This window comes from Rubellimicrobium rubrum (assembly GCF_006152115.1).
GTDB lineage: Bacteria > Pseudomonadota > Alphaproteobacteria > Rhodobacterales > Rhodobacteraceae > Rubellimicrobium > Rubellimicrobium rubrum.
The window spans coordinates 1-55,716 of sequence record NZ_VDFU01000008.1; the positions used below are offsets into that span (position 1 = coordinate 1).

Here is a 55,716-nt window from a genome sequence, read left to right on the forward strand (position 1 = left end):
GGGCATTCCTTCGTCCTCCTCAGGCCCGAAAGCCTACTTCAGGGAGGACCACTTTTCAGGGGGCAGACCACTAGCCATTGACCCTGGCCCAGGCTCGGGTGGTAACGGATCGCACGATGTCGGGCTGGGCTAGGAAGCGGGTCCAGGCCTGGCAGCAGGCTTCCACGATGGCGGGGTAGTCGTCCCAGACCTGGAGGCTGAGCCAGTTCTGGCGGAGATACTGCCAGACGTTCTCGACCGGGTTGAGCTCGGGGCTGGGGTGTGGCGCCGGCAGCAGGGTGATGGTGGCGGGCACCTTGAACGTGGCTGATGCGTGCCAGCCAGCCCCGTCGAGCACCAAGACGGCATGCGTACCCGGGGCAACCGCGGCGCTGATCTCGGCGAGATGGGCGGTCATGGCCTGGGTGTCGGCAAAGGGCATGACAAGCCCCGCACCCACGCCCCGCTCGGGGCAGACCGCACCGAAGAGGGTGGCCCAAGCGTAACGGCAGTCCCGCGGCGCCCGTGGACGCGTGCCTTTGCGGGCCCAGAGGCGGGTGAGCGTGCCCTGCTGGCCCACACGGGTCTCATCGGCAAACCACACCTCGATGGGCTTGCCCTGCGCCTGCTCCGGCAGGGCGGCCTGCACGTGCTGGCTGAAGTTTTCCCCCACTCCGCCTGCGCGGCCGGATCGCTCCTGGCGTGCTTGGACCGAACCGACAGCCGGGCAAAGCCCAGCCGGTGCAGCAGCTTGCCCACTGTGCGCTCGTGGAACGTCACGCCCCAGCGCGCGGCGATGACCCGCCGCAGGTCCACCCGCCGCCAGCGCACCACATGATCCACGGCCGGATCAGGACCCGCCTCGACGATCTCAGACGGTTCGGCCATCTGCTCCGGCGTGAGGCGAAAGGCAGGCCCGGGTGGCACCCGATCGGACAGGCCTGTCAGCCCTTCTGCGTTGGTGCGAACCACCCGGTCCCGCAGGGTCTGCCGGCCCATGCCGCAGCTCTCAGCCGCCTCCTTGCGGCTCTTGCCCTCCAGCACCAGCGCAAGTACCAGCATCCGCCGCGCCGCATCAGCGTCCCGGCTGCGTGCCGCCGCACGCCAAAGCTCCGTCGCGGACAGCTCGGTGCGGGTGATCTCCACTGCTCAGCCCGTCGGCATCGCCGTCTCCCTCCATGCTCCCACATGAGCAACCAACGCAGTGCTCAATGAAGAGAACCAGAGTCACCGGCCAAGGCCGTTGGTGTTACCTACTTGCTCGAAAAGGAAACTCTGGCGCGCTGGGGAGGATTCGAACGCCCAACCCCTTAATTCGTAGTTAAGTTGGTCACGGTTGACTGGAGGAGAAAAGCTGGGGGTCAGCGCCTTCCCAAATCCATCTACCGATCGTCCTTGGCCAGAGTAACTAATCGATTCAGCCGGATGCACTAGGCGATTGTCCGCCGCATCTACATCCCACCAACTTTCAAATGTGGTAGGCAATGTGGTACCGCGACATCGTTAATCGCTCATACTCCATATAATTCAGCTACTTATATAGCTGGGCTGGCGGAGGAGGTGGGATTCGAACCCACGGGAGGCTTGCACCTCCGGCGGTTTTCAAGACCGCAGCAATCGACCACTCTGCCACTCCTCCCCGCGCGCCCTGATAGGACGGACCGAAGCGGTTGAAAAGCCGCTTCACGTTGCGGGCATTTCGATCGTGCTGTCACGGCCTCGGCTTTCCAAGAGTCGGGACGGCGGCTAATGTCGCGCGCGCAGGTTAAACCTGACCGTGGACACGGGCGGCACCTGAGAGGGATGGAAAGGGCCGGTCAACGGCCCTGGCTGGTCAAGCCAGCCAAAGGCAAGGGGCGGAGTATGACGGGCGATCCGAAAGCGCGGGTCTGGGGTGTGCGGTCCAGGACCATGGTGGTCTTGCTGGCGGCGATGGCCCTCGTGGCCTGCGGGGAGCAGGGGGGCGTGCAACCGGTCACCAGCGCCGACGAAGGGTCGCCGGGCACTGCCAGCACCCCGACCGATGTGGAAGCGCCCGAATTGTTTCGGGTGAGCGAACCGGGGCTTTGGGATGGCCGTCCCTCGCTGGGCGGCATCTGGGTCGCGCATCCCGACGTCACGGATCCGGAGCGTGTCCGGATCGTCAACCGGTCCAACGGCCAGTCCGTCGTCGGCGCCCTGTTCCGTCGCGAGCGCGACCTGCCGGGTCCCGCGCTCCAGGTGTCGTCGGACGCGGCAGAGGCGCTGGGAATGCTGGCCGGAGCGCCGGCACCCTTGGACGTGGTGGCCCTGCGCCGGATCGACCCACCAGCCACGGAGGAGGCATCGGCCGCCCCGGAGCCTGCGGCCGACGCCGTGGCTCCGGCGGCCCCCGAAGAGATCGCCACCACGAGTCTTTCCAGCAACTCTGTGTCGTCTGACCTGCGGAACCCCTTTGTGCAGCTTGGCACCTTTGACGTGGAAGCCCACGCCACGGACAGCGCCGCCAGACTGTCCGACAAGGGGCTGCCGGTGCGCCTTGTGCAGGAACCGGATCGGGGGGCGCGGCGCCTTCTTCTCGGCCCTGCCTCTAGCGCGGCGGAGCAATCCGCCCTGCTCGATCAAGCGGTGGCCGAAGGGTTCGCCGACGCCTACCTCGTGAGACGCTGATGCCCGGAGGAGCCCGATGACCCGACTGTTCGCCACCTTTGCTCTTCTGGTCGCAGGCACCCTGCCGCTGTCGGCACAGGAGTTCGAGACCGCCGCCCGAGCCGCCTGGGTGTACGACGACACTACGGGCACCGTGCTCCTCGAGAAGAACGCCGACCAGCCGGTTCCGCCGGCGTCGATGTCCAAGCTCATGACCATCTACATGGCGTTCGATGCCATCAAGAACGGCCACCTCACCACGGAGACCACCCTCCCGGTGTCCGAGCACGCCATGAGCTACGGCGGCTCGTCGATGTTCCTCAACACGCTGGACCGCCCTACGGTGCATGATCTGCTGCGGGGGGTCATCGTCCTGTCCGGCAACGACGCGACGGTCGTTCTGGCCGAGGCGCTGTCACCCGATGGGACCGAAGCGGGCTTCGCGGAACTGATGAACCGGCGCGCGGTCGACCTGGGGATGACGAACTCGCATTTCGTCAACTCGAACGGCTGGCCCGCCGAAGGACACGTCATGTCGGCGCATGACCTGGGCATCCTGGCCGAACACCTGATCGAGGATTTCCCCGACCTTTACCCGATCTTCGCCGAGCAGGAGTTCGAGTTCGACGGTCGCGTCCCGTCCAACTCGCAGAACCGCAACCCGATCCTGGGACTGGGGATCGGCGCGGACGGGCTCAAGACCGGGCACACCGAGGAAGCAGGCTATGGGCTCGTCGGATCGGCCGTGCAGGGCGACCGGCGGATCATCTTCGTGGTCACGGGCCTGCCCTCGCAGGAAGGCCGGCGCACCGAGAGCGAGCGGATCATCAACTGGGCCTTTCGACAGTTCGCCCTGCGCAACGTGGGCGAGGCCGGCACCCGCATCGCCGAGGCCGAGGTCTGGATGGGCGCCGCGCCGCGGGTTGGCCTCGTCCTGCCCGCCGACCTGTCCGTGCTCGTGCCCACCATGGGCGAAGGGATCGACGCTTCGGTGAGCTACCAGGGTCCTGTCGCGGCTCCGATCACCAAGGGTCAGGAGATCGCGCAACTGGTCCTGCACCGGGATGGGCTGCCCGAGATGCGCCTGCCCCTGGTGGCCGAAGCCGACGTGCCGACGGGGGGCTTCATGCCCCGCGTGCAGACGGCCATGGGTGTGCTGATGGGCAAGGCGGGCCTGAATATGGCCGCCATTCCCGTCCTGTCCCAGGCCGCGCCGGAAGCGAACGCGCCAGAGCCCGTTCCCCAGACCGCGCCGGCCCCGGACGCCGCAGCATCGGAGCCTGCCACGGCAGGGCCGGCCGACCCTGAGGCCGACGGGGGAGAGGCGCTTCCCGATGACGAATGAGGCCCTTGGCCTTTTCGTCAGCTTCGAAGGTATCGACGGAAGCGGCAAGTCCACTCAGGCCCGGCTCCTGGCCGACCGGCTGCGCGCCACGGGCCGGGAGGTGGTCCTCACCCGCGAACCGGGCGGGAGCGCCGGGGCCGAGGAGATCCGCCAACTCGTCCTGACTGGCGACCGGCAGCGATGGTCGGCGGAAACCGAGATCTTGCTATTCACCGCCGCCCGTCGCGATCATCTGGAGCGGACCATCCGCCCGGCGCTTCGGCGCGGAGCCGTGGTCATCACCGACCGCTTCGCCGATTCCACCCGACTTTATCAGGGCACCACGCGCGGCGACCTGCGCGCAGTCGTGGACCGGCTCCACGACATGATGATTGGGGTGGAGCCTGACCTCACCTTCATGATCGACATGGAGCCTACAAAGGCTCTGAGTCGCAGCTTGATGCGCCTATCCGACAGAGAAAGGACAAAGGCAGTCTCGTTTGCCAACCTAGCTGCATCTGTGGCGACAGAAGACCCAGTCCTTGAGGGCTATAGCCGGTCAGATCTCACTCGCAGAGCAAACAAGGCCGCAACTGAGGCGGTAAGTTCAGCTAAGGCTGCTCACCAAACAGACATCGACGCTGAACCTGAGAGCCGCTTCGAGTCCTTCGGGCTACCCTTCCAGGAAAAGCTTCGCCAAGGATTTCTCGATCTCGCCCGCGAGCATCACGCCCGCATCGCCCTGATCGACGGTGACCGCTCTGAGTCCGAGGTCGCCGCCGACGTGGCCAAGATCGCGCTGGCCCGGTTGGAGCCAGCCTGATGGCCCGCGCCCCTGCCGACGAGCCCGCGCCCGAACCCGACCGCCGCGACGGTGCTCCGCACCCGCGCGAGGCAAAGGCCATTTTCGGTCATGAAGGCGCAGAGGCGGATATCCTGACCGCGCTCAGGTCCGGCAAGGTCCATTCCGGCTGGCTCCTGACCGGGCCCGAGGGGGTCGGCAAGGCGACCCTGGCCTACCGGATGGCAGAGACCCTGGTGGCGCAACGGCCCGGTGCCCCCTTCCCCGCTGCCCTGGGCCTGCCACCGGAGCATCCGGATTCGCGGCTCATCCGCGCCGGGGCGCATCCCCGGCTGTTCGTGCTGCGACGGGGCCTCGACGACCGGGGCAATCTCCGGTCAGTCATCACCGTGGAGGAGGCCCGCAAGCTGCGCGAGTTCTTCGGCCTTTCGGCGGCGGATGGCGGACGACGGGTCGTCATCGTGGACGCAGCCGACGAGTTGAACCCCAATGCGGCGAACGCCATTCTCAAGCTGCTCGAGGAACCTCCCGCTCGGACTACGCTGCTCCTTGTGTCGCATCAACCGGCACGGCTGCTGCCGACCATCCGCTCCCGATGTCGTACGTTGCGCCTGTCGCCGCTAAGTCCAACCGATCTCGGTCAGGCCATGGCCTCCATCGGACTTTCCACGGATCAGCCGGGCGCACTTGCGGAACTGGCTGGGGGTTCGGTCGGCAATGCCGTCCGCCTCGTGGCTAATGGAGGACTGGACCTGTACGGCGATCTGGTTGCGCTTCTGTCCGGGCTTCCTCGGATGGACCGCCCCCGAGCGATCAAGCTGGCGGAGTCCTGCGCGGGACGGGCCGAGGGACGGTTTGACCTGCTGCTCGACCTTCTCGATCTATTCCTCACCCGAGCGGCCCGCGCCGGCTTGCTGGCCGCCCCGCCCGAGGCGGCGCCAGGCGAAGCCGCCCTTCTGGCCCGGCTCGCCCCGCACGACCTCGCGGCCCGCGCCTGGGCGGACCGGCAGGCACTGGCCTCGGCCCGGGCGCGCCAGGGCAAGGCGGTCAACCTTGACCCTGCCGCGCTGGTGCTCGATATGCTCCTCCAGATCGAACAGACGGCGCGCACGGCCGCCGCAGCCTGAGGCGGCCCCGATGAGCCCTGACGCAATCACCCTTCCCGGCCTCGTGGACAGCCACTGCCACCTCGATTTCCCGGACCTCGTGAGCGATCTTCCCGCCGTGGTGGCGCGCGCCAAGGCCGCTGGCGTGGAGCGGATGGTCACCATCTGCACCCGCCTGCGGCAGGAATCAAACGTCCGCGCCATAGCCGAAGCGCATGAAGGCGTCTTCTACGCCGCCGGCACCCATCCCATGAGCGCCGCCGAGGAACCCATGGCCACGGTGGACCAACTCGTTCAGATCGCCCGCCATCCCCTCATGGTCGGGATCGGGGAAACCGGCCTCGACTACCACTACTCCGCCGATAGCGCGGATGTGCAGCAGCGATCGCTCCGCATTCACATCGAGGCCGCGCAGGAGACGGGCTTGCCGCTCATCATCCACGCCCGCGACGCCGACGAGGACATGGCCCGCATCCTGTCCGAAGGCGTCCTGGTGAAGCCCTATGCCTGCGTGATGCACTGCTTTTCGTCGGGCGAGAACCTCGCCCGCACCGCGTCGGACCTGGGCTTTTATCTGTCCGTGTCGGGCATCGCTGCCTTTCCGAAAAGCGGCGAGTTGCGCGACATCTTCCGCCACGCCTCCGTCGACCGCATCCTGGTCGAAACCGACAGCCCCTACCTCGCCCCCCCACCCCACCGTGGCAGGCGCAACGAGCCCGCTTTTGTCGCCCATACGGCGCGGGCGGTCGCGCATCTGTGGGACCTGAGCCCCGAGGACTTCGCCAAAGCGACTTCCGCGAACTTCGACCGCCTGTTCACCAAGGCGGCGCGGGCCAGGGCGGCGGCGTGAGCGGCACCTTCCGCATCCTTGGCTGCGGGTCGTCGGGCGGCGTTCCCCGCGTGGGCGGCGACTGGGGTGCCTGCGATCCCGGGGATCCTCGCAACGCTCGCACCCGCTGCTCGGCGCTGGTCAGCCGCACCGGCCCCAAGGGCATGACACGCGTTCTGATCGATACCTCGCCCGACCTGCGGATGCAGCTCCTCGCGGCCGAGGTCGGCAGCCTGGACGCCGTGCTTTACACCCATCCCCATGCCGACCACGTCCATGGCATCGACGATCTCCGGATGGTGGTCTTCAACATGCGCTCCCGCCTGCCGGTCTGGGCCGACGCGCCTACCGCGCGGGAGCTCATGCTCCGCTTCGACTACGTCTTCGAAACGCCACCCGGATCGGGCTACCCGCCCTTATGTGACCTGAATCGGCTCGATGGCGCCGTCACGATCTCCGGTCCCGGAGGACCCCTGACCTTCCAGCCATTCACCGTGGAGCACGGCAGCATTCCTGCCCTCGGATTCCGGGTGGGCGGTCTTGCCTACCTGCCCGACGTTTCCTCGATCCCCGAGGCCGCCTGGCCCACGCTCATGGATCTCGACTGCTTCGTGGTGGACGCGCTGCGCTACAAGCCGCACCCGACCCATGCCCATCTGGACCAAGCCCTCGAATGGATCGAACGGGCCAAGCCGCACCGCGCGGTGACGACCAACATGCATGTGGATCTGGACTATGCGACCCTGGCTCGGGAGCTGCCCACCGGCGTCATCCCCGCGCATGACGGGCTCGAGATCGCCTTCGATCCGTGAGCATCCTTCTGTCCGTCATCCTACCGGTTTTCGTCGTGATTGGCCTGGGGTTCTTTGCCGCCAAGCGACGGCTGATCCCCGAAGCCGGGATCGACGGGATCATGCGCTTCTCGCAGGGCTTCGCGATCCCCATTCTGCTGTTCCAGGCGATCGCGACGCTCGACCTGCAGGAGAACTTCGATCTCCGGCTGGTCGGAACGTTCTACACCGGGTCCTTCACCTGCTTCCTGATCGGGATGCTGGCCGCCCATCACCTGTTCAAGCGGGACTGGGAGGACGCGGTAGCCATCGGCTTCATCGCGCTGTTCTCGAACTCGCTTCTCCTCGGCCTGCCGATCACCGAGAGAGCCTTCGGGGCGGATGCGACGCAGGCGAACTTCGCCATCATCGCGGTGCATTCACCCTTCTGCTACGCGGTCGGCATCACCGCGATGGAGATCGCCAAGGCCAAGGGCCACCCGCCGCATACCATCCCGGCCAAGGTGTTGCGGGCGATCTTCTCCAACTCCCTGATCATCGGGATCACGCTGGGGCTGATCGTCAACCTGACCGGGCTTCCGATCCCGACGGTGGTGGACGAAGGCCTCGACATGCTGGTTCGCGCCGCCCTGCCCTCGGCCTTGTTCGGCCTGGGCGGCGTCATCGCGCGCTACCGGATCGAGGGCGACATGCCCACGATCCTGTTCACCCTGTCCTTGTCGCTGATCCTGCACCCGAGCATCGCCTGGCTCCTGGGAACGCAGATGAACCTGTCCCAGAACGAGTTCCGGTCGGTGGTGGTGACGGCGGCCATGGCGCCGGGGGCGAACGCCTACCTGTTCGCCGCGATGTATGGACGCGCGACGCGGGTCGCGGCGTCCTGCGTGCTTCTCGGCACGGCGTTGTCGATCGTCACGGCGGCGGTCTGGCTGGCCCTTCTGGCCTGAGCCTCCGACGTCAGACCGGGGTCAGGCCCCGCAGACGCTCGCTCCGCCGCCGCAGGAGTTCCAGGGTTCCCAGAAGCAACACGGACAGCGCGATCAGGACGGTCGCGGCGGCCAGGATGGTGGGCGAGATCTGTTCGCGCAGCCCGATGAACATCTGCCAGGGCAGCGTTTTCTGGCCCGCGGCCCCCATGAACAGCACGACCACCACCTCGTCGAACGAGGTGATGAAGGCGAACAGCGCGCCCGACACGACGCCGGGCAGGATCAAAGGCATCTGCACCTTGCGGAAGGTCCGCGCGGGTCCGGCCCCCAGCGACGCGGCGGCCCGCGTCAGCGACTTGTCAAAGCCCACCAGGGTCGCTGTCACCGTGATGATGACGAAGGGGATGCCCAGCGCCGCATGCGCCAGCACCACGCCCCAATAAGTCCCCTGAAGCCCGATGCGGGAGTAGAAGAAGTACATCCCCGCCGCCGAGATGATCAGCGGCACGATCATGGGCGAGATCAGGATCGCCATGATCGCCCCCTTGAACGGCACATGCGCCTGGCTCAGCCCCACCGCCGCCAGCGTCCCCAGCGCCACGGCGATGAGCGTCGCCACCGGCGCGATGGCGAGCGAGTTCCAGAGCGGCCCCTGCCAGTCCGGGTTGGTGAAGAAGTCGCGGTAATGCTCGAGCGAGTAGCCCGCCGGATCGAGCCGCAGCATCTCGGGCGTGAAGGTGAAGAAGTCCTGGGCGTTGAAGCTGAGCGGGATGATGACCAGCAGCGGCGCGATCAGGTAGAACAGGATCAGCCCGCAGATGATGCGAAAGGCATAATGCCAAAGACGCTGGCCCGTCGAGGCATAGATCGGTAGCGCCATGGGCTCAGCCTCCCAGCTTGACGTTGTCGATGCCCACGAGCTTGTCGTAGGCCCAATAGAGCAGCAGCACCATCGCCAGCAGGATGGTCCCCAGCGCGGCCGCGAGGCCCCAGTTCAGGCTGTCCGAGATATGGTAGGCGATGCGGTTGGAGATGAAGACGCCCTTGGTCCCGCCGACCAGCTCCGGAGTGATGTAGTAGCCGATGGACAGGATGAAGACGAGGATCGACCCCGCCCCGATGCCCGGGACCGACTGCGGGAAGTAGACCCGCCAGAAGGCCGTCCAGTCGTTCGCCCCCAGGCTCTTCGCCGCCCGGACGAAAGACGGTGGGATGCCTTTCATGACCGAGTAGAGCGGCAGGATCATGAAGGGCAGCAGGATGTGGGTCATGGCGATGATCGTGCCCGTCTGGTTGTTGATCATCACCAGCCGCCCATCGTTTCCGATGACCCCGACCCATACGAGCAGGTCGTTGATCACCCCCTGCTGCTGGAGCAGGACCTTCCAGGCCGAGGTCCTCACAAGGAGGGACGTCCAGAACGGCAGCAGCACGAGTATCATGAGCAGGTTGGCCGATCGCATGGGCAGCGACGCCAGGAGATAAGCCACCGGGTAGCCCAGCAGGATGCAGCTCGCCGTGATGAGCATGGACATGACCATCGTCCGGATGAACAGCTGGACATAGATCCGGTCGCCCTCGGCCCGGGGCGCGATGCCGTCCGGCGTCATTTGCAGGTCCACGGCGTTCAGGTAGTAGCCGGGCGTGACGCGCGGGGCAAAGGCCCGCAGGGTGTTCCAGATCGCCGGTTCGCCCCAGGCGTCATCGTCGTCGATGAACAGCTCCTTTGCGGTCACGGTCTCGAAGCCGGACACATCGACGGCGGGCATGGCCGGGGGCCGCGAGCCGGCTGCGAGGTCGCGATAAAGGGCGGCATAGACGAAGTCGCCGACGTCCTCCTCCGCCGGATCGTCGCCATGGACCTCGGTGGTCAGCGTCGCCCAGGCGTCATAGGCATCGGCGGTCTGAGGCAGGGCGTCGCGATTGCCGGGGTCGGCCATCCAGGCCGCCCACTGCGCCGAATCGTCGAAGGCTGGGTCGGCGTCCCGAAGCTGGTCGGCGTAGATGCTGGTCTCGAACCGGCCCACCGCACGCCCCGTGCCCCGGAACAGGGACGAGGCCCCGCCGGACTCGTAGTTGAGACGCGTGCCGAGCTGCGTGTGCCGCTTGTATTCCTCGGCGATGACAAGGTCGGTGTAGAGGGCGTCGAACACGGGCTCGCCGGGAACTTCGGACGCGTCCTGACTCAGCGCGGCGACCGTGCGGGGCAGCGTGTCGGCGACGATGCCGTTCTGCACGGACCGCAGAAGCATGTCCCCGATGGGCAGGACAAAGGTCACCAGGATGAACAGGAGAAGCGGCGCGATCAGCAGCAGGGCCCGCAGCTTCTGGCGACGAAGCGACCGCGCCAGGCTGGCGCGCAGGGGCGTCCCGTCCGCGGCCAGCATCGGCCCCGAGGTGACGGGCCGCGCCTCCCGCCCGGTGGGCATTCCGCCCGAGATCGTCGCATCCGCCATGTCCCGCGTCCCCCTTGGCAAAGGTCGGCGGGGCCCGACTGGGCCCCGCCTCAGTCGATCACTGGGCGAGCCAGTTCTGGAAGGCGGCCTCGACCTCGTCCTGGTTGTCGGCCCACCATTCGATGTTGTTCACGAGGTAGTTCTTCATGTTGTCCGGGTTGGTCGGCATGTGCGGCGCCATCTCGATGCCCAGTTCGGCATGGGTGGACACCAGCGGCTGCGACGACGCGCGGGCCGGGCCGTAGGCGATGTACTTGGCCTGGTCGGCCAGACGCTGGGTGTCCGTGGCGAAGCGCAGGAAGTGCATCGTCCGGTTCATGCGGTCCTCGGACAGGCCGGCGGGGACGATCCAGCCGTCGAAGTCGAAGTTCTGGTAGTCCCAGAGCATCTCGACCGGCTGGTTCTGCTCGGCGATGACCGAGAACAGGCGACCGTTGTAGGTCGATCCCATCACGACTTCCTTGTCGGCCAGCAGCTGGGGCGTCTCGGCCCCGGCGGTCCACCAGATCACGCTGTCCTTGATGGTGTCGAGCTTGGCGAGCGCGCGTTCGACGCCACCGTCCTCTTCCATGACGTCATACACCTCTTCGGCCGCCACGCCGTCGCAGATCAGCGCCCATTCGAGGTTCTTCTTGGGCGAGGCCTGAAGCGCGCGCATGCCGGGGAAGGCTTCGACGTCGAAGACATCGCAGATGTCGTCCGGGGTCTGGCCGTTCCACTCGGCCACGTCGGTGCGGTAGCCGAAGGTGGTCGAGAAATAGATCTGCGGCACGTAGCAGTCGTTGATGATCGAATCGCCAAAGTCGGCGCTGGGCTCGGAGCCGTCGGAGCCGGGGGCCAGCACCTCGTCATGATCGATCTCGACAGCCAGACCCTCGTCGCAGGCGCGCTGGGAGTCGGGACCTTCCACGTCCACGAGGTCGAAGGGCATGTTGCCCGCTTCCTGCGCGGCGCGGAGCTTGGCGATGGCCTCGTTCGAGGATTCGTCCCAGGTCACAGTCACGCCGGTCAGCGCCGCGTAGGGCTCCACATAGGCCTTGAGCTGCGAATTCTGGTAAGCGCCGCCCCAGGACATGATGACCATGGAGTCGGCGCAGTTCTCGCAGGCGGGCAGCTCTTCGGCCGCTGCGTCCTGAGCGAAGGCGGCACCACCCATGGGCAGCAGCACCAGCGCAGCCGAACCCAGCAGTTTCGTGATCGTCATTCTTATGTTCTCCCTGATTGGTCGTTCGTCACGCCGCGTCGAGCGCGCGGCAATCCTCGGGCAGCCAGCCGATCTCGATTTCCTGACCGGGCTGGAGACGGGTCTGGTCGGGGGCGTTGCGCGACTTGATGATGAACTCGTCGTTGCCGGCCACCGACAGCCGCGTGCGGAACATGTCGCCCATGTAGATGAATTCCTCGACCCGGGCGCGCAGGGTATGGGCGCCGGGCTGGAGGCGGGACTTGTTGAACTCCACCCGCTCCGGGCGGATCGAGACCTTGGTCCGGTCGCCCACGCGAGCCACGTTCACGGGCTTGGCGTCGATTTCGTCGCCCGAATCCAGGCGCACCACGCAGCGATTCTGGTCCATGACGGTCACGATGCCTTCGAGGGTGTTGTTCTCCCCGATGAACTGCGCGACGAAGCTGTTGACGGGTGCCTCGTAAAGCTCGTCCGGCGGCGCGAGCTGCTGGATGCGGCCATCGTTGAACACGGCGACCCGATCGGACATGGTCAGCGCCTCGGTCTGGTCGTGGGTCACATAGACCACCGTGATCCCCAGATTGTCCGCGATGTGCTTGATCTCGAACTGCATGTGTTCGCGCAACTGCTTGTCGAGGGCGCCCAGGGGCTCGTCCATCAGCACCAGCTCGGGCTCGAAGACCAGCGCGCGCGCCAGGGCGATCCGCTGCTGCTGGCCACCCGAGAGCTGCGCAGGACGCCGGTTGGCGAACTGGCCCATCTGCACCATGTCGAGGGCGCGCTTGACCTTGGCCTCACGCTCGGCCCTGTCCATCTTGCGGACCTCGAGCGGGAAGGCGAGGTTCTCGGCCACGCTCATATGCGGGAAGAGGGCGTAGTTCTGAAACACCATGCCGATGCCGCGCTTGTGCGGCGGCACGTCGTTGATGTTGCGCCCCGATATCCGGATCTCGCCATGCGTCGCGGTCTCGAAGCCCGCCAGCATCATCAGGCAGGTCGTCTTCCCGGACCCAGACGGCCCCAGCATCGTCAGGAACTCGCCCTTCGGGATGGAAAGATTGAGGTCCTTCACCACAAGCGTCTGGCCGTCATAGCTCTTCTGCACGCGATCGAATTCGACAAACGCCGCGTCCCTGGAAGCTTGGACCAATGTGACACCCCCTTGTTGCCGGCAGACCGGGCCGTTCTAGTTCCCCAAGGCTTAGACGACAGGTCGTGGCCGTGGCAACCCGACACGCCTCGCTTCGGGCCGTCCGCGATGTAACGAAATGTTAGCAGCTGAGCAGACGCCCAAGAAGTGGGCGGAAATACAATCGCTCAGAGGCAGTCCAGTAGGATTGTGGGGTGCCGAGACCGAGGCGTTCGCCCGCCCAAACCCGGGAAACGCCAAGGCCCGCCACAGTGGGCGGGCCTTTGAGCATCCCTTACGGGAATGGTGCGGTTGAAAGGACTCGAACCTTCACGGGTGTTACCCCACAGCGACCTCAACGCTGCGCGTCTACCAATTCCGCCACAACCGCATGTCCTGGCTTGGTGAGCCGGCGTATAAACGAGCCTTTCGGGGGACCACAAGGGGGGCCAGGATGATTTCGGGGGCTTTTCGGCGGCCTCGATAACGGCCATCTGGGAACCATGGTCGAATGGTATCGCAGCGAGGGGCTCGTCCCCTATCCCGAGGCGCTTTCCCTCATGGAGGCGCGGGCCGAAGCAATTGCACGGGGCGACGCCCCCGAGATGATTTGGCTCCTTGAACACCCGCCCCTCTACACAGCTGGCACATCGGCCCGCCCCGAGGACCTGCGGGACCCCGCCCGGTTCCCGGTCTTCGAGGCGCGGCGCGGCGGGCAGTACACCTATCACGGCCCGGGCCAGCGCGTCGTGTACACGATGCTCGACGTCAACCGCCGCGGCCGGGACGTACGACGATTCGTCTGCGACCTCGAAAGCTGGGTCATGGACGCCCTAGGAGAGTTCGGCTTGAAAGGAGAGCGACGGGCCGGTCGGGTCGGCATCTGGGTCACGCGGCCCGACAAGGCCCCCGACATCGACGGCTCCCTCCGCGAGGACAAGATCGCCGCCATCGGCATCCGCCTCCGCCGCTGGGTGAGCTTTCATGGCCTGAGCATCAACGTGGAACCCGACCTGGAGCACTTCGGGGGAATCGTGCCCTGCGGGATCAGCGAACACGGGGTGACGAGCCTGGTGGACCTCGGGCTGCCCGTCGGCATGGGCGACCTCGACGCGGCCCTGGAACGGACGTTCGCTACGACCTTCGACCAAGGGAACTGAGGCGGCAAGGCGAACAGATCCCCTGCCCTGCGGCACTGTGCCGCGCACCCTGGGGCTGCCTTCGTCACCTGCGGAGAAGTGTCGAACGAAGCGGGCCTTGGCGTTCCCGCTAGGATGCCCGCGGTCATCATGAAGAGCATTCGAAGGTTCCGGTCGCCATCGAATGACGGGGCGCTGGAACATTGAGCAATTCCCGCCCCTTGTTGCGCGCGCGCCGACGTGAATGCTGCGACCGCCTGTCGGCTTGTCGGAGAAACCCGAACGCACTAGAAGGCAAGTTGTACGGGCCCGGCCAAAACCGTTGGCCCTCACGATTCCTTTCGGGAGAGCCGCCGCCATGGCCGACGCTGCCATCCATCACGACCATCATGACGAGCGGGGCTTCTTTGCCCGCTGGTTCATGTCGACCAACCACAAGGACATCGGCCTTCTTTATCTGATCGTGTCGGGGATCGCGGGCTTCATCGCCGTGGCGTTCACCGTCTACATGCGGATGGAGCTGATGCAACCGGGCGTGCAGTACATGTGCCTGGAAGGGGCGCGGTTCTGGCCCGCCTCCGATCCGGCCAGCTGCACCCCCAACGGTCACCTGTGGAACGTCATGATCACCTATCACGGGGTGCTCATGATGTTCTTCGTGGTGATCCCGGCGCTGTTCGGCGGCTTCGGCAACTACCTGATGCCGCTGCAGATCGGCGCTCCGGACATGGCGTTCCCGCGCCTCAACAACCTGAGCTTCTGGATGTACGTCGCGGGCACCACGCTCGGCGTGGCGTCCTGGCTCTCGCCCGGCGGCGACGGGCAGAACGGCGCGGGCGTGGGGTGGGTGCTTTACCCGCCGCTCTCCACCTCGGACGGTGGCATGGCCATGGACCTCGCCATCTTCGCCGTGCACCTGTCCGGCGCGTCGTCGATCCTGGGCGCGATCAACATGATCACCACCTTCCTGAACATGCGCGCCCCCGGCATGACGCTCTTCAAGGTGCCGCTGTTCTCCTGGTCGATCTTCGTGACCGCCTGGCTGATCCTTCTGGCCCTGCCCGTGCTCGCCGGCGCGATCACCATGCTGCTCACGGACCGCAACTTCGGCACGACCTTCTTCCAGCCCGAAGGCGGGGGCGACCCGATCCTTTACCAGCACATCCTGTGGTTCTTCGGCCATCCGGAAGTGTACATCATCATCATCCCGGGCTTCGGCATCGTCAGCCACGTCATCGCCACGTTCTCGCGCAAGCCGATCTTCGGATACCTGCCGATGGTCTGGGCCATGATCGCCATCGGCGTGCTCGGCTTCGTCGTGTGGGCGCACCACATGTACACGGTGGGCATGTCGCTGACCCAGCAGTCCTACTTCATGCTGGCCACGATGGTCATCGCCGTGCCCACCGGGGTCAAGATCTTCTCTTGGATCGCGACCATGTGGGGCGGCTCGATCGAGTTCAAGACGCCCATGCTCTGGGCCATGGGGTTCATCTTCCTGTTCACCGTCGGCGGCGTGACCGGCGTGGTGCTGAGCCAGGCCCCCATCGACCGCTACTATCACGACACCTACTACGTGGTGGCGCACTTCCATTATGTGATGTCGCTGGGCGCGGTCTTCGCGATCTTCGCTGGCCTTTACTTCTACCTCCCCAAGTTCACGGGCAAGATGATGCCGGAATGGGTCGGTCGGACCCACTTCGCCCTGATGTTCGTCGGCGCGAACCTGACCTTCTTCCCGCAGCACTTCCTGGGCCGCCAGGGCATGCCGCGCCGCTACATCGACTACCCGGAGGCGTTCGCCACCTGGAACTACGTGTCGTCGATCGGCGCCTTCGTGTCCTTCGCATCCTTCCTCTTCTTCATCGGCGCGCTGGCCTATGTGCTGCTGCGGCAAAAGGCGACCGCTCCGGCGAACCCCTGGAACGAATGGGCCGACACGCTCGAATGGACCCTGCCCTCGCCGCCGCCCGAGCATACCTTCGAGATCCTGCCCAAGCCCTCTGACTGGAACCGGACCCACGCGCACGAGTAAGGGGGCTCCCCTCGGACGCGACGCAACCAAGGGGGCCCTGGCGGATGCCGGGGCCCCTTTTTCGTTACAAGCTGCGCGGTGGGCTTGACCCCGACACGCCGCCGCTACGTCGAGCTTGCCGCGAAGCGGGCCGAACTGTCGCAGGCCCGCCCCGCGCCCCAGGACCGGAGGCCCGAGCACCACGATGCCTTACACATGGACCGATCCGACCACTGCCTTCGATGGCCAGCCACCGCCGGTGGCCCGCCTGCGGCTTTGGCCCCACCGATCGCTGCCGCGTACGGGGTTCGTGGGCTTCTTCGGCGGAACGGCGGCGCTGGCGTCCTTGCCGCTCCTTACCGTTCTGGGATCGCCGGTGCTTTGGGGCCTCCTGCCCTTTCTCGTGGTGACGATGGGGGCGCTCTGGGTCGCGATCCAGTTCAGCTACAAGACCGGTGAGGTGCAGGAGGAGTTGCAGCTCTGGCCCGACCGGGTGCTTCTCACGCGGCAGGAGCCGCGGCGCCCGCCGCGCATCTGGGAAGCCAACCCTCACTGGATCAAAACGGCGCTGCACACCACAGGGGGGCCAGTCCCCAACTACCTGACCCTGTCGGGCGCGGGCCGCACCGTCGAGATCGGCGCCTTCCTGAGCGAGGAGGAGCGGCTCGGGCTCAGGCCCGAAATCGAGGAGGCGCTTCGCAGGCTGCGCTAGTCGCCCTCGACATGCTCCGGCAGACCGTCATGCCTCGTGGACGCCAGCCCCTCGAGTTCATCCTCGGTCATGGTGTCGAACATCGACCGCGAGGCTCCCTGAAGATCCTCAGGCTTGATCTCGCCACGCTTGGCGGACAGCGCGGCACCCGCCGCACGCTGCTGGGCAATGGAACGGGCGGGCATGGCTGGTCTCCCTGGCTGCTCGGCCAAAGAACGTCCTGTGCCCGCCTGCGTTCCCGGTCACCCGAGGCGCGCCTTGACCAACGGGCCGACCTTGGCAAAGTCCATGGCGCCCGCGTGCCGCGCCCTGAGGGCATTCATCACCCGCCCCATGTCCTTCAGGCTGGTGGCCGCCTCGGCGGCGATAGCCTCGGCGATGGCGGCCTCAGCTTCGGCCTCGGACAGCTGACGCGGCAGGAACTCCTCGATCACGGCGATCTCGGAACGCTCCTTGCCGGCCAGATCGGCACGTCCGGCCTCGTCATAGGCCCGCGCGCTTTCCTGCCGTTGCTTGACCATCCGGGCCATGACCGCGACCACACCGTCATCCGCCACGGGCGACGGCTGGCCTTCACCCCGGGCCGCGATGTCGCGGTCCTTGATGGCCGAGTTGATGAGCCGCAGCACTCCAAGGCGGTCCGCAGCCTTGGCCCGCATGGCGTCCTTGAGCGCCTCGTTGATCCTTGCGCGCAGGTCCATGTCCGCTCTCCTTCCTTGTTTCGGGGGTCATAGGGGCCGCGTCCCCTTGGCGCAATCGGCTTGCCTTGACCCGCGCGCCGGTCGCGCGTAACGGTCCGCCGGATCACAGCAAGGGAAGCCCGTCATGTCGCAGTCGCCGCGCCCGACCGCCTGTCTCGCCTTGGCCGACGGAACCCTGTTCTATGGCCGCGGCTTTGGCGCCACCGGCACGACCCAGGCCGAACTGGTCTTCAACACGGCGATGACCGGCTACCAAGAGATCATGACCGACCCCTCCTATGCGGGTCAGGTCGTGACCTTCACCTTTCCGCATGTCGGCAATGTCGGCGCCAACCCCGAGGACGACGAGGCCGCCGACCCTGTGGCCGAGGGGATGGTGGTCAAGTGGGACCCGACAGAGCCGTCGAACTGGCGCGCGACCGAGTCGCTGGGCGACTGGCTGGCCAAGCGGGGCCGCATCGGCATGGGCGGCGTGGACACCCGCCGCCTGACCCGCGCCATCCGACAGCAGGGCGCGCCGCATGTCGCCCTGTCGCATGACCCCTCCGGCAACTTCGACATCGAGGCGCTGGTCGCCAAGGCGCGGTCGTTCAAGGGGCTCGTGGGCCTCGATCTTGCCAAGGACGTGACCTGCGCCCAAAGCTATCGCTGGGACGAGATGCGCTGGGCCTGGCCCCAGGGCTATGCCCATCAGGCCGCGCCCGTTGCCCGTGTCGTCGCCATCGACTACGGCGCCAAGCGCAACATCCTGCGGTCGCTGGCGTCGGTCGGCGCCGAGGTGACGGTCCTGCCCGCGACCGCCACGGCCGAGGACGTGCTGGCCCTGAACCCGGATGGCGTGTTCCTGTCCAACGGCCCCGGCGACCCGGCTGCTACCGGCCAATATGCCGTGCCGATGATCCAGGGCGTGCTGGAGAAATCGGACCTGCCGGTCTTTGGCATCTGCCTGGGGCATCAGATGCTCGCGCTCGCGCTGGGCGCGAAGACGGTCAAGATGAACCACGGCCATCACGGCGCGAACCACCCCGTCAAGGATCTGGAGACCGGCAAGGTCGAGATCACCTCGATGAACCACGGCTTCACCGTGGACAGCCAGACCCTGCCGGTGGGCGTCAAGGAAACGCATGTGAGCCTGTTCGACGGCTCGAACTGCGGCCTACGCATGACGGACAGGCCAGTCTTCAGCGTGCAGTACCACCCCGAGGCCTCGCCCGGCCCGCAGGACAGCGCCTATTTGTTCGACCGCTTTGCCAAGGCCATCGCCGATCGGAAATCACGGTCAACAGGCTCCTAAGGCAGCGTTCTCTAGGTTAGCGGCGGCTTAACCCTGATAGCCCATCCTCTCCCTGTCACAAGGGAGAGGTTCATGGCCCAGGCCGTTCGCCAGTCGCGTCACTCCAGGCCGAACAATTTCGGCCTACCGACTTCGAGATCACGTCCGGTCCTGCGAGCACCGGCCGAAGAACTTCGGCTGGTCGATCCGCGTGCCCTGCCTCCCGATGCGGACCTGGTGAGCCGTCTCGATCCCGTCCTGGCCATGACCGAGGGCCTGCTGCCCTGGCGACGGCTGGCCCAGGTGGCGGTTGTGCTATGCGCCGACCCATTCGCCTCCAGACGCCACCTTCCTCGCCTTGAGGCCGCCTTGGGTCCGGTGCAGCTGGCGCGGGCCGAGCCCGCCTCTCTATCGGCGGCGCTGCACCGGGCCGTCGGGCAACCCCTCGCCCTTCGCGCCGAGCAGCGCCTGCCTGGTTCAGCCAGTTGCCGCACCCTGCCTGGCGCCCGTCTGCTGCGATGGGCGCTCGCCGCAAGCATCGGGCTCGCGGCCTTGTCAGCTTTGGCTCCTCTGGCGGTCCTGGCGAGCCCTGCGGCCTTGGCAGTCCTGAGCCTCCTTTCCTCGGTCCTCCTCAAGATCGCCGCCGTGGCGGTCACCTTGCGCCGTGACCGTCACGACGACGGAGCAAGCGTCGTGCCCGCCCGCCTCCCCGTCGTCTCGGTTCTTGTGCCGCTCTACCGCGAGCGCGAGATCGCCGGGACGCTTCTGCGCCGGATGGAGGCGCTGGACTACCCGCGGGACCTCCTGGACCTTTGCCTCGTGGTCGAGGATGACGACCAGCTCACGCATGCGGCCTTGGGCGCAGCGCGCCTGCCTCCCCATGCACAGATCGTCGTCGTGCCGGAAGGCACCCTGCGAACCAAGCCGCGGGCGCTGAACTATGCCCTGAACTTTGCCCGGGGGAGCCTGATCGGCATCTACGACGCCGAGGACGCCCCCGCCCCGGACCACCTGCGCCGCGTGGCCGAGGTCTTTGCCCGCCGGGGCTCCGGGACCGCCTGCCTCCAGGGGGCGCTCGATTACTTCAACTGCGACCGGAACTGGATCGCGCGCTGTTTCACCCTGGAATACGCCTCGTGGTTCCGCGTGCTGCTGCCCGGCCTCGAACGCCTGGGCCTTGCCTTGCCCCTGGGTGGCACAACCCTGTTCCTGCGACGCGAGGCGTTGGAAGCCGTGGGTGGCTGGGACGCCCACAATGTGACCGAGGACGCCGACCTCGGCATCCGCCTGGCGCGCCACGGCTACCGGACCGAGATGATCGCCATCGCCACGCAGGAAGAGGCCAACGCCCGTGCCTGGCCCTGGGTCAAGCAGCGCTCGCGCTGGCTCAAGGGCTATGCCGTGACCTGGGCCGTCCACATGCGCGACCCGGTCCGACTGTGGCACGAGTTGGGACCGCGCCGCTTCTGGGGCTTCCAGATCATGTTCTTGGGCACCCTGCTCCAGTTCGCCCTGGCGCCGTTGCTCTGGAGCTTCTGGCTGGTGCCGCTGGGTCTGTCGCATCCGCTGGCGCCGCTCCTGCCTCCCGGGCTGATGGTCGGCCTGTCCATTCTGTTCCTGTCGGCGCAGGCCCTCGACATCGCCTTCGCTTGGGTCGGAGCGCGGCGGGCGGGCAAGGGGCACCTCGCCGTCTGGGGAGTCACCCTGATGGTCTATTTCCCGCTGGCCACCCTGGCCATCTACAAGGCCCTGTGGGAACTGGCGCGCTGCCCTTTCCACTGGGACAAGACAGCCCATGGCATCGACCATCTTCCGGCCGAGGCCCAGGATCTCACTCCGCCGCCTGCACTTTCGCCGCATCCAGCCTGAGCCGGGTCATAAAGGCGCGGGAGATATGCTCCCGCAGGGCGGCGTCGGCGGCCTCGCCATCGCCGGCCTCGATGGCCCGGACGATCGCCTCATGCTCCTCAAGGGTGCCCTTGGACCGCCCTTCGACGGATAGCGAGGTGGAGGCCAGAAGGGCCATCGACCGGTGCACGAGGTCGAGCTGCTGCACGAGAAAGCGGTTGTGCGACGCCAGATGGATCTGCCGGTGGAAGCGGCGGTTGGCCCGGCTCAGGGCCTGCGGATCGCTCACCAGCCCCCGGTCGGCCTCCAGCATGTCGCGCAGCACCCGCACCTCCTCGCGAGTGGCGTGCTTGGCAGCCAGCCGTGCGGCCAGCCCCTCCAACTCCCCCCGGACGACGTAAAGCTCGGCCAGTTGATTGTGGTCGAGCGAGGAGACGATCAGCGACCGCCCGTCGCGGGCCAGAAGCGATTGCGTCTCCATCCGCTGCAGCGCCTCGCGGATCGGGGTGCGCGACACGCCGAACCGGTCGGCCAATTCGCTTTCCACGAGGCGGTCGCCGGGCTTGTATATGCCGGAGTCGATCGCCTCCAGGATGAGGGCATAGGCGTCGCGCTGGGTCTTGGGATCGCTCATGCCAGGGATGTTACGCTCCCCCTGCCGGGGTTCAAGCGGGCGCGGTTGCAGCCGGCCACCAATCTTCTTAGGGTTCGATGCATGGTCGCTGCATCCTTTGCCCATGTCCGTGCCTGGGTCTTCGACCTGGACAACACCCTTTATCCGCCGTCCGCCCGACTTTTCGCGCAGATCGAGGCGCGGATGACGGCGTTCGTCGCCCGGACCCTGGACCTGACCGAGGCCGAAGCCGACCGGCTCCGCGCGGACTACTGGGCGCTTTACGGCACCACCCTGGCCGGGCTGATGGCCGAGCACGAACTCGATCCCAAGCCCTACCTTGCGGATGTGCACGACATAGACTTCTCGTCGCTCCAACCCGACCCCTTGCTCGCATCCCGCATCGCCGCCCTGCCCGGTCGCAGGATCGTCTTCACCAACGGTGACGGCGCCTACGCGGCCAAGGTCCTGGCGGCGCGTGGCCTGACAGGGGTCTTCGATGCCGTCTATGGCGTGGAGCATGCGGGCTACCTCCCCAAACCCGAGCAAGCCGCCTTCGAGGCGGTCTTTGCGCTTGACGGCCTTTCCCCCGCCGAGGGCGCGATGTTCGAGGACGATCCCCGCAACCTCACGGTGCCCCATCTCATGGGAATGAAGACGGTCCTCGTCGGCCCTGACATCGGGCCCCAGGACCATATCCACCACCACACGGACGACCTGTCGGCGTTCCTGGCCCGCCTCGTCTGAGGTCTTTCCGAGCGGACCGGGGCGGCCTATCTGAGGGTCATGGACAGCACCGACATCCTCATCGCCGGCGGCGGCACGGCAGGACTGGCTGCCGCCGCAGGGTTCGGGAGCCTTGGCCTTCGGGTGACCTGCGTGGACCCGGCACCGGCCGAGGCGCCCGACGGCCCCGACGCCGACCTCCGTACTACCGCGATCCTGTCGCCGGCCCGCGCCCTCCTGGAGCGTTCAGGTCTTTGGGACCCTCTCGCCTCGGAAACGACGCCGCTCCGGGTGATGCGCATCGTGGATGCCCGCGGCACCCCGGTGCGGCGTGACTTCGACGCGAACGACCTGGGGGATCAGCCCTTCGGCTGGAACATCCCGAACCGGGTTCTCAAGCATGCCCTGGCCGAGCGGCTGGCCGGAATGCCCAACGTCACGCTGCTGCGGGGTACCGGGTTCGCGGGTCGGGTGGCCCAGATGGACGAGGTCACAGCCACATTGTCGGACGGACGGCGGGTAGCGGCCCGCCTCCTGATCGGGGCGGACGGGCGCGACTCGGCCGTGCGGCGGGCCTGCGGCATCGGGGTGCGGACGACCCGCTACGGGCAGAAGGCGCTGGTCTTTGCTGTCACCCACGACGAGCCGCATCATGGCGTCTCGACCGAGGTCCACGCCTCGGGTGGTCCTTTCACATTGGTGCCGCTGCCGGATCAGCAGGGCCAACCCTGTTCGGCCGTCGTCTGGATGACGGACGGCGCCGAGGCCCTGCGCCTGAAGGATCTTCCAGAGGAGGAGTTCACCGCCGCCGTTAACGCGCGCTCGGCCGGGGTCATGGGGTCGCTCGCGCCGGTCGGGGGACGTCAGGTCTGGCCCATCGTCACGCAGGTCGCCGATCGCCTGACCGCCCGGCGCACGGCTCTGATGGCCGAAGCCGCCCATGTGGTGCCACCCATAGGGGCACAGGGGCTCAACATGTCCCTGGGCGACCTCCGCACGCTGCTGGATCTTGCCAGCGCCCGGCCCGGAGAGATCGGGAGCGACTCCTGGCTTTCCGCCTACGAACGCACGCGGGAGCCCGACATACGCCTGCGGGCCTTCGGCATCGACGCGCTGAACCGCGTGTCACGTGGCGGGCTCGGGCCCCTGCGGGCCTTGGGCCTGCGGGCCATGCATGACGTGAGGCCCGTGCGTCACGCCCTGATGCGGCTGGGTCTCGGGATGGGGCGCTAAAGGGGACCGGGCCGCCGCTCCTCGCTCAGCAGCACGTTGGCCTCGATGGTCCCGACACCCGGCAGCGCCGTGATGCGCCGGCGAAGCACGCGCTCGAAGTCCGCGATGTCGCGGGCCACCACGCGCAGGCGGTAGTCATAAAGGCCCAGCACATGCTCCACCGTCTGCACCTCGCGGATGGCGGTCACGGCACGCTCGAACTCCTCCAGCCGCGCCCGGGCGGCGAGTTTCACGCCCAGGAACACCGTCACGCCAAAGCCCAGCGCCTCGCGGTCCAGCACGAGCCTGCGGCCCACGATCACCCCCTCGTCCCTGAGCCGCCGGACGCGCCGCCACGCGGCAGGCTGGGACAGGCCTACGCGGCGGCCCAGCGCCGATGCTTCCAGCGTCGCGTCCTGCTGGAGCGCCCGCAGGATCGCGCGGTCGGTGTCGTCGAGGTCGGTCACAGCGGAAGCGCTTGGTTGTCGTGGACGACCGACAGGGTCATCAGGGCCTCGATGTCGCTGATGCGCGGCAGCGTCAGGATGCGGTCCCGGTAGATCGCGCGGTAATGGGCAAGGTCGCGGGCGATCAACGACAGCCTCACATCCACCTGTCCCAGAAAGGTCTGGATCTCCACTACCTCGGGCACCTCGCGGGCGGCTGCTAGGAAGTCCTCGAAGGCGCGCGGCGCGCCCTTGTCGAGCGTCACGCGAAGGGAAACATGGACCGTGTAGCCCAACCTTCGCCAATCGATCACCGTCTCCTGCCCCTTGAGGACGCCCGTCTCACGCAGCCGATCAAGCCGCCGCGCCGCTCGCCCCGGCGTGAGGCCAGCGGCCTGCGCCAGTTCGGGGACGGGTCGGGCGGGTTCTTCCTGAAGAAGACGAAGGAGGCGCCGGTCAAGGTCATCAAGCATGATCCTATCAGTACGGCATGATCTTGTGCATGACAACATTGGTAAGCGACCAGTTTCCCGGCTGTCGCAATCTCCAAAACCGCACAGAACGTTGTATGGTCCCCGCCAGAAACCCAAGGAGGAACAAGACATGCGCGTCTACTACGACCGCGACTGCGACGTGAACCTGATCAAGGACATGAAGGTCGCCATTCTCGGCTACGGCTCGCAAGGCCACGCCCATGCGCTGAACCTGCGCGACTCGGGCGCCAAGAACGTCGTCGTTGCGCTGCGCGAAGGCTCTCCCTCGGCCAAGAAGGCCGAAGGCGAAGGCCTCAAGGTCATGGGCATCGCCGAGGCCGCCGCCTGGGCCGACCTCATCATGTTCACCATGCCCGACGAGCTGCAGGCCGACACCTACCGCCGTTACGTCCACGACAACCTGCGCGAAGGCGCGGCCATTGCCTTTGCCCACGGCCTGAACATCCACTTCGGCCTGATCGAGCCCAAGAAGGGCGTGGACGTCATCATGATGGCGCCCAAGGGTCCCGGCCACACCGTGCGCGGCGAATACCTCAAGGGCGGCGGCGTGCCCTGCCTCGTGGCTGTCCACAACGACGCCTCGGGCCGCGCGATGGAGATCGGCCTCAGCTACTGCTCCGCCATCGGCGGCGGGCGCTCGGGCATCATCGAGACCAACTTCCGCCAGGAGTGCGAGACCGACCTCTTCGGCGAGCAGGCGGTCCTTTGCGGCGGCCTCGTGGAGCTCATCCGCATGGGCTTCGAGACGCTGGTCGAAGCCGGCTACGAGCCCGAGATGGCCTATTTCGAGTGCCTCCACGAGGTGAAGCTGATCGTGGACCTGATCTACGAAGGCGGCATCGCGAACATGAACTACTCGATCTCCAACACCGCCGAATACGGCGAGTATGTCTCGGGCCCGCGCATCCTCCCCTATGACGAGACCAAGGCGCGCATGAAGGAGGTCCTGCGGGACATCCAGACCGGCAAGTTCGTCCGCGATTTCATGCAGGAGAACGCGGTGGGCCAGCCCATGTTCAAGGCCACCCGCCGCCTGAATGACGAGCACCAGATCGAGCAGGTGGGCGAGAAGCTCCGCGCCATGATGCCCTGGATTTCCAAGGGCAAGATGGTCGACCGCGCGCGGAACTAAGCGCGGAACGGCAAAGGGCGGCCCACCGGGGCCGCCCTTCTCATATCCGGGCAGCGATCACTCGGCCGCAGATTTGGGCACGGGGGCCTTAGGTGTCCCGTAAAGGCGCGGGTCCACGGGGTTGAGGTGACCCTGGTCGTCGCTCATGGGCTGGGGATTGGCCAGGTACTCGAACTGGCCCTTGCCGTCCGGCGTGGGGCCCTGCGCCCAGCGGCCTCCGGCGCTTTCGGTGCCTTCGGAGCAGTTCCAGAACTGGTAGGACACGCGCTGATCCTCGAGGTCCTGCGGGAAGTTCGACGGCACCGGCGTCTCCTCCAGCCCATCGGCTTGCAGTTCCTCGATGGCGGCGAGCCACTGGTTCTGGTGCATCGTGTCACGCGCGATCATGTAGGCCAGCATGCGCTTTACGCCCTGGTCCTCGGTGAGGTTGTAGAGGCGCGAGACCTGGAGGCGGCCCTGCGACTCCGCCGTCACGTTGAAGCGGAAGTCGGCCAGGAGGTTGCCCGACGCGATCGTGTACTTGGCGTTCCAGGGATAGCCCACGCTGTCGGCGGGCATGGCGCCCGAGCCGGACACGATGGCATGCTGCGGGTTCATGCCCGCCAGGATCGCGTCCTCGAGCCGGGCGCCGCCCAGGATCGCGCCTACGGCCGAGTTCTTGGCCGCGTCCTCCTGCGCCTCGACCGGGGAGGTCTCGAGCAGGCGGGCGATCATGGTGGCCAGCATCTCGACATGGGCGATCTCCTCGGTGCCGATGTCGAGGATCATGTCCTTGTACTTCTGCGGCCCGCGGCAGTTCCAGCCCTGGAACAGGTAGGTCATCATCACGCTGATCTCGCCCCACTGCCCACCCAAGGGTTCCTGAAGCATCTTGGCGAAGATGGGATCGGGACGCTCGGGCTTGGCGTCGAACTGGTATTTGTTGGTGCGGAAGAACATGCAAAGGCTCCTGTTCTGGGTCTGCCGCGCAGACATCTGTCGGCGTGGCAAACCATCAAGCTCGGCCAACCGTTCCCTCCGTCCCTTCCCTTCCCCACGGTTCCTGCGAAACTCAGCCCGGTTCATCGGAGGGGCAACATGGGCGAACGGCTGGCGGGGAAAGTGGCGGTCATCTCGGGGGGCGCGACCGGCATGGGCGGGGCTGCATCGTCCCTTTTTGCCGCCGAAGGCGCGAAGGTCGCGGTGATCGACCGCAACCGCGAGGCCGCCGAGGAACGGGCCGAGGCGATCCGGCGGTCAGGCGGGACAGCGGCGGCGTTTCAGGCAGACGTCTCGGACGCTGGCCAGGTCCGGGCAGCCGTCGAGGCCGCCGAGGCGACACACGGTCCCGCCAACGTGTTGTTCAACCATGCGGGCACCATCGTTATCAAGCCGTTCCTCGAAACCACCGAGGAGGAATGGGACTGGCTCCATGCCGTCAATGTCAGGTCGATGTTCCTGATGACCAAGGCGGTCCTGCCCGGGATGCTGGCGCAGGGCGGCGGCTCGATTGTCTGCACCTCATCCATCTCGGCCGTGGCCGGGACGCCCATGGAGGTGCTTTACGACACCACGAAAGGCGCGGTGCACATGTTCGCCCGCGCCATCGCGGTCGAGTTCCGCGATCGCGGCATCCGCTGCAACGCGGTATGCCCCGGCTTCATCCGCACGCCCCATGGCCTGCGCGAGGTGCGGGACCTTCAGGCCTTGGGCGTGGATGTGTCCGAGGCCGCCATCACCGCCCAGCAGGGCCGGATTGGTGAGCCCGAGGAGGTCGCGCGCGCCGCCCTGTTCCTCGCCTCGGACGAGTCCAGTTTCGTGAACGGCACGCATCTGTTCGTGGACAATGGCTTCACCGCCGCATGACGCGGCGGTCCTGTCACTCGGCCGCGTGCGCCAGCGCCGCCCGCTCGACCGCCGTTACGATGTCGCCCACCACCTCGGCCAGCAGGCTCTCGTCCTCGCATTCGGCCATGACGCGGATCAGCGGCTCGGTTCCCGACTTGCGGATCAGCAGGCGGCCATGGCCGTTCAGCCGGGCCTTGGCGCCTTCGATCACCCGTTCGACCGATGGCGCGCCAAGAGGCTGCGCCCCGGCCGCATAGCGGACGTTCCTGAGCAACTGCGGCACCGTTTCGAACTGCCGCAAGAGCCGCGAGGCAGGCTCACCGGATTCGATCATCGCCGCCAGCACCTGCAAGCCCGCCAAAAGGCCGTCGCCGGTCGTGGCAAAGTCGGTCATCACGATGTGGCCCGACTGCTCGCCCCCCAGGTTCCAGCCTCCCTGGCGCATGGCCTCCACGACGTAACGGTCGCCGACGGCGGTCCGCTCCAGCCGGAGCCCGCGCCCGTTCAGGAACCGTTCCAACCCCAGGTTCGACATCACGGTCGCGACCAGCGTGCTGTCGCGCAGGCGCCCGGCATCCGCCCAGCGGCCCGCCATCAGCGCCATGAGCTGATCGCCGTCCGCGATCTCGCCGTTCTCGTCGATCAGGATCACGCGGTCCGCATCGCCGTCGAGGCAGATCCCGATGTCCGCGCCGTGCGCCACCACCATCTCGGCCGCCGCGCGCGGCGAGGTGGAGCCGCATCCCTCGTTGATGTTGGTGCCGTTCGGGGTGGTTCCCACCGGAACCACCGTGGCCCCCAATTCCCACAGCACCTCGGGGGCGACCTTGTAGGCTGCCCCATTGGCGCAGTCGATCACCACCTTGAGCCCGTCGAGCCGTCGCCCGGCCGGAAAGGTGCCCTTGAGCCGTTCCATGTAGCGGAACCGGCCGTCGTCGATCCGCTTGGCGCGGCCGATGTTGATCGCGCCCGTGGGCTCCACGCCCGCCTCGACCAGCGCCTCGATCTCGGCCTCGGCCTCATCGGACAGCTTGAAGCCGTCGGGGCCGAAGAACTTGATCCCGTTGTCCTGGTGCGGGTTGTGCGAGGCGGAGATCATGATCCCCACATCGGCCCGCATGGAGGTGGTCAGCAGGCCCACGGCCGGCGTCGGCACGGGGCCGAGCAGCAGCACGTTCATGCCAGTGGAGGTCAGGCCCGCCGTCAGCGCATTCTCGAACATGTAGCCCGACAGCCGCGTGTCCTTGCCGATCACGACCCGGTGCCCGTTCGAGCCGTCGTTGCGGAAGTAGCGCCCCGCCGCCGCCCCCAGGCGCAGCGCGAGTTCCGCCGTCATCGGCCAGGCGTTGGCCGTCCCTCGCACGCCGTCCGTGCCGAAAAGCTTTCTCGTCATGGTATCCCGCCTACCAGTGCCTGTTGCAGGCTCAACGCCTGTCTTGTTTCTCCGACGTCGTGCACCCGCAGCACCTGCGCGCCCTGACGGACGGCATGAAGCGCCACGGCCACCGAGCCGGGCATCCTGTCCCGCGCCGTCTTCGCTCCGCCCAAGGCGCCAACAAAGCCCTTGCGCGAGGCGCCGACCAGTATCCCGCAACCCAGCCCATGATAAAGGGACAGGTTGGCCAGAAGGCTCACGTTATGTTTCAGCGTCTTGCCGAAGCCCAGCCCCGGATCGACCAGGATGCGGTCGCGCGGCGTGCCTTGCGCCTCGGCCAAGGCCACCGCCGCTTCCAGCGCGTCATACACATCCAAGCGCACGTCGTCGTAGCGCGGGTCGATCTGCATGGTCTCGGGCGTGCCTTGCGCATGCATCAGGCACAGCCCCCCTGCCCGTGCCGCCACGGCCCCCATCCGTGGATCGAAGGCCAGCCCCGAGACGTCGTTGACCAGGTCCGCTCCGGCCCCGAGCGCCGCCTCGGCGACCGACGCCTTGCGGGTGTCCACGGACAGGGGGATGCCGCTGTCGCGTCGGATCGCGGCCAGCACCGGGACGACACGCGCGGCCTCCTCGGCCTCCGGCACCTCGGTGGCGCCGGGACGCGTGCTCTCGCCTCCGATGTCGAGCATGTCCGCGCCCTGCGCCACCATGGCGCGGGCCTGCTCCAGCGCGGCCTCTCCCTCATCAAACAGCCCGCCGTCCGAGAAGCTGTCGGGCGTGACGTTCAGGATGCCCATGATCCGGGGCGCATCGAAGGACAAACCCGCCATGGGCGCGCGTGGAGCGGTCAGCCGCTCCAGCACCTCGGGCGGCACCTCTTCGGGGGGCACGATCCTCGGGGCCTCGCTCCGCGACAGTCGCTCCAGCCGGTCGAACCAGCACCAGCCACCCGCAAGCGGCAGCGCGGCAGCCGACCGGGCCGGGTCGGTCATGGGGATCGGGCGCCAGTAGTCGGTCATTCGGACATTTCGCCCCAGTCGAGAGAGTTGTCCCGTTCAAGGGGCTCCTCCATGGTGGCGCGTCGGACGCGCAGCGGAGCCTCCGTGAGGCCGTCGAGCGACGGCCCGATCACCACGACTTCGATCGCATCGAGCGACCAAGCGAACATGATCGCCCGGTAGAGCATGTCCGCATCGAGCCATCCTTCGTCGATCGAAACCTTGGCGGGTGCCCAGACCGTGGGGGTCCACCGACGTAGGTTCCAGTCCACCTCGGTCCGCGTGGCCGCCACGGCCAGGTCAGGCCTGCGCGCTGCAAGGAGCCAGGCACCCTGGTCGGCCGCCAGAAGGTTGACGCGTCCTTGCGCCGCCCTGCGAGCCGCTCGGGGCGCCCGTGCCGGTGGAGCGACCAGCAAAAGCGGCGCGCCACCCTTCACGAGGATGTCGATCATCTGGCCCAGTCCGGGGGACTTCGCCTCGTCGGACCCCAGGAGGACCACACGCGGGCGGAGGGCCTCGGTTTCGGCGTCCTTGCGGATGTCGGACCTCGCCCGCACGATCTCCACGCCCAGGTCGCCGGGACCACGGTCGAGCTTCTGGATGCGCAGGATCACGCGTTCGGCCTGCGGCTCGTGCAGAATGCGGGCGGCGACCCGCTCGGCCAGGGTTTCCAGCAGGGCCAGCCGCTCGCCATCGAGTTCCGTCGCGACGGCCTCGGCCAGCCGGTCATAGGACAGGATGCGGTCCACGTCGTCGCCCACGTCACCTAAGGGGGCGACCTCGACCACGATGTCGAAACGAAGCCGTTGCCGCAGCCCGCGTTCGACCTCGAAGGCCCCGATCTCCACCTCGACGACATGGTCACGAAGACTGATGCGGTCGCGCGGACCCGGCGCCGTGGCTTCGGACCGCACCAAGGGATGCTCAAAGGCCTGTCGGATCTCGTCGTTCGGCATGCGCTCGCATCCTGGGTCGGCCTGTCCCTACAGCGGCGGGCCGCACCGGGCAAGCGAGCCTCAGCGCGAGGCGTTCGAGGCCATCCTGAGCCCGGTGTCCTCGCGGTAGAACAGATGCGCGCCGATGGAGGCCGTCTGCGTGAACTCGTCGGCCCAGTAAGGCGAGACGGCCTTGGTATGGTAGAACATGGCCCCTTCTGTCAGCAGGCGCGGCGCGCCGTCCAGCATCACGCGCGCCACCCGCCCGGCCATGGCCCAGGCCCTCTCATCCGAGACGGCATCCGACCGCCCGTCGCAAAAATAGCTGAACTGGCACATGTTGCGCTGGCCCGTTCCCTGCTCGACCACACCGCAGACGGTGGACGGGTAACGGCCGCTTTCCTTCCGATTCAGGATGACCTCGGCGACGGCGACCTGGCCCTCCAACGTCTCGCCCCGGGCCTCGTGGTAGATGGCTTCCGACAGGCAGCGCCACTCCTCGTCCCCATCGGGCTCGACCTGCGCGATCAGCCTCACGACTGCCGGCAGATCAGTGACCTGTTCGGTTGCGACGCCCCGTGTGGCGGGCGTGTGCAATTGTGTCGGTCGGGCGCTGACAGCCACTGCGGCTCCGGCCCGCGCCGGGCCCAGCACCGTGTCCAATCGGCCGTCCAGGTCGGTTCCAGCCGCGACGGCGACGCCTGCTCCGAACGTCGTGAGTACCGCGGCGGCAACCATGGTGCTCCGGATCAGGCGCCCGAACCGTACCGTCATTCGCATGTCCCATCGTTCCGACCGGGTATCTCCCGCGCCCTGGAAGGGACTACGAACTATGTTCCTATGTGTCTACAAGGCCACAGTCTAGTGCGCGAAGGCCTGCCAGACCCAGAGGTGAAATCCTGCCGAGGACATGAAGCCCGGTCAGGAATGTGGCTTAACTGTGGCTATTTATTGCATCTTCTATGGCAGACTGGGCGGCGGAAAGTCGCGCAGCCGGAACGCGGTAAGGCGAGCAGGAGACGTAATCAAAGCCCTGGCGGCGGCAGAACTCGATGGCACGCCGGGTTCCGGCATGCTCTCCGCAGATCGAAAGGGTGATGTCGGGCCGTCCCTCACGCCCGCGTTCGGCCCCGATCTGCAGGAGTTCCCCCACTCCATCCAAGTCGAGCGTGTGGAACGGATCCTCCTCGAAGACCTGCTGCTCCACATAGGTCCCCAGGAATCGGCCTGCATCGTCGCGCGACAGGCCATAGGTCATCTGGGTCAGGTCGTTCGTCCCAAAGGACAGAAAAGCCGCGTGCTGCGCGATCTCGGCGGCGCGCAGGGCAGCGCGGGGCGTTTCGACCATGACGCCCAGCCGGTACGTGAAGGGAAGGCCCGACTCGGCGCGCACGGCCGAGGCCACGGCGTCCACGCGGGCCTTGACCAGTTCAACCTCGCGCCGCGCTGACACGAGGGGAATCATGACCTCAGGGACCACAGGCTCCCCGTCCTGGCCGGCCAGCACCGCCGCCTCGAAAATGGCGCGGGCCTGCATCTCGTAGATCTCGGGCACGGTGATTCCGAGGCGCACGCCACGCAGGCCGAGCATCGGATTGTATTCGCGCAGCGCCTCGACCCGCGCCTCCACGTCGGAAAGCGGGCGTGACAGCCCCTCGGCCAGATCGCGCAGGCCCTGGCGGTCCGAGGGCAGGAACTCGTGCAGCGGCGGATCGAACAGGCGGATGCAGACGGGCTTACCAGCCATGATGCGGAACAGCGCGGCAAAGTCGTCGCGCTGCATGGGCAGAAGGCGGTCCAGAACGGCCCGGCGCGCGGCGGCGCCTTCGGCGAAGATCATCTCGCGCATCATGCCGATGCGCTCGCCTTCAAAGAACATGTGCTCGGTGCGGCAGAGGCCGATCCCCTCGGCGGCAAAGTCATGCGCCAAGCGGGCGTCCTGCGGCGTGTCTGCATTGGCGCGCACGCCCATGTCCCGAAACTCGTCCGCCCAGCCCAGAAGGGTTCGGAATGCCTCGTCCAGGGCGGCGGGAATCGTCGGCGCCTCTCCGGCCAAGACGTCGCCGGTGGTGCCATCCACGGTGATCACGTCGCCTTCGGCGAAGACGCGCCCGCCCGGCGCGATGACGACGCGCCGGCGTCGGTCGATCTCAAGGTCCGATGCTCCCACGACGCAGGGCAGCCCAAGGCCACGGCCGATCACGGCGGCATGGCTCGTGATCCCGCCGCGCACCGTCACCACGGCCACCGCCGCATGCATGCCCCGGATGTCCTCGGGGGTGGTCTCGCGACGCACGAGGATGCAGGGCTCGTCCCGCGCGGCCGAGGCCTGGGCGTCCACCGCCGTCAGCACGATGCGGCCCGAGGCCGCCCCGGGGCTGGCCGCGATCCCCGACACGATCCTGTCTCGGGGCGCTTCGGGGTCCACCTGCCGGTGAAGCAGCGTGGACAGGGCGCCGGGATCCACCCGCAGCACCGCTTCCTCGCGCGGGATGACGCCGTCCTGCGCCAGGGCCACTGCGATCCGCACCGCCGCGCGGGCGCCACGGGGCACACGGACCGCATCAAGGATCCGCAGCCTCCCGCTTTCGAGCGTGAACTCGATCTGCATCTCCTCGCGCAGGCGCTCGCGTCCACGCCCGCCATGTTCGAGCAGCTCGCGCACGGCGAAGGGCGCGACCCGTTCCAGGCAGGGTCCGCCGTCGTCGCAGATGATCGGGATGGCGTCGCGCTTGTCGCGCAGCGCTTCGCGGCCCTGGCTCTGACCCAGGTAGCGGCCGATGATCCGCGGCTCCCCCGTCTCGCCGTCCACGAACTGGATGACGCCCGAGCCGCTTTCCCCCCGCCCCACGCCCAGCGCCATGGCCTGCACGACGAGCCCCAGCCCGGCGTCGGCAGGTGCGCCCTTGGCCTGACGCAGCAGCCGCGCCGTGGTGCCGTCCCAGGTCCGCGCCATGGATCGCAGCACCTCGGCCAGCTGAAGCGCCGGGTCCTGCGGGAACGGCTCGTCCGTTTCCGCCTCATAGGCCGCGAGCATGGACCGCAGCGCCTCGGAGGTGGGTTCATCGGGGAGGTCGAAAGGCTCGGGGTCGAGCCGGGCGACCTGCACCGCATAGCACTGAATGAAGCGCAGATAGAGCGAGGTGGCCGCCCGTAGGCCTGCCGTGGCAGCCAGCGCATCGTGCCGTTCCTGCGTCATGCCGATGTTCAGGATCGCACCCGGCCCGCCCCAGTCCGGGTCGAGCGAGGAGGGCCGCACGGACAAGAGCGGCGCGAACCCGAACGGAGCCATGATCGCGCCGATGTCGGGCATCCTGCCTTGGGCGATGTCCCGCACCGTGTCAAAGGACAGCGCCACGGTAAGGGGCACCGGCATGTCGAGCCGGATCAGCCGCTGCAGGCACTTGGCCCGCCCGCCATAGACCTCGGCCGACATCGCGGCGTCGGGGGTCACCAAGGTGATCTGCGGGAACGTGACGTGTCGCTGCACTGCGGCATTCCTTTCGAACGGAAGCATAGTGCGGCAAGGGCAGGTCGGAAAGGGCAAGAGCCCTGGACCTTTGATCAGGTCTTGGGCGCATGCGCAGCACGCGGGTAGGGTTTGCAAGGGATAACAGCATCAGGCCGCAGACGCTGTTGCGATATCGGGAACCTTCTGTTTCCGCGACGGTCCCGCCCCAAGCGGAACTGCCCTAGGAGCCCGTCGTTGAACGGCGTCGCCCCCGTAGGGCAGGGCCTGACAGCACAATCACAAGGTGCAGAAGGGTCCTGCCCTACAACCTGACGCTATTCCTGTCAGGCGGGCTGATGGATTCCGTGGTTCATCCTTCGACCTTGGTCAGGTCCGCGACCTCCAGGCACAGCCGCCGGATCCGGCTGAGCAGGTTCAGGCGGTTGCGGCGGATCACCTGGTTGTCAGTGTTGATCTGCGCGACCGTGAAGAAGGCGTCGATAGGCCCGCGTAGCGCCGCCAGGGCCGACATCGCCTCCCCGAAGTCCTCCTGCTCCATCGCAGGCCGGATGCGCGCCTCGGCGGCGTCGAGCGCGGCAAAGAGTGCCCGCTCCTCGTCATACTCGGACCATTTCGGGTCCGCGCCGAAGGAGTATTCGACCCCGTCCTTGGCCTCGGCCTGCCCCAGCAGGTTCGCCGCCCGCTTGAAGCCCTGGAGCAGGTTCTCCCCGTCCTCGGTCTTGAGGAACGCCGCCAGTGCCTCAGCCCGCCGCACGAGCAGCACGAGGTCGTCGTTCCCCGGCATGGCGAGGCAGGCGTCGATGACGTCGTGCCGGATGCCCTGGTCGCGGAGGTGGACCTTCAAGCGGTCGTGGAGGAAAGAGAGGAGGTCGGCGACGCGCGCCTCGTTCTCTTGCCGCAAGTTCTCAAGCATCACTCCTTCGAAGTGAGTAATGCCATCCGCTCCACCGTCCAAGACTCGACTTAGAAAGTCGTTGGCGTCTTGGACACGCTGTCGTTTAGGGTCTTTGACGTCAAAGCCATAGCCACCGAAACCCAAAACATCATCAAGCTTAATGATCCCTGGGTTCTCTTTGCGTCGACGAAGCTTATCAGCGGCAGAGTTCGTTGCTGTGACAATGGCCTGCAAGTTCCCTTCTTCAAGAACCTGTTGAAGCGGCAGGCGTGCATCCCGCTCGGAAATCAACCTAATCACCCCCAGCGCCGCCCGGCGCAGCGCGAACGGGTCCTTGCTCCCCGTTGGCTTCTCGTCGATGGCCCAGAAGCCGGTGAGCGTGTCGATCTTGTCCGCCAGCGCCACGGCCACTGACACCCGCGCGACAGGCACCTCGTCGTTGGGGCCAAGCGGCGAGTAATGCTCGTCGGCCGCCGCCGCGACCTCCGAAGGCAGCCCCGCCGCCTCGGCATAGTAGCGGCCCATAAGACCCTGAAGTTCGGGGAACTCGCCCACCATGCTGGACCGTAGGTCGAGCTTGGCGACCGTTGCGGCCTGCGCGGCGAGATCAGGTTCCGCGCCGACATGCGGCGCGATCTCGCGGGCGAGCGCGGCGATGCGCTCGATGCGCTCCCACTGGCTGCCAAGCTTGTTGTGGAAGGTCACGGCGCGCAGGCCCTCCTTCCACTCTTCCATGCCGGACTTCGCGACCCGCAGATCGTTCTCCCAGAAGAACCGCGCGTCCGACAGCCGCGCCCGCAGCACCTTGGCGTTCCCCGCCAGGATCGTCTCGCCCCGGTCGGCGGTCTCGATGTTGGCCACCGTGACGAAGCCCTCGATCCGGCCCGTCGCGGGGTTGCGGACCGAGAAGAACTTCTGGTGCTCCTTCATGGAGGTTTGCAGCACCTCGGGCGGCAGGCCCAGGAACTGCTCCTCGATCCGCCCCATCAGGGTCACCGGCCACTCGACCAGCCCCGCGACCTCGGTCAGCAGGCCCTCGTCCTCCACGATCTCCAGCCCTTGGGCAAAGGCGAGCGTGGCGGCGTCGTGGCGGATGCGGTCGCGCCGCTCCGCGGCCTGGAGCACCACATGGGCGCGCTTCAGCTTGGCCTCATAGTCCTCGAAGGAGGTGACGGCGAACTCGCCCGGCGCGTGGAAGCGGTGGCCGCGCGTGGTGTTGTCGGCGCGGATGCCCTCGATCTCGAAGGGCACGATCTCCGCGCCCTCCTCCCGGACCAGCAGGCACAGGATCGACTGGAGCGGGCGCACCCAGCGCAGGGACCCGCTGCCCCAGCGCATCGACTTGGGCCAGGGGAAGTCGCGGATGACGCGGCCCAGCACCTCGGCCACGATCTCGGACGCGGCGCGGCCGGGCTTCTCGATGACGGCAAAGAAGGTTTCGCCCTTCTTGTCCTGCCGACGCTCGAGCTGGTCGAGAGTCAGGCCGGTCGCGCGCAAAAAGCCCTGCACCGCCGCCTCGGGGGCCGACGTCGCAGGACCCTTGCGTTCCTCGCGGACGGCGCGGCTCTGGTCGCTCAGACCCTCGACCGCCAGGGCCAGGCGGCGCGGGGTCGCGAAGCTTGCGGCATGGGCATAGGTCAGCCCGGCCTCGACCAGACCGTCGGTCATCAGCCGGCGCAGGTCCTCGGCGGCCTTGGGCTGCATCCGCGCGGGGATTTCCTCGGACAGGAGCTCGATCAGGAGGTCGGCCATCTATTCGTTTCTTTCGGGAACGGGGGGGCAGCCTTCGGGCGCGGGCTGGCCATCAAAGACCACCTCGCCGCAGGCGTTGATCTGGTGCCAGGCAAAGCCGCGCCCGTCCGGAAGGACGGCGACCACGCGGTCGATGCCATAGCGTATGTCCTTGACAGACAGGAAGGCCCGCGCCGTCCCCGCCTCCAGCGCCTCACCGATCGTGCGGGCGTCGAAGCAGTCGAACCAGCTTGGGGCATTCAGCGGCGTCGGGTCCTCGTAGGGGGCATAGCGCCCCGCGAGGCCGTCCAGGGGCTCGGGCACTGTGAAGCAGGCGCGGAACCGGATGGGCGAGGAGTTGCTGTCGATGGCCCGCAGATCCTGAACGGCGACAGGCTCCCCGGCATCGGAGCCTTGCGGGACAAGCAGGACAGGCCCGACCTGCTCGGCGGAAAGCTCGTCGTAGTAGGCATAGACCTGCAGGTAATACATCCCCAGCCCCGCCAGGAGGGCGGTCAGTCCAAGCGCGATGATGAGGATGCGGGCGCTCACGCCGCCGCGCCCATCCCATGGCCCCCGGCCTCGGTCCGGACAAAGGCGTCGGCGCAAAGCTTGGCCAGCGCGCGGACGCGGCCGATATAGGCCTGCCGCTCGGTCACGGAGATCACGCCCCGCGCGTCGAGCAGGTTGAAGAGGTGGCTAGCCTTGATGCACTGGTCATAGGCCGGGTGGGCCATGACGATGCGCTTGCCGGTTTTCGGGTCCATCTCCTCGGGTTCGAGCAGGCGGCGGCATTCCTTTTCCGCGTCCTCGAAGTGACGGAACAGGCGTTCCGTGTCCGCCGCGTCGAAGTTGTAGCGCGAATACTCCTCCTCCGTCTGGCGGAAGACGTCGCCATAGGTCAGCGGGATCGGCGCGGACGGGTCGTTGAAGGGCATCTCCATGACATGAGCCACGCCCAAGACGTACATGGCCAGCCGTTCGAGGCCGTAGGTCAGTTCCCCCGATACCGGGCGGCAGTCGTGGCCGCCGACCTGCTGGAAGTAGGTGAACTGCGACACCTCCATGCCGTCGCACCAGACCTCCCAGCCCAGGCCCCAGGCGCCGAGCGTCGGGGACTCCCAGTCGTCCTCCACGAAGCGGATGTCATGGAGCGACGTGTCGATGCCGATGGCATCGAGGCTCCCGAGGTACAGTTCCTGCAGGTTCGGCGGGCTCGGTTTGATGAGCACCTGATACTGGTAGTAGTGCTGGAGGCGGTTCGGGTTCTCTCCGTACCGCCCATCCGTCGGGCGGCGCGACGGCTGGACATAAGCCGCGGCCCATGGCCGGGAGCCGAGCGCGCGCAGGGTCGTCGCCGGGTGGAAGGTGCCCGCGCCGACCTCCATGTCGTAGGGCTGCAGGATGGCGCAGCCCTTGCCGCCCCAGTAGCTCTGGAACCTCAGGATGATCTCCTGGAAGGAACGCGGACGTTCGGCCATCGGGCACCCCTGCTGCAAGTCGCATCCCCTGTAGTCGTCGCCCCCCGGCGGGGCAAGGGGGCCACGGTCGCCGCTACGTGGCGGCGGGACACGCGTTTTTGTGCTGCGCCCGCCGTTTATGCGGGGCACATGTCGGCCGCGACCAGAACGGGAGTTTGAGCATGTTGAGACGGACGGTGACGGGCCTCGCGCTCTGGGCGGCCATGGCGGGGTCACTCGCCGCGCAGGACGGGCAAGTCTGGATCCAGGTCGAGATGCTGCCCACCCTGGGTCGCGCCCAGTTGTCGGCCGAGGGCTATTCGGAGCAGATCCCCGATGACGTCGGGGGCTTCTACATGGGCTCGGGCTGGTATGCCGTCACCTTGGGCCCCTACACCTCCGAGGAAGCGCGGGCCGTCCGCGACAACCTGATTGCCGAAGGCGTGATCCCCAGCGACTCGGTGATCTCGGACGGCGCTCAGTTCCAGCAGCAGTTCTGGCCCGTGGCCTCGGCCGGCGCGACGGTCGGGGCCTCGTCCGAGAACGTCACTGCCGCCGATCCCGTCGCGACAGAGCCGCCAGAGCCCGAGACCTTCATCCCGGACGAAACGCCCCAGGAGGCGCAGGCCAGCGAGGCCGCGCTGTCCTTGGGCGAAAAGCAGCAGCTCCAGGCCGCGCTGAAATGGGCGGGCGTCTACGAAGGCGGGATCGACGGGGCCTTTGGCCCGGGCACCCGCGCCGCCATGGCCGCCTGGCAGTCGCAGAACGGCCAGAATGCCACCGGCGTCCTTACCGCCCGCCAGCGGAGCGAGCTTCTGGGCGGGTTCAACGCCATCCTCGATGGCCTTGGCATGGAGACCGTGCGGGACGAGACCGCGGGCATCGAGATCGAGTTGCCCATGGGCCTGCTGCAGCAGCCGGTCTACGAGCCGCCCTTCGCCCGCTTCGATCCCCAGCAGGAGGGTGGGCCACAGGTCCTGCTCATCTCCCAGCCCGGCGACCAGAACCGGCTTTATGGCCTTTACGAGATCATGCAGACCCTCGAGATCGTGCCGCCCGAAGGCGCGCGCGAGCGGGGCGAGTCCGCTTTCGTGATCGAGGGGCAGGATGCGGGCATCCATTCGACCACCTACGCCTGGCTCGTGGACGGGCAGATCAAGGGCTTCACCCTGGTCTGGCCCGCGGGCGACGAGGACCGCCGTTCCCGCCTCGTGGAAACGATGCGGGCCAGCTTCCGCCGCCTCCCCGGCGTGCTCGATCCCGCCGCCAGCGACCCGGGCGAGGATCAGGCCGTGGACCTCGTCTCGGGTCTTCAGGTGAGAAAGCCCCGCGCCACGGCGACGGGGTTCTACGTCGATGCCCAGGGCACCGTGGTGACGACCGCCGAGGCCGTGGGCCAGTGCCAGGAGATCACGCTGGATGAGGCAACGACCGCGCGCGTCGCCGTGATCGACGAACGGCTGAACCTCGCCGTGCTTCAGCCCCAGGCCGAGCTTGCCCCGCGCGCGGTCGCCTCGTTCCTGCCCGGCGCCCCGCGGATCGGGGCCGAGGTGGCCGTGGCGGGCTTCCCTTATGGGGGGGCGCTCGCACAGCCCGCGCTGACATTCGGGACGCTGGCCGACATACGCGGCCTGAACGGCGAAGATCAGGTCCGCCGCCTCGATATCGCGACCCAGGCCGGAGACGCGGGCGGGCCCGTGCTGAACGAGGACGGCTCGGTCGTCGGCATGCTCCTTCCGCGCGAAAGCGGGGCGCAGGTCCTGCCCGACAACGTGAGCTATGCCCTGGATGCCGAAACGATCCAGTCCATCTTGGCCCAGGCCGGAGTCGCCCCGACCACCAGCCAGCCGGTCGGCATCAAGGCGCCCGAGCAGCTGATCCGCGATGCGGCCGGGCTGACGGTTCTGGTGAGCTGCTGGTGACGATGGCATCGGGCGGGAGCAACCCCGCCCGAACGTCCTGAGCGGGGCTGCCCTACCCCGTATGGATCAGCGACGCGAAGAGCCGGGGGTCCAGGCTCTCGGCCCGGAAGGTCTCGCCCTCGATCAACAGGCTCACGGCGTCGTGGCTGTGTAGGCTTTCCTGATGGCTCGCGATCACGCGGAAGTCGCCGATCCGCTCGTCCCTCAGGAACTCGGCCGCGAAGAGCCGCGCCGCGTCCTCCACAAAGATCGGATGAGCGGCGTTCAATTCCGCAAAGGCTTGCTCGTCCTCGCGCTTGACCATGACCTGCGTTTCCGTGGGAACGGCGCGGCGGGCCATCTCGATCAGATCCTCGAACCACAGGCGCTGGTGGCCGGGCACGACCTCGACCGACAGCCGCGCGACCGACCGCTGGGCGTGGGGCACCGCGAGCTGGCCGCGCGACTGGCGGGCGTGCTCGGACAACTCCAGCGAACAGGGGCAGGTCGAAGCGTAGACATAGTCGAGGTGGAAGATCTTCTTCCGCACCCCGCCCTGATCCACCAGTTCCAGCGCGATGTCATAGTACTGGTAGCCCCACAGGCCCGAGCGCAGGGACGACACCTTGAGAGGGAAGCGGAAGCGCATCTGGATGCGCGCGTCGCACGATCCCAGGTCGGCCTTATAGCTGTCCAGCGCCCGCTCCATCACGTCGAAGGAGAAGGTCTCCTCCGCGTAAAGATAGAAGCTGCGCATCAGCCGGGACATGTTGATGCCCTTCTTGGCCCCATCGAGGCTGACCGTGCCGGTGACCGACGTCTCCAGCAGGAGGTCGGCTCCATCGCGGACGCGGAAACGGATCGGCAGCTTGAAGCCCGAGATGCCGACATGCTGGATCGGCGCGCGGGCCCCCCGGATCAGCGACTCCGGCCCGTTCTGCAGGTCGGGCAGCGTCGCGCGGTACAGCGCGTCGGGCGCGAACTGGTCGGGATAGGCGCGGGCCAGGTCGGGATAGTTCGACACCTCGCGCCCCGGCAAAAGCCTGGCCACGGCCGGGTCGAGGTCCGCGACCTCCTCCGGAGAGGCAGTCAGGGCCCAGCGGCGCAGCAGCGCCAGGGCGTCCTCGGCCTCGGCGCGCGACAGATCCCGGTCCAGGTCGGGTGAGTGCAGGTTCATGGCGTCCCCTCCGTCACGCGACCCCTGATATGGGAACTGCGTGACGATCACGCAACGTTATCGCATTCACTCGGCCGCGTCGCGGGTAGAACGCGACGCTTGCGCGGCATCGAGCGCCCCCATCACGTCAGCGATGAGGTCGTCGGTGTCCTCGATCCCGCAGGACAGCCGGATCAGGCCCGGCGTGATGCCCAGCGCGACCTTCTGCTCGGCCGGCAGCCGCTGGTGCGTGGTCGAGGCCGGGTGCGTCGCGATCGACTTGGCATCGCCCAGGTTGTTGGAGATGACGATGATCTCAAGCGCGTTCAGGAACGCGAAGGCGGCCTCGCGAGAGCCGATGTCGAAGGACAGCACCGTTCCGCCCGAGCCTGTCTGCTCCATGGCCAGGGCGTGCTGCGGGTGCGACCCGAGCCCCGGATAGATCACGCGGGACAGTTGCGGGTGCCCCTCCAGCGCCTGCGCCAGCGCGAGTGCCGTGGACGCCTGGGCGCGCACGCGCAGGTCCATCGTCTCCAAGCCCTTGAGCATGATCCACGAGGTGAAGGGCGACATCGCACCGCCCGTGTGCTTCATGTAGGGTTCCAGCGTCTTGCGCACGAACTGCTTCGTGCCCAGCACGATACCGCCCAGCGCCCTGCCCTGCCCGTCCACGTGCTTGGTCGTCGAATAGACCACGACATCGGCCCCAAGCTCGACCGCGCGGGAGAACACGGGCGTCGCGAAGACGTTGTCAGCCACGACCAGCGCGCCCACGGCATGCGCGATCTCGGCCACACCACGCACGTCGATGACCTCCAGCGTGGGGTTCGATACGGATTCGAAGAACACGGCCTTGGTCCCCGGCCGCACCGCCGCCCGCCACTGGTCCAGATCCGCGCCATCCACGAAGGTGACCTCAACGCCGTAGCGCCGCAGCACCTCTTCCAGGATATAAAGGCACGAGCCGAACAGAGCGCGCGACGACACCACGTGGTCCCCGGCGCGCAGCATCGACATGAGCGCGCCCGAGACGGCGGCCATGCCAGAGGCGGTGGCGAAGGCGTCCTCGGCCCCTTCCAGCGCGGCCATGCGGGACTCGAACATCGACGTCGTGGGATTGCCGTAGCGGGCGTAGATGAACTCGTCCGGGCCGCATTCGACGAAGCGGGCCTCGGCGGCCTCGGCTGTGTCGTAGACGAAGCCCTGGGTCAGGAAGATCGCCTCGGACACCTCGTTGTACTGGCTGCGACGAATGCCCGAATGCACCGCGCGGGTGCGTTTCTTCCACTGGTCCATCATGGTCCCCCGTTCTGCATCGGCCCAAATGGGGGGATCGGTCCCCACTTTAGCGGCTTGTTTAACGTGGCCCGCAATCAGGGTCGCCCAAATCGCCACGCGTGGCGGATTACGCCCGCGCCTCCGCAGGGTCAAGCGGCCACGATCCTAGTAGGGCTGCCCGTCCTTGCGGGCGAACACCCACCGGCCGTCCGGCGACAGGCGCGCGACCAGATCGTCGGCCGGGTAGCTGCCCTCGTCCCCTGGGCTGCGATCCCCGATCTCCAGATAGACCACGTCCCGGTCGCTGCGGTTCACGAGATGATGCGCGACGCCCCCGGCCGGAAACCCGGCGCACATCCCCGGCGCCAGCGCGACCTCGCCTTCGTCGGTGACCAGCGTTGGCTTTCCTTCGAGGATGTAGACGAACTCGTCCTGCCGGCTGTGGCGGTGGAGGAGCGCGGATTCCCCGCCCGGCAGGAGCCGCGTCAGGTTCACCCCAAAGTTCCGCAGGCCGAAGATGTCGCCCAGGGGGTGCTTCTCGCGGCGGGCCATGCGGCTGGCGAAGGGATCCGGGTAGTTCGACGGCTTGGCGCGCTTCGGGGCCGAGGCCGCCTCGATGGCAAGCGGGCGCGACGGTGCGGCGTCATTCATGCGGGCCTCCATTCGGTCAGACAGCCTGCCCTATCCTATCACGGCCCAAGCCCCTGCCAAAGCCCCAGGGGCTTGCGCCTTGCGAGGGACACGTCATCTTCCGGTCCGTTCAACAAGGATGCCCTCATGCCCGCGCCCATCGTGCTGCACTACTGGCCCACACCGAACGGCCACAAGATCACCATTGCCCTGGAGGAGATGGGCCTGCCCTACGAGATCCGCCTCGTGGACATCGGCAAGGGCGAGCAGTTCAGGCCGGAGTTCCTGGCGATCGCCCCGAACAACCGCATGCCGGCCATCGAGGACCCGGAGGGGCCGGACGGCGCGCCCATCGCGGTCTTCGAATCCGGCGCGATCCTGCAATACCTCGCGCGCAAGACCGGGATGTTCGCAGGCGGAACAGAGCGGGAGCGTGTCGCCGTGGAGCAGTGGCTGATGTGGCAGATGGGCGGCGTGGGGCCGATGGCTGGGCAGGCCAACCACTTCCTGCGCTACGCCCCCCAGATGGACCCGCCGCAGGTGCTCCCCTATGCCCAGGACCGGTACCGGCAGGAGGTCGGGCGGCTTTACGGCGTCCTCGACCGGCAACTGGCGGAGCGCCGCTTTGCAGCCTCGGACGATTTCACCATCGCCGACATGGCGATCTACCCCTGGGCCTCGGGGTGGGAACGGCAGGAGCAGACGCTCGACGACAAACCGCACTTCGCCCGCTGGCTCGACGACTGCTCGGCGCGTCCGGGCGTCCAGCGTGGCATGGCCGTCGCCGCCGAGGCGCGGTCCGCCACCATGACCCCCGAGGAGCGGGAGATCCTGTTCGGCAAGCGCTAATGGCCGGGACGGGTCAGTCCGCCTTGGGCTGCTCGATCAGGTAGCCCTGGAGCGCCATGATCTGCACCCACAGGAACAGCACCAGCACCACCGGAAAGGCAAAGGTCTCCAGGGTCACCCAAAGCTCGGTGGTCTGGGTGCGCCAGATCACCTCGTTGGCGACGGCGAGGGCGGCGAACATGAGCGCGAGGCGGCGGGTCAGGATCATCCACCCCTCGTGCCGCATCGGCAGCAGCTCGCCCATGACCCATTCCAGCGTGCTGCGCCCCCACAAGAGACCCCCGCCCAGCAGCACCGCGAAGACGCCGTAGACGATGGTCGTCTTCATCTTGAAGAAGCTCTCGTCGTTGAACCAGGCGGTGAGGCCGCCAAAGACCACGACCATGAGGGCGGTAAAGACCTGCATGCGCGACAGCTTGCCCGTCAGCCACCAGAGCGCCGCTATGGCCACCAGAAGCAGCGGCACGAGCGCGAGGGTTGCGACGATGAAGCCCGAGTATTCCGTCCCGCCGATCTCGAAGCTCCGCTCCTTGATGCGGAGGTAGACGAGAAAGAACAGGAGCGTCGGCCCCAGTTCCAGGGCTTGCTTCAGGATGGGGTTGACGGGCCTGGCGGTCATGACAGCTCTGGAACAGTTTTGTGACAGCCGCCTTATTGGACGGTCGGCCCAGTGTGACGCCCCAGCGGCAGGCGCACAAGGACCGACGGGACAACAAGGAGTGACGATGCGCGAACTGATTGCCCGCGAGTTGAGCGACACCTTTGTCGCGGTTCCCTTTCCGGTCGCCCTGCTGCGGATCGTCGCGGCCGTGATCCTGGCCGGGCTGATCGGGGCCGAAAGGGAATGGCGCCGCAAGCCCGCGGGTCTGCGCACCCACATGCTCGTGTCGCTCGCCGCCTGCCTTTATGTCGTCGTCGGGCGCGAGCTGGTGGCCGGCGACTTCGTGGGCGCGCCGGACGGGCAGATGCGGGTGGACCCGCTCCACCTGATCGAGGCGGTGACGGCGGGGGTCGCGTTCCTGGTCGCCGGGATCGTCATCACCTCGGGCGGGCGCGTGCTCAACGTGACGACGGGGGCCTCGCTCTGGCTCGCAGGGGCCATCGGGCTGGCCTGCGGGGCGGGGGAGATTCCGCTCGCGGCGCTTGCCACAGTGGTGGTCCTGGTCGTCCTGACGGCGCTGACCGCAGTCGCCCATCTGCCGGGCGCGGGCACCGACGACTAAGCGCCCTCAGGCCGCGCCGGTCAGGGCGCGGGCGAACTCCTCGGGATCGAAGGGGGCGAGGTCGTCGATCTGCTCGCCCACCCCGATGGCGTGGATCGGCAGCCCGAACTTGTCGGCGAGCGCGACCAGCACGCCCCCCTTGGCCGTCCCGTCGAGCTTGGTCATCACCAGCCCCGTCACGTCCGCGATCTTGCGGAAGATCTCCACCTGGCTCAGCGCGTTCTGCCCCGTGGTCGCGTCCAGCACGAGAAGGGTGTTGTGCGGGGCCGAAGGGTCCTTCTTGCGGATCACGCGGACGATCTTGGCCAGTTCCTCCATCAGGTCCTGCCGGTTCTGGAGCCGCCCCGCCGTATCGATCAGGAGGAGGTCCGCCCCGTCCCGCGCCGCCCGCTCCATGGCGTCGAACGCGAGGCTGGCCGGGTCCGAGCCCTGCGCCGCTGTCAGCACCGGGACGCCCGCCCGCTGGCCCCAGACCTGCAACTGCTCCACCGCCGCCGCACGGAAGGTGTCCCCCGCCGCGATCACCACCGTCTTTCCAGCGGCGCGGAACTGAGAGGCGAGCTTGCCGATGGTCGTGGTCTTGCCCGACCCGTTCACGCCCACCACCAGCACCACCTGCGGCAGCTTGGGGTAGATCGGCATGGGCCGGGCCACGCCCTCCATGATCCGGGCGACTTCGGCCGACAGGATCTCCTTGATCTCGGGGACCGACAGCCGGCGTCCCATGCGCCCCTCGGCCAGGTTCGCCGTGACCCGCAGGGCCGTGTCCACGCCCATATCCGAGGCGACGAGCAGGTCCTCGATCTCCTCCAGCATGGCATCATCCAGCGTCCGCCGTGGAACCTCCACCTCCTCGCGACCGAAGAGGCGGCCCAGGAGGCCGGGACGCGCGGCAGGGGCGATCGGAGCGTCGAGCGCCGGGGGCGGCACGGGGGCCGGGGTCATCAAGCTGGGCGCGGGGTCGGGCTCCGCGGCGGCCAGGGGCGCGGGCTCCCCCTCGCCCACGATGTCCGACAGCCCCTCGTCCAGCTTGGAGGAGGTCTTGAACAGCCGGTCCTTGAGCTTGCCGAAAAAGGACATGAAACCCCCAGGTCGTGTGCCCCCGTCACGTAATCCTTCGCAGGGGCCTTGCAAAGGCGCGGCGTGCGGGCAAGGCGCCGCCGGTCTGCGGTCGCGGCAGCCCTGAGGGCTGGCAAGGGCCGCTCCGGTCTGGCAGGCTGGCCCCCATGCGCATCCTCGTCCTCGCCTTCGTGGCCCTCGCCGCCCCCGCCCTCGCCCAGGAGGTCGTCACGGCCGAGGAGTTCGAGTCCCTCGTCGAGGGCCGGACCCTGACCTATGGCGAGCCCGGTCAGGAGCCCTACGGTTTGGAGCACTACTTCCCCAACCGACGCGTCACCTGGGCCTTCGTCGGGTCCGACGAGTGCATCGAAGGCACCTGGCACGCCGAAGGCCCTCCGGACGCGCCCGCCATCTGCTTCGACTACCAGAACGACCTGGAGACCCAGTGCTGGCGCATCTTCCGCGATGGCGACGGGCTCCGGGCCGAGTACCTGAACGACGGCGGCACCGCGACTATGCTTTACGAACTGGCCGACGACCCGAACGGGTTGGTCTGCGGGGGCGTGGGGGTCTGACCCTCGCACGCCGACGCTAGAGCAGGCTCCCCTGCTCGGGCGGGGGATCGGCCGGGCGCTTCCTGGCCCCAGTGGCCGGCCGGTTGCCCACCGTAAGCCGCCCGTCGGCGAACTGGATCTCGAGGGCCGCCGCCCGGGACGCCGCATCGGCGGTGGTCACCACCTGCCCGTCCGCCCGCACCACGGCAAAGCCGCGCTTCAGAGTCTCCTCGTAGCCCAGCGTCTCGCGCAAGCGATCAAGCGCCAGGAGCCCCTCGCGCAGCCGCCCGATACGGGCCAGCGGCAGGTCGGGCGTCAGGCTTGCCGCCACCCTCTCGAAATCCTCCCGGCTTTCGGCCACCGTCCGACGCACCACGGGATGGAGGCGCGGGGCCACCCGCTCCAGCACGTCGCGCCGGAACCGCACTCGGGCTTGCTGCGCCCGGTCGAGCCGCGCAGACAAGTCGTCCAGATCCCGCCGCGCATCCCGCGCCGTCCGCGCCAGCGCCGGGGCCATGGCCCGCGTGGCCTCCTCGAGCCTGCGCCGCTCGGCCCGGATGCTCCGCACCAGCACCCCAGTCCCGAGCCGCAGATCCGCGAGTTGCACACGCCGCCGCTCGGTCACGCTGCGCAAGGCGCGCGGAAGCTGCGCGCCCAGGTAGTCGAGCCGCTGCTGCGCCTGCCCGACGATGACGTCGCCGCGCGGCAAGGCGCGGGCAAGGTCATTCAGCCGTTGCCGCCGCTGGAACACACCCTGCCTCAGGGCACGGGACGCCCGCGCCGACAGGACCGCCGTCCGCTCGGCCAACTCCGCCCGCACCGGCACGGCCATCTCGGCGGCGGCGGTGGGGGTCGGCGCACGCAGGTCGGCGGCATGGTCGCAGAGCGTCGTGTCCGTCTCGTGCCCCACCGCCGAGATGACAGGGATCTTGGACGCCGCGACGGCGCGGACCACGATTTCTTCGTTGAAGCCCCACAGATCCTCGATGGAGCCGCCACCGCGCGCCACGATCACCACATCGGGGCGCGGGATCGGGCCGTCCATCGGCAGCGCGTTGAAGCCCTTGACCGCGCGGGCGACCTCGGGCGCGCAGTTCGCCCCTTGCACGGCCACGGGCCACACGATCACCCGGCGCGGAAAGCGGTCGCGCAGACGGTGCAGGATATCCCGGATCACCGCGCCCGACGGCGAGGTCACGACGCCGATCACCTCGGGAAGGTAGGGGATGGGCTTCTTGCGCCCCGCATCGAACAGCCCCTCGCCCGCCAGCGCCTTCCGCCGCGCCTCCAGTTGCGCCATCAGCGCACCGGCCCCGGCGGGGGCGATGTCGTCCACCGTCATCTGGTACTTGGACTGCCCCGGAAAGGTGGTGAGCCGCCCGGTCGCGACGACCTCCATGCCTTCTTCGGGCCGTGCGGTCAGCTTGGAGGCCTGCCCCTTCCAGACGATCGCCGCCAGCACCGACCGGTCGTCCTTGAGATCGAAGTACAGATGCCCCGACGGTGGACGCGCGACCCGCCCCACCTCGCCCCGCACCCGCACGAAGGAAAACTCCCCCTCCACCATGCGCCTGACGGCCTGCGACAGCTCGGACACCGAGAACTCGGGCGCGTTGGAGCGGCGCGGCGGCGCGTCGTCGTCGTCGAGAAGGTCCATGTCGCGTCCTTGTGCGGTCCGGCCCGTCACCTTAGAACGCCTCGCGAACAAGGCCAACCGGGAGACGCCGCCATGAACATCCTGATCCTCGGCTCCGGCGGCCGCGAACATGCCTTGGCCTGGGCGGTCAAGCAGAACCCGAAATGCGACCGCCTGATCGCCGCACCGGGCAATCCGGGGATCGCGATGGTCGCCGAATGCGCCGATCTCGATATCCTCGACGGCGATGCGGTGGCCGCCTTCTGTGGGGAAAACGCGGTGGACCTCGTGATCGTGGGGCCCGAGGCTCCGCTGGCCGCTGGCGTGGCCGACCGCCTTCGCGCGGCGGATGTGCTGGTCTTTGGCCCATCCCAGCAGGCCGCCACGCTGGAGGCGTCCAAGGCCTTCACCAAGGAGGTCTGCGACGCCTGCGGCGCCCCGACCGCCGCCTGGGCGCGCTTCGACAACCTTGAGGAGGCCAAGGCGCATGTCCGGCGCGAGGGCGCGCCCATCGTCATCAAGGCCGACGGGCTGGCCGCCGGGAAAGGTGTCACGGTCGCCCAGACCGTGCCGGAAGCGCTGACCGCGCTCGACGCGGTCTTCGCGGGCGGCGAAGGGCAGGTGGTCATTGAGGAATGCCTGACCGGCGAGGAGGCGTCCTTCTTCATCCTTTGCGACGGCACGGCCATGCTGCCCATCGGCACCGCGCAGGACCACAAGCGCGTGGGCGAAGGCGACACAGGCCCCAACACCGGCGGCATGGGCGCCTATTCCCCCGCCCCCATCCTGTCCGACGCGGTCCAGAAGCGCGCCCTGGACGAGATCGTGGGCCCGACCCTGCGGGAGATGGCCAAGCGCGGGACGCCGTATCAGGGGGTGCTTTATGCGGGCCTGATGATCCGGGACGGCGCGCCCAAGCTCATCGAATACAACGTCCGTTTCGGCGACCCCGAATGCCAGGTCCTGATGATGCGTCTTGGCGGGCAGGCGCTCGACCTCATCCAGGCCTGCGCCGAGGGCCGCCTGCCCGAGATGACGGCCCATTGGGCCGAGGATCACGCGCTCACGGTCGTGCTGGCCGCCAATGGCTACCCCGGCACGCCCGAGAAGGGGAGCGTAATCCAGGGCCTCGGCGACCTGCCGGAGACGTCGGAGACCATGGTCTTCCACGCCGGAACCAGGGAACAGGACGGTCGCCTCGTGGCGAATGGCGGGCGGGTCCTCAACGTCACTGCGCGGGGCCACACCCTACGCGAGGCGCGCGACCGGGCCTATGCCATGGTGGACCGGATCGAGGCTCCTGGCCTCTTCTGCCGCGCCGATATCGGCTGGCGGGCTCTCTAGCCGTCGAACGGCAGGAGCCCGGCCTGTACCTTCTTCGGCAGCCCCCACCGCACGATCCGGTAGGAGGCCGCAAGCCGGTGCCGCAGTTCCTCCTCCGGGCAGTCGTCGGGCAGGTTGACCCAGGAGCGATGGAAGTAGGGCGCCCGCCGCGCCACCCCGGCGTCGATCAGCAGTTCGGCCGTTTCCACGCCATCGGTCTTGACCGACACGCCCGGCATGACCGCGCCGATGCAGGCGAACATCTTGCCGCCGACCTTCCAGGCGTCATGCCCGCCACCCCAGGGGTCGGACACCTCCGCCCCGGGGAAGCCCGCGCAGATCGCGTTGACCAAGTCCCGGCTCATGCCCCCAAGCCTCGCACGCTGCCCCGAGTCGGGGAAGCCCCCGAAACGCAAAAGCCCCGCCGAAGCGGGGCTCTGCACGTCCATCAAGCGCGATCGGCTCAGGCCGCGGCAGCCTCGGCCGGGGCGGCGGCGAGCTTCGCGATCTCTTTCTTGATGCGGAGCGCGTCGGCCGAGAGTTCCTCGTCCTTGGCCTTCTTGAGGAAGGCATCAAGGCCGCCGCGGTGATCCACCGAGCGGAGCGCGTGGTTCGAGATACGCAGGCGGAAGGAGCGGCCCAGCGACTCCGACTCAAGGGTCACGTCCTGCAGGTTCGGCAGGAAGCGGCGCTTGGTCTTGTTGTTGGCGTGGGACACGTTGTGGCCCGACATCGGACCCTTCCCGGTGAGTTCGCACTTGCGCGACATGGTTTCTCGTCCTCTGGCTTATGGCCGCGGGACCGCGGCGCGACATGAGCGACACCCCGCCCGGGGGCGCCTGAATTTGGTCCGTGGGCATTAAGGCGTTCCGTGCCGGAGGTCAAGCGAGTCGCCGTCACGTCGCATCAAGATCCCCATGCCGGATCGGCAGCGCCCCGGCCCGTTCCCTCGCTCGGTCGGCCAGCCCCGGATGCCCTGCCTCGCCTCGCGCGGCCAGCCGCAGCCACCATCCCCGCGACCCGGCCCGCGCGGCGCGATGGGCATCCCGAATGGGCTGCGCCCGCGCCTTCCGCGCCCCGGCCTCCTCCTGCACGAGCCGCATCCCCCCCGCCCCGCGCAGCGTGCGGATCGCGGGGTGCCCGCCGAAACCCAGCCGCACGGGCCGCAGCCCCGGATACAGCGCCCGGATCGCCCTCGCATGGCGCAGATCCTCTGGCACGAAGGGGTCGAAGACCAACAGGCCCGCAAGCCCCGGCATCGCCCGCGCTCCGAGATCGCCCAAGGCTTCGTCCCAGCCCCGAGCCTCGGACCGGTAGCGGGCGTCCCAGGGCGCGAGGGGAGAGACCTGCGGCGACACCACCACCGCCTGCGCCAGCCCCAGCACCCGCGCGAAACGCAGCGCGCCAAATCCGCCCATGGAGAATCCCAGCGCCTGCACGCGGCCCCGCGCCACCCGCGCCAGCGCCTCTTCCAGCGCCGGGGTCTCCGCGTTGACGAACCAGTCGTTGGCCCGCGTCTTGATGGCGAGTTGCGAGAATCCCTGTCGGGCGAAGTTCGTGGAATGGGTGTCGGCGCTGAAGCCGTCCCGCCCGTCCCTGCGGTAGTCGAAGGTGACCACCATCCGCTCGGACCGCCCGCGGATCAGCACGGCGCGCAGCCGCGCCCCGTCGAAGACCACCTCGGGGGTCACGCCTCCAGCGCCCGCCGTGCCGCCTCTGGGGGCGAGAGCCGCCCGGCCTCCACCTCGGCGCGCAGCGTGCTGGCGAGCCGGGGGTCGCGGTGAAGCCGGGCGAGCGCCTGCTGAACGAACTCCTCCTCGAACCAGAGCAGCCGCTGCTCGGCCCGCCGCCGCGCCAGATGCCCCTGATCCCGCCGCCAGAGCCAGAGCCGCTCCACCGCCGCCCAAGCCTCGCGCAGCCCCGTTCCGGTCAGGGCCGATACGGTCAGCACACAGGGAAACCCCTCCGGGTCCTGGGGCCGCTTCCGCATCAGCCGCAACGCCGCCGCATAGTCGCCCTGCGTATGCGCCGCCGCCGCCGGATCGCGGTCGGCCTTGTTCACCAGGATCAGGTCCGCCGCCTCCATGACCCCGCGCTTCACGCCCTGGAGGTCGTCGCCCCCGTGCGGCGCAAGGACCATGGCAAAGATATCGGTCATCTCGGCCACCATCGTCTCGGACTGGCCTACGCCCACGGTTTCCACGATCACGAGGTCGAAGCCCGCCGCCTCGCAAAGCCGCACCGCCTCGCGCGTGCGGCGCGCCACGCCGCCGAGTTGCCCTCCGGCGGGAGAGGGACGGATGAAGGCCAGGGGCTCGCGCGACAGCCGCTCCATCCGGGTCTTGTCGCCCAGGATCGAGCCACCGAACCGCTGCGACGACGGGTCCACCGCCAGCACCGCGACGCGACGGCCCTGCCCGGTCAGTTGCATCCCCAGCACCTCGATCAGCGTGGACTTGCCCGCGCCGGGCGTCCCCGAAAGCCCGAGCCGCAGCGCCGTCTCCCTCTCGGGCAGCGCGGCCAGCAGCGCCTCGGCGCGGTCGCGGTGATCCTCGCGGGCGCTTTCCACCAGCGTGATCGCGCGGGCGAGCGCGCGGCGGTCGCCTTGGGCGACGGCGACGGCAAGCGTGGCGGGGTCGAGATCCATACCGCCCATAGAGCCCGCCCCGGTGGCGCTGTCCAGATTCGCCGGACCCACGGGGCAAGCTTCAGCCCGCCACCTTGCCCCCAAGACAGCCCGAGACCCGCCCTACACATCCCGCCCCCGATCCCGCATATCCCCCTCCATGTCCGAGCCCCTGCCCATCGACGCCGTCTTGCCCGACCTCCTCGCAGCCCTGGCCCGGCACGGTCAGGCCGTGCTGCAGGCCCCCCCCGGGGCGGGCAAGACGACGCGGGTTCCGCTCGCACTGCTCGGGGCCGGCACGCCGGGCCGGATCGTCATGCTGGAGCCCCGCCGCCTCGCCACGCGCGCCGCCGCCGAACGCATGGCGCAGACGCTGGGCGAGCCGGTGGGGAGGACCGTCGGCTACCGGATGCGGGGCGAATCGAAGGTCTCGCCCGACACCCGGATCGAGGTCCTAACCGAAGGCATCCTGACCCGGATGATCCAGTCCGACCCCGACCTGCCCGGCGTGGGCGCGCTCCTGTTCGACGAGTTCCACGAGCGGTCCCTTGCGGCCGACCTCGGCCTCGCGCTGGCCATTGAGTCCCGGGGCGCGCTCCGCCCCGATCTGCAGCTCCTCGTCATGTCCGCGACGCTCGACGCGCAGCCCGTGGCCGACCTGATGGGCGCGCCGGTCGTGACCGCCGAGGGGCGCGCCTATCCCGTGGATCTCCGCTGGCTGCCCCGCCCGCTGGGCGACACGCGGCTGGAGACCGCCACCGCGAGCGCCATCCGCGAGGCGCTGGAGACGGTGGAGGGCGATATCCTCGCTTTCCTGCCCGGCGAAGCCGAGATCCGGCGGACCGAGGCGCTGCTTTCGGGCCTTCCCGACATCGCCGTCCGCCCCCTCTACTCCGCCCTGCCCGCCCCCGCGCAGCGGCTCGCGCTGGAACCCGCGCCGATCCGCAAGGTGGTGCTGGCCACCTCCATCGCGGAAACCTCGCTCACCATTCCCGGCATCCGGGCCGTGGTGGATGCGGGCCGGGCCCGCCGCTCTCGCTTTGACCCCGGCTCCGGCATGTCCGCGCTGGTGACCGAGCGCGTGACCAAGGCCGAGGCCACCCAGCGCGCGGGCCGCGCCGGTCGGGTTGCCCCCGGCATCGGCTGGCGGCTCTGGACGCGGGGCGAGGAAGGCGGCCTCCAGCCCTTCCCCCCGCCCGAGATCCTGGCCGCCGACCTCGCCCCCCTCGCGCTCGACCTCGCGCTCTGGGGCTCGGAGGACCTGCCCTTCCTGACCCCGCCTCCCGCGGGCGCGATGGCCGAGGCGCGACGGCTCCTCACCGACCTCGGGGCGTTGGAGGACGGCCGCATCACCGCGCACGGCAAGGAGATGGCTGCCCTCGCCGTCCACCCGCGCCTCGCGCACATGCTCCTGAAGGCAGGCAAGCCAGCCGCCCTGCTGGCCGCGATCCTGTCGGAAAGCGAACGGCCGCTGCCCGGCTCCGCCGACCTGTCGCCCCTTCTCGACGGCAGGCTCCGCCCCGAGTCCCGCGACCGCCTGAAACGCGAATCCCAGCGCCTCGCCCGCCTCGCGCCGGACCGGCCCGCGATGGATAGGGGCGCGATGGCGGCTCTGGCCTATCCGGACCGCATCGCGCTCCGCCGCCCCGGCGAGGCCCCGCGCTTTCTCCTGTCCGGCGGTCGCGGCGCGGTCGCCTCTCCCGGAGACCCCCTCGGCGCCCAACGGCTCCTTGTCGTGACCGACCTTGACGGGGCAGGCGAGGAGGCGCGCATCCGCGCCGCCCTCCCCCTTGACGAGTCCGATCTCCGCGCCGTCCTCAAGGACCGCATCCGCACCATGGAGGAGGCGGTCTGGTTGTCCCGCGAGGGCCGCGTGCAGGCCCGGCGGCAGGAGCGGCTGGGCGCGCTCGTCCTGTCCGACCGCGCGTGGGAGACCGTGCCGTCCGAGGCGATCTCCCGTGCGATGCTCGATGGCGTGCGGGGTCTCGGCCTTCGCTTGTCCGGGGCCACTGAACGCTTCCGCTCGCGCGTCATGCTCGCCCGGTCGGCGGGCGGCGACCTGCCGGACCTTTCCGATGCGGCGCTTCTGGACACGCCGGAGGATTGGCTCCTCCCCTGGCTCGAGGGCGTGCGGACCGAGGCCGACTGGCGGCGCCTCGACCTCCTCCCCGCCCTTCGCGGGATGCTGTCGCACGCGCAGATGCAGGAGGTGGACCGCATCCTCCCTGCCCATTTCACCACGCCGCTCGGGCGCAGCATCCCCATCGACTATGCCCAGGACGGGCCGGAGATCGCCGTCCGCCTTCAGGAAATGCTGGGCGTCACCGCGCACCCGATGGCGGCGGGCAAGCCCATCCGCGTCACCCTCCTGTCCCCCGGCCAGAAGCCCATCGCAGTGGTCTCGGACCTTCCGGGCTTCTGGCGCAGCAGCTACCCCGAGGTCCGCAAGGAGATGCGCGGGCGCTACCCCCGCCACCCCTGGCCCGAAAGCCCCTGGGAGGCGGAGCCGACGCTCCGCGCCAAGCCTCGGGGGACCTGAGGCGCTACTGCGCCTTGGGATCGGCCACCTTGTCCACGATCGTCACGGCCCATGGCCCGTGCTGATGCACCGCGCCCGTGTCGAGCCGCACGAAGCCGTGCCGCCCGAAGTAGTCGCGCTGCCCCTGGATCAGGTCCGTCGTCCCACGCCCCTGCGAGAACGTGTCGGCAAAGGCCAGCGCCGCCGACAGCGCCGGGACCGGATGCCCGCCCAGCACCGCCGCCGCCACGACCCGGCGCAGGGACGGCAGCGACGCCCGCAGGTCCGCCGCAAAGGCGGGCGCAAGGATCAGCTGCCCATGCGGCATCTCCCCCCGGAAGGCCGCCGCGATATCGCCCAGGAGCGCCGAACGGATGATGCAGCCCGCGCGCCACGTCTCCGAAACCCGCGCTTGGTCAAGGCCCCAGCCGTAGGTCTCGGACGCCGCCTGCAGGATGCGGAAGCCCTGCGCATAGGCCACGATCCGGCCCGCCAGCAGCGCGCCTTCCAACTCGGTCTCGGACAACTCCAGGGGCTTGCGCTCGGTGCCCAGGATCTGTTCCCCGACCTCCCGGGTGGCCTTCTCCGCCGACCAGCCCCGCGCGCCGACGGCGGCCTCGATGGCCGAGGCGCTCTGGCCCAGGGCCAACGCCTCTACGACGGTCCAGCGCCCGGTGCCCTTCTGCCCCGCCTGATCGAGGATCACGTCCACCAACGGCAGCCCCGTGGCCGGGTCCACCGCCGACAGCACCGCCGCCGTGATCTCCACGAGGTAGCTCTTGAGCCGCCCCTGGTCCC

51 protein-coding genes, 2 tRNA genes, 1 pseudogene and 1 riboswitch (1 of these 55 only partly in view) are annotated in these 55,716 nt (G+C 68.4%); of the genes and pseudogenes, 22 read left to right on the forward strand and 32 right to left on the reverse strand.

The genetic code is table 11. From position 1 onward, the window contains the following. Positions 1-70 precede the first annotated feature (70 nt). Both FHG66_RS08670 and FHG66_RS08675 read right to left on the reverse strand, forming a co-directional pair. A protein-coding gene (locus FHG66_RS08670) for an IS630 family transposase (RefSeq protein WP_139076361.1) occupies positions 71-1,125 on the reverse strand; the annotation gives its coding sequence in 2 pieces (ribosomal slippage) (positions 71-651 and positions 651-1,125; 1,056 coding nt in all). Between the two features lie 403 nt (positions 1,126-1,528). Then, positions 1,529-1,618, reverse strand: a tRNA-Ser gene (locus FHG66_RS08675). A gap of 224 nt (positions 1,619-1,842) precedes the next feature. Here FHG66_RS08675 and FHG66_RS08680 point away from each other — a divergent pair. The 7 genes and pseudogenes from FHG66_RS08680 (at position 1,843) to FHG66_RS08710 (ending at position 8,406) form a co-directional block, all read left to right on the forward strand. Further along, positions 1,843-2,628, forward strand: a complete 786-nt coding sequence (locus tag FHG66_RS08680) for an SPOR domain-containing protein (protein WP_246082523.1) — start codon at positions 1,843-1,845, stop codon at positions 2,626-2,628. A gap of 16 nt (positions 2,629-2,644) precedes the next feature. Then, a complete protein-coding gene (locus FHG66_RS08685; RefSeq protein WP_139076362.1) occupies positions 2,645-3,952 on the forward strand; it encodes a D-alanyl-D-alanine carboxypeptidase family protein in 1,308 nt (435 codons plus the stop codon). Further along, positions 3,942-4,424 (forward strand): annotated as a pseudogene (tmk, locus tag FHG66_RS08690) (dTMP kinase); the annotation flags it as partial. The gene FHG66_RS08685 and the pseudogene tmk, both read left to right, overlap by 11 nt. 329 nt (positions 4,425-4,753) lie before the next feature. Further along, positions 4,754-5,860, forward strand: a complete 1,107-nt coding sequence (locus FHG66_RS08695) for a DNA polymerase III subunit delta' (RefSeq protein WP_139076363.1) — start codon at positions 4,754-4,756, stop codon at positions 5,858-5,860. Positions 5,861-5,870: 10 nt separating this feature from the next. Beyond that, positions 5,871-6,689 carry a TatD family hydrolase gene (locus FHG66_RS08700; protein WP_139076364.1) on the forward strand — a complete coding sequence of 273 codons (819 nt, stop codon included), beginning with the start codon at positions 5,871-5,873 and terminating at the stop codon, positions 6,687-6,689. After that, positions 6,686-7,480 carry an MBL fold metallo-hydrolase gene (locus FHG66_RS08705; RefSeq protein ID WP_139076365.1) on the forward strand — a complete coding sequence of 265 codons (795 nt, stop codon included), beginning with the start codon at positions 6,686-6,688 and terminating at the stop codon, positions 7,478-7,480. Before FHG66_RS08700 ends, FHG66_RS08705 begins: the two co-directional genes overlap by 4 nt. Beyond that, the gene (locus tag FHG66_RS08710; RefSeq protein WP_139076366.1) at positions 7,477-8,406 is read left to right on the forward strand and encodes an AEC family transporter; all 930 of its coding nucleotides are present in this window, start codon (positions 7,477-7,479) and stop codon (positions 8,404-8,406) included. Before FHG66_RS08705 ends, FHG66_RS08710 begins: the two co-directional genes overlap by 4 nt. A 10-nt stretch (positions 8,407-8,416) precedes the next feature. On the opposite strand, the gene FHG66_RS08715 is transcribed toward FHG66_RS08710, so the two are convergent. The 5 genes from FHG66_RS08715 to FHG66_RS08735 all read right to left on the reverse strand — a co-directional run bounded on the left by FHG66_RS08715 (position 8,417) and on the right by FHG66_RS08735 (position 13,550). Beyond that, positions 8,417-9,268 (reverse strand): ABC transporter permease, encoded by an 852-nt coding sequence (locus FHG66_RS08715; protein ID WP_139076367.1) that lies wholly within the window; start codon positions 9,266-9,268, stop codon positions 8,417-8,419. 4 nt (positions 9,269-9,272) lie between these two features. After that, positions 9,273-10,844 carry an ABC transporter permease gene (locus FHG66_RS08720; RefSeq protein WP_425471719.1) on the reverse strand — a complete coding sequence of 524 codons (1,572 nt, stop codon included), beginning with the start codon at positions 10,842-10,844 and terminating at the stop codon, positions 9,273-9,275. Positions 10,845-10,902: 58 nt separating this feature from the next. Then, positions 10,903-12,048: an extracellular solute-binding protein gene (locus FHG66_RS08725; RefSeq protein WP_139076368.1), complete on the reverse strand. Its 1,146-nt coding sequence runs from the start codon at positions 12,046-12,048 to the stop codon at positions 10,903-10,905. Between the two features lie 28 nt (positions 12,049-12,076). Then, a complete protein-coding gene (locus FHG66_RS08730; protein WP_139076369.1) occupies positions 12,077-13,180 on the reverse strand; it encodes an ABC transporter ATP-binding protein in 1,104 nt (367 codons plus the stop codon). 283 nt (positions 13,181-13,463) lie between these two features. Further along, a tRNA-Leu gene (locus FHG66_RS08735) sits at positions 13,464-13,550 on the reverse strand. Positions 13,551-13,662: 112 nt separating this feature from the next. Here FHG66_RS08735 and lipB point away from each other — a divergent pair. From lipB to FHG66_RS08750, 3 genes are all read left to right on the forward strand, one after another. Beyond that, positions 13,663-14,319, forward strand: a complete 657-nt coding sequence (gene lipB, locus FHG66_RS08740; protein WP_139076370.1) for a lipoyl(octanoyl) transferase LipB — start codon at positions 13,663-13,665, stop codon at positions 14,317-14,319. A 337-nt stretch (positions 14,320-14,656) separates the two neighbouring features. After that, entirely contained in the window at positions 14,657-16,333 is a 1,677-nt protein-coding gene (ctaD, locus tag FHG66_RS08745; RefSeq protein WP_139076371.1) for a cytochrome c oxidase subunit I, read from the forward strand. A 184-nt stretch (positions 16,334-16,517) separates the two neighbouring features. Then, positions 16,518-17,024 carry a DUF2244 domain-containing protein gene (locus FHG66_RS08750; protein WP_139076372.1) on the forward strand — a complete coding sequence of 169 codons (507 nt, stop codon included), beginning with the start codon at positions 16,518-16,520 and terminating at the stop codon, positions 17,022-17,024. Here FHG66_RS08750 and FHG66_RS08755 read toward each other — a convergent pair. Together FHG66_RS08755 and FHG66_RS08760 are read right to left on the reverse strand one after the other, a co-directional pair. Beyond that, positions 17,021-17,209, reverse strand: coding sequence for a DUF3008 family protein (locus FHG66_RS08755; protein ID WP_139076373.1), 189 nt, complete (start codon positions 17,207-17,209; stop codon positions 17,021-17,023). The two genes, FHG66_RS08750 and FHG66_RS08755, sit on opposite strands and share 4 nt — an antisense overlap. Positions 17,210-17,266: 57 nt before the next feature. Next, positions 17,267-17,725 (reverse strand): GatB/YqeY domain-containing protein, encoded by a 459-nt coding sequence (locus tag FHG66_RS08760; RefSeq protein WP_139076374.1) that lies wholly within the window; start codon positions 17,723-17,725, stop codon positions 17,267-17,269. A gap of 124 nt (positions 17,726-17,849) precedes the next feature. Between FHG66_RS08760 and carA the strand changes: the two genes are divergently transcribed. Both carA and FHG66_RS08770 read left to right on the forward strand, forming a co-directional pair. Beyond that, complete coding sequence (gene carA / locus FHG66_RS08765) at positions 17,850-19,019, forward strand: glutamine-hydrolyzing carbamoyl-phosphate synthase small subunit (RefSeq protein WP_139076375.1); 1,170 nt, start codon at positions 17,850-17,852, stop codon at positions 19,017-19,019. Between the two features lie 72 nt (positions 19,020-19,091). Then, the gene (locus tag FHG66_RS08770; RefSeq protein WP_139076376.1) at positions 19,092-20,867 is read left to right on the forward strand and encodes a glycosyltransferase; all 1,776 of its coding nucleotides are present in this window, start codon (positions 19,092-19,094) and stop codon (positions 20,865-20,867) included. Here FHG66_RS08770 and FHG66_RS08775 read toward each other — a convergent pair. Then, positions 20,830-21,480: a GntR family transcriptional regulator gene (locus FHG66_RS08775; protein ID WP_139076377.1), complete on the reverse strand. Its 651-nt coding sequence runs from the start codon at positions 21,478-21,480 to the stop codon at positions 20,830-20,832. The two genes, FHG66_RS08770 and FHG66_RS08775, sit on opposite strands and share 38 nt — an antisense overlap. Before the next feature lie 81 nt (positions 21,481-21,561). Here FHG66_RS08775 and FHG66_RS08780 point away from each other — a divergent pair, with 81 nt between their 5' ends. Together FHG66_RS08780 and FHG66_RS08785 are read left to right on the forward strand one after the other, a co-directional pair. Then, the gene (locus FHG66_RS08780) at positions 21,562-22,206 is read left to right on the forward strand and encodes a pyrimidine 5'-nucleotidase (RefSeq protein WP_139076378.1); all 645 of its coding nucleotides are present in this window, start codon (positions 21,562-21,564) and stop codon (positions 22,204-22,206) included. A gap of 39 nt (positions 22,207-22,245) precedes the next feature. Further along, entirely contained in the window at positions 22,246-23,418 is a 1,173-nt protein-coding gene (locus tag FHG66_RS08785) for an FAD-dependent monooxygenase (protein WP_139076379.1), read from the forward strand. Here FHG66_RS08785 and FHG66_RS08790 read toward each other — a convergent pair. Further along, entirely contained in the window at positions 23,415-23,864 is a 450-nt protein-coding gene (locus tag FHG66_RS08790; RefSeq protein ID WP_139076380.1) for an Lrp/AsnC family transcriptional regulator, read from the reverse strand. The two genes, FHG66_RS08785 and FHG66_RS08790, sit on opposite strands and share 4 nt — an antisense overlap. Further along, the gene (locus tag FHG66_RS08795) at positions 23,861-24,316 is read right to left on the reverse strand and encodes an Lrp/AsnC family transcriptional regulator (protein ID WP_139076381.1); all 456 of its coding nucleotides are present in this window, start codon (positions 24,314-24,316) and stop codon (positions 23,861-23,863) included. Before FHG66_RS08795 ends, FHG66_RS08790 begins: the two co-directional genes overlap by 4 nt. 130 nt (positions 24,317-24,446) lie before the next feature. On the opposite strand from FHG66_RS08795, the gene ilvC reads away from it, so the two are divergent. Then, positions 24,447-25,469, forward strand: a complete 1,023-nt coding sequence (gene ilvC / locus FHG66_RS08800) for a ketol-acid reductoisomerase (protein WP_139076382.1) — start codon at positions 24,447-24,449, stop codon at positions 25,467-25,469. Positions 25,470-25,526: 57 nt separating this feature from the next. Here the strand turns inward: ilvC and FHG66_RS08805 are convergent, their stop codons facing one another. Further along, positions 25,527-26,408 carry a manganese catalase gene (locus FHG66_RS08805; RefSeq protein WP_139076383.1) on the reverse strand — a complete coding sequence of 294 codons (882 nt, stop codon included), beginning with the start codon at positions 26,406-26,408 and terminating at the stop codon, positions 25,527-25,529. Between the two features lie 138 nt (positions 26,409-26,546). On the opposite strand from FHG66_RS08805, the gene FHG66_RS08810 reads away from it, so the two are divergent. After that, positions 26,547-27,314, forward strand: a complete 768-nt coding sequence (locus tag FHG66_RS08810) for an SDR family NAD(P)-dependent oxidoreductase (RefSeq protein ID WP_139076384.1) — start codon at positions 26,547-26,549, stop codon at positions 27,312-27,314. A gap of 13 nt (positions 27,315-27,327) precedes the next feature. Here FHG66_RS08810 and glmM read toward each other — a convergent pair whose 3' ends face one another. The 8 genes from glmM to FHG66_RS08850 all read right to left on the reverse strand — a co-directional run bounded on the left by glmM (position 27,328) and on the right by FHG66_RS08850 (position 38,186). Beyond that, complete coding sequence (gene glmM, locus FHG66_RS08815; protein ID WP_139076385.1) at positions 27,328-28,689, reverse strand: phosphoglucosamine mutase; 1,362 nt, start codon at positions 28,687-28,689, stop codon at positions 27,328-27,330. Then, the gene (gene folP, locus FHG66_RS08820; RefSeq protein WP_139076386.1) at positions 28,686-29,693 is read right to left on the reverse strand and encodes a dihydropteroate synthase; all 1,008 of its coding nucleotides are present in this window, start codon (positions 29,691-29,693) and stop codon (positions 28,686-28,688) included. Before folP ends, glmM begins: the two co-directional genes overlap by 4 nt. Next, a complete protein-coding gene (locus FHG66_RS08825) occupies positions 29,690-30,628 on the reverse strand; it encodes a dihydroneopterin aldolase (protein ID WP_139076387.1) in 939 nt (312 codons plus the stop codon). Before FHG66_RS08825 ends, folP begins: the two co-directional genes overlap by 4 nt. 60 nt (positions 30,629-30,688) lie before the next feature. Beyond that, positions 30,689-31,381 carry a cell wall hydrolase gene (locus FHG66_RS08830; RefSeq protein WP_246082524.1) on the reverse strand — a complete coding sequence of 231 codons (693 nt, stop codon included), beginning with the start codon at positions 31,379-31,381 and terminating at the stop codon, positions 30,689-30,691. A 160-nt stretch (positions 31,382-31,541) separates the two neighbouring features. Further along, positions 31,542-34,097, reverse strand: coding sequence for a putative PEP-binding protein (locus tag FHG66_RS08835; RefSeq protein ID WP_246082525.1), 2,556 nt, complete (start codon positions 34,095-34,097; stop codon positions 31,542-31,544). Positions 34,098-34,428: 331 nt separating this feature from the next. Then, positions 34,429-36,726, reverse strand: coding sequence for a glycine--tRNA ligase subunit beta (glyS, locus tag FHG66_RS08840; RefSeq protein WP_139076388.1), 2,298 nt, complete (start codon positions 36,724-36,726; stop codon positions 34,429-34,431). Next, the gene (locus FHG66_RS08845; protein WP_139076389.1) at positions 36,727-37,257 is read right to left on the reverse strand and encodes a DUF6446 family protein; all 531 of its coding nucleotides are present in this window, start codon (positions 37,255-37,257) and stop codon (positions 36,727-36,729) included. Next, entirely contained in the window at positions 37,254-38,186 is a 933-nt protein-coding gene (locus FHG66_RS08850) for a glycine--tRNA ligase subunit alpha (RefSeq protein WP_139076390.1), read from the reverse strand. The genes FHG66_RS08845 and FHG66_RS08850 overlap by 4 nt, the downstream gene beginning before the upstream one ends. Positions 38,187-38,347: 161 nt before the next feature. Between FHG66_RS08850 and FHG66_RS08855 the strand changes: the two genes are divergently transcribed. Then, positions 38,348-40,087, forward strand: a complete 1,740-nt coding sequence (locus FHG66_RS08855) for a trypsin-like peptidase domain-containing protein (protein WP_246082526.1) — start codon at positions 38,348-38,350, stop codon at positions 40,085-40,087. Between the two features lie 52 nt (positions 40,088-40,139). Here the strand turns inward: FHG66_RS08855 and folE2 are convergent, their stop codons facing one another. From folE2 to FHG66_RS08870, 3 genes are all read right to left on the reverse strand, one after another. Further along, positions 40,140-41,243 (reverse strand): GTP cyclohydrolase FolE2, encoded by a 1,104-nt coding sequence (gene folE2, locus FHG66_RS08860; RefSeq protein ID WP_139076391.1) that lies wholly within the window; start codon positions 41,241-41,243, stop codon positions 40,140-40,142. Between the two features lie 66 nt (positions 41,244-41,309). Next, a complete protein-coding gene (metZ, locus tag FHG66_RS08865) occupies positions 41,310-42,521 on the reverse strand; it encodes an O-succinylhomoserine sulfhydrylase (RefSeq protein WP_139076392.1) in 1,212 nt (403 codons plus the stop codon). 29 nt (positions 42,522-42,550) lie between these two features. Then, a riboswitch (SAM riboswitch) is annotated at positions 42,551-42,627 on the reverse strand. A gap of 38 nt (positions 42,628-42,665) precedes the next feature. Beyond that, positions 42,666-43,151, reverse strand: coding sequence for a cupin domain-containing protein (locus FHG66_RS08870; protein ID WP_139076393.1), 486 nt, complete (start codon positions 43,149-43,151; stop codon positions 42,666-42,668). A 126-nt stretch (positions 43,152-43,277) separates the two neighbouring features. On the opposite strand from FHG66_RS08870, the gene FHG66_RS08875 reads away from it, so the two are divergent. Next, positions 43,278-43,979, forward strand: a complete 702-nt coding sequence (locus tag FHG66_RS08875) for a glutathione S-transferase N-terminal domain-containing protein (protein WP_139076394.1) — start codon at positions 43,278-43,280, stop codon at positions 43,977-43,979. 13 nt (positions 43,980-43,992) lie between these two features. Here FHG66_RS08875 and FHG66_RS08880 read toward each other — a convergent pair whose 3' ends face one another. After that, positions 43,993-44,598 carry an inner membrane-spanning protein YciB gene (locus tag FHG66_RS08880; protein ID WP_139076395.1) on the reverse strand — a complete coding sequence of 202 codons (606 nt, stop codon included), beginning with the start codon at positions 44,596-44,598 and terminating at the stop codon, positions 43,993-43,995. 106 nt (positions 44,599-44,704) lie between these two features. On the opposite strand from FHG66_RS08880, the gene FHG66_RS08885 reads away from it, so the two are divergent. Next, positions 44,705-45,202, forward strand: coding sequence for an MgtC/SapB family protein (locus tag FHG66_RS08885; protein ID WP_139076396.1), 498 nt, complete (start codon positions 44,705-44,707; stop codon positions 45,200-45,202). Between the two features lie 6 nt (positions 45,203-45,208). Here the strand turns inward: FHG66_RS08885 and ftsY are convergent, their stop codons facing one another. Continuing rightward, a complete protein-coding gene (gene ftsY, locus FHG66_RS08890; protein ID WP_139076397.1) occupies positions 45,209-46,282 on the reverse strand; it encodes a signal recognition particle-docking protein FtsY in 1,074 nt (357 codons plus the stop codon). Between the two features lie 146 nt (positions 46,283-46,428). On the opposite strand from ftsY, the gene FHG66_RS08895 reads away from it, so the two are divergent. Then, positions 46,429-46,836 carry a hypothetical protein gene (locus tag FHG66_RS08895; RefSeq protein ID WP_139076398.1) on the forward strand — a complete coding sequence of 136 codons (408 nt, stop codon included), beginning with the start codon at positions 46,429-46,431 and terminating at the stop codon, positions 46,834-46,836. A gap of 16 nt (positions 46,837-46,852) precedes the next feature. Here the strand turns inward: FHG66_RS08895 and xseA are convergent, their stop codons facing one another. Then, on the reverse strand, positions 46,853-48,472 hold the full coding sequence (gene xseA / locus FHG66_RS08900) for an exodeoxyribonuclease VII large subunit (RefSeq protein ID WP_139076399.1): 1,620 nt from the start codon (positions 48,470-48,472) through the stop codon (positions 46,853-46,855). Positions 48,473-48,544: 72 nt separating this feature from the next. On the opposite strand from xseA, the gene purD reads away from it, so the two are divergent. Further along, on the forward strand, positions 48,545-49,795 hold the full coding sequence (purD, locus tag FHG66_RS08905; RefSeq protein ID WP_139076400.1) for a phosphoribosylamine--glycine ligase: 1,251 nt from the start codon (positions 48,545-48,547) through the stop codon (positions 49,793-49,795). On the opposite strand, the gene FHG66_RS08910 is transcribed toward purD, so the two are convergent. From FHG66_RS08910 to meaB, 4 genes are all read right to left on the reverse strand, one after another. Further along, positions 49,792-50,139 carry an MmcQ/YjbR family DNA-binding protein gene (locus tag FHG66_RS08910; protein WP_139076401.1) on the reverse strand — a complete coding sequence of 116 codons (348 nt, stop codon included), beginning with the start codon at positions 50,137-50,139 and terminating at the stop codon, positions 49,792-49,794. The two genes, purD and FHG66_RS08910, sit on opposite strands and share 4 nt — an antisense overlap. Positions 50,140-50,237: 98 nt before the next feature. Continuing rightward, positions 50,238-50,543 carry a 50S ribosomal protein L28 gene (rpmB, locus tag FHG66_RS08915; protein ID WP_139076402.1) on the reverse strand — a complete coding sequence of 102 codons (306 nt, stop codon included), beginning with the start codon at positions 50,541-50,543 and terminating at the stop codon, positions 50,238-50,240. A gap of 127 nt (positions 50,544-50,670) precedes the next feature. Continuing rightward, entirely contained in the window at positions 50,671-51,465 is a 795-nt protein-coding gene (locus tag FHG66_RS08920) for an alpha/beta fold hydrolase (RefSeq protein WP_139076403.1), read from the reverse strand. Next, positions 51,462-52,421, reverse strand: coding sequence for a methylmalonyl Co-A mutase-associated GTPase MeaB (gene meaB, locus FHG66_RS08925; protein WP_139076532.1), 960 nt, complete (start codon positions 52,419-52,421; stop codon positions 51,462-51,464). The genes FHG66_RS08920 and meaB overlap by 4 nt, the downstream gene beginning before the upstream one ends. 139 nt (positions 52,422-52,560) lie before the next feature. Between meaB and hrpB the strand changes: the two genes are divergently transcribed. Further along, a complete protein-coding gene (gene hrpB, locus FHG66_RS08930) occupies positions 52,561-54,939 on the forward strand; it encodes an ATP-dependent helicase HrpB (protein WP_139076404.1) in 2,379 nt (792 codons plus the stop codon). Between the two features lie 4 nt (positions 54,940-54,943). On the opposite strand, the gene gndA is transcribed toward hrpB, so the two are convergent. Continuing rightward, a protein-coding gene (gndA, locus tag FHG66_RS08935; protein WP_246082527.1) for an NADP-dependent phosphogluconate dehydrogenase crosses the window boundary here: on the reverse strand, positions 54,944-55,716 show its 3' portion. It continues 673 nt past the right edge of the window; only the last 773 of its 1,446 coding nucleotides appear in the window; its start codon lies off the right edge, out of view; it ends in the stop codon at positions 54,944-54,946.

Bases quoted from the DNA above. Each gene is read 5' to 3' on its own strand.
- FHG66_RS08680 (WP_246082523.1), top strand. From the start codon at position 1,843: ATGACGGGCGATCCGAAAGCGCGGGTCTGGGGTGTGCGGTCCAGGACC.
- FHG66_RS08685 (WP_139076362.1), top strand. From the start codon at position 2,645: ATGACCCGACTGTTCGCCACCTTTGCTCTTCTGGTCGCAGGCACCCTG.
- FHG66_RS08695 (WP_139076363.1), top strand. From the start codon at position 4,754: ATGGCCCGCGCCCCTGCCGACGAGCCCGCGCCCGAACCCGACCGCCGC.
- FHG66_RS08700 (WP_139076364.1), top strand. From the start codon at position 5,871: ATGAGCCCTGACGCAATCACCCTTCCCGGCCTCGTGGACAGCCACTGC.
- FHG66_RS08715 (WP_139076367.1), bottom strand. From the start codon at position 9,268: ATGGCGCTACCGATCTATGCCTCGACGGGCCAGCGTCTTTGGCATTAT.
- FHG66_RS08720 (WP_425471719.1), bottom strand. From the start codon at position 10,844: ATGGCGGATGCGACGATCTCGGGCGGAATGCCCACCGGGCGGGAGGCG.
- FHG66_RS08725 (WP_139076368.1), bottom strand. From the start codon at position 12,048: ATGACGATCACGAAACTGCTGGGTTCGGCTGCGCTGGTGCTGCTGCCC.
- lipB (WP_139076370.1), top strand. From the start codon at position 13,663: ATGGTCGAATGGTATCGCAGCGAGGGGCTCGTCCCCTATCCCGAGGCG.
- ctaD (WP_139076371.1), top strand. From the start codon at position 14,657: ATGGCCGACGCTGCCATCCATCACGACCATCATGACGAGCGGGGCTTC.
- FHG66_RS08750 (WP_139076372.1), top strand. From the start codon at position 16,518: ATGCCTTACACATGGACCGATCCGACCACTGCCTTCGATGGCCAGCCA.
- FHG66_RS08755 (WP_139076373.1), bottom strand. From the start codon at position 17,209: ATGCCCGCCCGTTCCATTGCCCAGCAGCGTGCGGCGGGTGCCGCGCTG.
- FHG66_RS08760 (WP_139076374.1), bottom strand. From the start codon at position 17,725: ATGGACCTGCGCGCAAGGATCAACGAGGCGCTCAAGGACGCCATGCGG.
- carA (WP_139076375.1), top strand. From the start codon at position 17,850: ATGTCGCAGTCGCCGCGCCCGACCGCCTGTCTCGCCTTGGCCGACGGA.
- FHG66_RS08770 (WP_139076376.1), top strand. From the start codon at position 19,092: ATGGCCCAGGCCGTTCGCCAGTCGCGTCACTCCAGGCCGAACAATTTC.
- FHG66_RS08775 (WP_139076377.1), bottom strand. From the start codon at position 21,480: ATGAGCGATCCCAAGACCCAGCGCGACGCCTATGCCCTCATCCTGGAG.
- FHG66_RS08780 (WP_139076378.1), top strand. From the start codon at position 21,562: ATGGTCGCTGCATCCTTTGCCCATGTCCGTGCCTGGGTCTTCGACCTG.
- FHG66_RS08785 (WP_139076379.1), top strand. From the start codon at position 22,246: ATGGACAGCACCGACATCCTCATCGCCGGCGGCGGCACGGCAGGACTG.
- FHG66_RS08795 (WP_139076381.1), bottom strand. From the start codon at position 24,316: ATGCTTGATGACCTTGACCGGCGCCTCCTTCGTCTTCTTCAGGAAGAA.
- ilvC (WP_139076382.1), top strand. From the start codon at position 24,447: ATGCGCGTCTACTACGACCGCGACTGCGACGTGAACCTGATCAAGGAC.
- FHG66_RS08805 (WP_139076383.1), bottom strand. From the start codon at position 26,408: ATGTTCTTCCGCACCAACAAATACCAGTTCGACGCCAAGCCCGAGCGT.
- FHG66_RS08810 (WP_139076384.1), top strand. From the start codon at position 26,547: ATGGGCGAACGGCTGGCGGGGAAAGTGGCGGTCATCTCGGGGGGCGCG.
- glmM (WP_139076385.1), bottom strand. From the start codon at position 28,689: ATGACGAGAAAGCTTTTCGGCACGGACGGCGTGCGAGGGACGGCCAAC.
- folP (WP_139076386.1), bottom strand. From the start codon at position 29,693: ATGACCGACTACTGGCGCCCGATCCCCATGACCGACCCGGCCCGGTCG.
- FHG66_RS08825 (WP_139076387.1), bottom strand. From the start codon at position 30,628: ATGCCGAACGACGAGATCCGACAGGCCTTTGAGCATCCCTTGGTGCGG.
- FHG66_RS08830 (WP_246082524.1), bottom strand. From the start codon at position 31,381: ATGACGGTACGGTTCGGGCGCCTGATCCGGAGCACCATGGTTGCCGCC.
- glyS (WP_139076388.1), bottom strand. From the start codon at position 36,726: ATGGCCGACCTCCTGATCGAGCTCCTGTCCGAGGAAATCCCCGCGCGG.
- FHG66_RS08850 (WP_139076390.1), bottom strand. From the start codon at position 38,186: ATGGCCGAACGTCCGCGTTCCTTCCAGGAGATCATCCTGAGGTTCCAG.
- FHG66_RS08855 (WP_246082526.1), top strand. From the start codon at position 38,348: ATGTTGAGACGGACGGTGACGGGCCTCGCGCTCTGGGCGGCCATGGCG.
- folE2 (WP_139076391.1), bottom strand. From the start codon at position 41,243: ATGAACCTGCACTCACCCGACCTGGACCGGGATCTGTCGCGCGCCGAG.
- metZ (WP_139076392.1), bottom strand. From the start codon at position 42,521: ATGATGGACCAGTGGAAGAAACGCACCCGCGCGGTGCATTCGGGCATT.
- FHG66_RS08870 (WP_139076393.1), bottom strand. From the start codon at position 43,151: ATGAATGACGCCGCACCGTCGCGCCCGCTTGCCATCGAGGCGGCCTCG.
- FHG66_RS08875 (WP_139076394.1), top strand. From the start codon at position 43,278: ATGCCCGCGCCCATCGTGCTGCACTACTGGCCCACACCGAACGGCCAC.
- FHG66_RS08880 (WP_139076395.1), bottom strand. From the start codon at position 44,598: ATGACCGCCAGGCCCGTCAACCCCATCCTGAAGCAAGCCCTGGAACTG.
- FHG66_RS08885 (WP_139076396.1), top strand. From the start codon at position 44,705: ATGCGCGAACTGATTGCCCGCGAGTTGAGCGACACCTTTGTCGCGGTT.
- ftsY (WP_139076397.1), bottom strand. From the start codon at position 46,282: ATGTCCTTTTTCGGCAAGCTCAAGGACCGGCTGTTCAAGACCTCCTCC.
- FHG66_RS08895 (WP_139076398.1), top strand. From the start codon at position 46,429: ATGCGCATCCTCGTCCTCGCCTTCGTGGCCCTCGCCGCCCCCGCCCTC.
- xseA (WP_139076399.1), bottom strand. From the start codon at position 48,472: ATGGACCTTCTCGACGACGACGACGCGCCGCCGCGCCGCTCCAACGCG.
- purD (WP_139076400.1), top strand. From the start codon at position 48,545: ATGAACATCCTGATCCTCGGCTCCGGCGGCCGCGAACATGCCTTGGCC.
- FHG66_RS08910 (WP_139076401.1), bottom strand. From the start codon at position 50,139: ATGAGCCGGGACTTGGTCAACGCGATCTGCGCGGGCTTCCCCGGGGCG.
- rpmB (WP_139076402.1), bottom strand. From the start codon at position 50,543: ATGTCGCGCAAGTGCGAACTCACCGGGAAGGGTCCGATGTCGGGCCAC.
- meaB (WP_139076532.1), bottom strand. From the start codon at position 52,421: ATGGATCTCGACCCCGCCACGCTTGCCGTCGCCGTCGCCCAAGGCGAC.
- hrpB (WP_139076404.1), top strand. From the start codon at position 52,561: ATGTCCGAGCCCCTGCCCATCGACGCCGTCTTGCCCGACCTCCTCGCA.